Here is a 52,199-nt window from a genome sequence, read left to right as displayed (position 1 = left end):
GCCCGTGGGGGCCGTGGGGTCCCTGGGGGCCGATGCCGGCGGGCTATGTCGCGCAGACGTACCAGGTGTTCGACTACACGCTCGGCATCCGCATCACCGAGCGCGCGACGGGCAAGGAGGTGTACAACGTGTCGGCGCGCACGACCGGCGACAACGGCGCGCTGCTGTATGCGATGCCGTACCTCGCGCGCAGCGCGCTCGCCGATTTCCCGCTGTCGAACGGCGCGGTCCGTTCGGTCCGGTTGCCGGTCGACAAGCGCGGCGGGCCGGCGGCGGCGCCGGCCAACGAGCGCGCGGTGCCGGCCGCACCGGCCTCGGGCGCGGCCGCCGCGAAGTAACGCGGCATCACCTCGGCGCGGCCGCCCGGCCGCGCCGGCCCATGCCCTGCGTCAGACCCCGATGCCGAGCAGCGCCAGCGCGCCGAGCACGACGAACAGCACGGCCGCGATCCCGTGCACGAGCTTCGTCGGCAGACGGTGCGCGAAGCGGTCGCCGAGCAGGATCGCGGGCACGTTCGCGAGCATCATCCCGAACGTCGTACCGGCCACGACCCCGACGTAGTCCTGGAAGCGCGCAGCCAGCGCGACGGTGGCGATCTGCGTCTTGTCACCCATTTCCGCGAGGAAAAAGGCGACGAGGGTCGCGCCGAACACGCCGAGCCGCGAACGGTTGGCATTGGCTTCATCGGCATCGAGCTTGTCCGGCACGAGGATCCACAACCCCATTGCGATGAACGAGAACGCGAGCGCCCAGCGCATGATCGATGGCGTGATGAGCGTGCCGAGCCATTCGCCGAGCGCGCCGGCGAAACCGTGGTTCACGAGCGTCGCGACGAGCACGCCGAGAATGATCGGCACGGGCTTGCGATAGCGCGCGGCCAGGACGAGGGAAAGCAGTTGGGTCTTGTCGCCGATTTCAGCAAGGGCGACGGCGCCTGTGGAGATCAGGAAGGCTTCTGACACGAATGGGGTTCCACGGGCCGATGTTGTGCGTGCGAGCGACGATCCACCGCGCGCCGGGCCCTGATACGGCGCGCTGTGAACCATCGGTCTCGCCAGGCCCAGGTGGCTGCGCCCGCCATGGCCAAACGGCCAAGTCTGTTGACGGACGCCTTCGTCACGATGCGCGCCGGGGGCGCGGGGCATCGAGCGAAGCGGCTACTCCCCAATGAGTGGCGGATTCTAGCACGGCGCATTGCGCCCGGGAAAGCGGCCGGAGCAGCGTGTCGGGCCGGCGCGAGCCGGCGATCGTCGATGCGCCGGCGGGAGCGGCGGCGGATGCCGCCGCAACGAGACCCCGGCGCGTCGTTACGCGGCGGCGCGGCGGGCCGCGCCGCGCTCGTGGACGAGCGCGCCGGCCGCGTAGGTGCGGTATACCGCGCGGTCGTCGCCCAGCAGCGCGAACGCGAACAGCAGTTCCTCGAGCGAGTCCGCACGTTTCGTGCGGCGCGCGAGCAGCGGGGTGGCCTGCGGATCGAGCACGACGAAGTCGGCCTCGGTGCGCGGCGCGAGCGTGCCGACCGTGTCCGCGAGGTCTAGCGCCTGCGCGGCGCCGGCCGTCGCGAGCCAGAACATCCGCGTGGCGGTCAGGTGGTGGCCCGACAGCCGCGCGACCTTGTGCGCCTCGTTCATCGTCTGCAGCATCGAGAACGACGTGCCGCCGCCGACGTCGGTTGCGAGCGTGACCGGCACGTCGTGTTCGCCGGCCTTGTCGAAGTCGAACAGTCCGCTGCCGAGGAAGAAGTTCGACGTCGGGCAGTGCGCGACGACGGTGCGCGTCTCGGCCATCCGGCGGCGGTCCTCGTCGTCGAGGTGGATGCAGTGGCCGTACACCGCACGCGGGCGCAGCAGCCCGTAGCGGTCGTAGATGTCGAGATAGCTGCGATGGCCGGGAAACAGTTCGGCCACCCATTTCACCTCGTCGACGTTTTCCGCCACGTGGCTCTGCACGAACACGTCCGGATGGCGGCGCGCGAGCTCGCCGCACGCCTCGAGCTGGGCCTCGGTCGACGTCGGGGCGAAGCGCGGGGTGAGCGCGTACATCTGGCGGCCCTTGCCGTGCCAGCGCCCGATCAGCTCGGCACTGTCGTCATAACCCGATTGCGCGGTGTCGCGCAGGAATTCCGGGCAGTTGCGGTCCATCAGCACCTTGCCCGCGATCATCCGCAGGTCGCGCGCGTCGCTGGCAGCGAACAGCGCATCGGCCGATTGCTTGTGCACCGTGCAGTAGACGAGCGCGCTGGTCGTGCCGCAGGCGAGCAGTTCGTCGACGAAGAAGTCGGCGACTTCGCGCGCATGCTCGGGGTCGCCGAACTGGCGCTCGGTCGGGAACGTGTACTTGTCGAGCCACGGCAGCAGCCCCGGCGCCGGCGACGCGATCATGTCCGTCTGCGGATAGTGGATGTGCGTGTCGATGAAGCCGGGCACGATCAGCTTGTCGCGCAGGTCGTGGACGATCGCGTCCCGCGCAAGCGTCGCGGCGAGCTGCGCATGGGCGCCGGCCGCGACGACCTTGCCGTCGTCGACGATCAACAGGCCGTCGGTCTCGTAGTTCGCGGCCTGGCTCGATTGCGCCGGGTCGCCGTTGAAGGTCAGCAGTTGGGAACGAAAAGCGGTTTGCGTCATGACGAATGGTCCTGCATCAAGGTAAGGCGAACAGAAGAAAGCGGTCGATGCCGCGCGGGCGACGGCATGGATGCCGCCGCCCGCGCGGTTGCGCTGCGGCGGCTCGCGAGCCGCCCGGGCAGGCGGCCCGCGGCGCGGCCGGATGCGATTGCGCGGACGGGCATGGCGGCCAGCCTCGCATCAACCCACGACGCCGTGCGCCGCCGGCCTGCGGCGGCCGGGCCGCGCGCACGCGGGCGATCGGTCCGGCGCAACTGTTGGCCGGCGGTCGCGAAGCGGAAGGCGATGCCGTGTTTCATCTGTCTGGGCGAACCTCGATGCCGGCCGTCACGCGGCCTGCCAGTACGCGTCGAGGCGCGCGAACAGTGCGTCGCGCTGCGCCGGTTCGATGAACGACGCCTCGAAGCCGTTGCGGAGCACCGCGTGGACTTCGGCATCCGTGAGTTGCAGTCCTTCGGCCGTCGCGAAGTAGTTTTCGTTGACGTAGCCGCCGAAATAGGCCGGATCGTCGGAGTTGATCGTCACCGCGACGCCGCGGTCGAGCAGCGCCTTCAGCGTGTGTTTCGTCATGTCGTCGAATACGCACAGCTTCAGGTTCGACAGCGGGCAGACGGTGAGCGCCGTGCGCGTCCTGGCGAGGCGCTCGACGAGCGCCGCGTCCTCGATGCTGCGCACGCCGTGGTCGATCCGGTCGACCTTCAGCACGTCGAGCGCTTCGTAGATGTAGGCGGGCGGGCCTTCCTCGCCCGCGTGCGCGACGAGCTTCAGCCCGAGCGCGCGCGCCTTCTCGAATACGCGCGCGAACTTCGCCGGCGGATGGCCGAGTTCGGACGAATCGAGGCCCACGCCGATCAGGCGATGGCGATAGCGTTCGAACAGCGGCAAGGCCGCTTCGAAGGTCGCGAGCGCATCCTCTTCGGACAGGTGGCGCAGGAAGCACAGGATCAGCCTGCTCGACAGCCCGCGCCGTTCGGCGTCGGCGAGCGCGCGCTCGATGCCCGCGACGACCGTCTCGATCGGCACGCCGCGCTCGGTGTGCGTTTGCGGGTCGAAGAACAGCTCGGTGTGGACGACGTTGTCGGCCAGCGCCCGTTCGCAGTACGCGGCCGTCATGTCGTGGAAATCCTGCTCGGTCAGCAGCACGCTCGCACCTGCGTAGTAGATGTCGAGGAACGACTGCAGGTCGGTGAATGCATATGCGGCGCGCAGCGCGTCGATCGAGTCGTACGCGAGCTTCACGCCGTTGCGCTGCGCGAGCGCGAAAATCAGCTCGGGCTCGAGCGAGCCTTCGATATGGATGTGCAGCTCCGCTTTCGGCGCGCGGGCAATCTTGTCCTTGAATGTCGGTGTCATGGCGTCGTTCTTGGTCGGTCAGTATGTGGGGGAAGCCTGCGCGGCCGTATTCGCCTCGACGGCCTGCAGCAACTGCGCGGCCACCGAGATCGCGATCACTTCGGGCGCCTTGTCGACGATGCCTTCGACACCGACCGGGCAGCGCATCCGCGCGACCTGGGCCGGGTCGATGCCGATCGCCGCGAGGCGATGATCGAACTGCGCGCGTTTCGCGTGCGAGCCGGTCATCCCGAAGTATGCGTAGTCGCCGCGCCTCAGGATGCGCTCGGCCAGCACGAAATCGAGTGCGTGGTCGTGCGTCATCACGACGAAGTAGGACTGCGGCGGCGCGGTGTCGACCACGTCGGCCGGGGCGGCGGCCGTTTCGATCGCGAGGTTGCCGATGCCTGCGAGCGTGTCGGCCGGCGGGAACGCCGCATCGGGCTCGTCGATCCAGCGCACGTGGCACGGCAGCGTCGCCAGTACCTTCACGAGCGCGGTGCCGATGTGCCCGGCGCCGAACAGCACGACGGGGAACGCGAACGGCGCGATCGTTTCGGTCATCAGCGACACGCCGCCGGTTTCCCACAGCAGGCAGTCGGCACGCGCGGCTTCCGATTCGGGCTCGCTCAACAGCGGCGCGCCCGGCGAGGGGCCGAATGATACGCTACGCACGGTCGCGGCGCCGGCCGCGACGCGCTTCGCGACCGACATGATCCAGCCGAGGTCGCCGACGTCGAGCCGCTCGAACGCGAGCACGACCGCGCCGCCGCAGCACTGGCCGAGGCTCGGGCCGAGCGCGAGCCGCTCGAGCCTGCGCGCGTGGGACACGTGCGCACCGTCCTTCAGCAGGTGCCGCGCGATCTCGATCGCCTTCCATTCCAGATGACCGCCGCCGATCGTATGGCGAGCCGTGTCGCGCGTGACGATCATCTTGGTGCCGGCTTCGCGCGGCGCGGAGCCGTCGGTGTGCGCGACCGTCACGAGCACGGCCGCTTCGCCGTGCGCGAGCAGTTGCTGCAGATCGCCGAGCCAGGCTTCCATCAGCAGGCTCCGTTCGGGACGATGCCGCGCGACACATGTCGCGGGCGGGCGGCGGCGATGACGGACGGGAGCGGGGCAGGCCGTCCGCACGGCTGGTGCGGTGCGGCGGCGGCGCGCCGACGGCGCGCACGCAGGACGCCGCCGGACGCGCGGACGCCATGAGGGTGACGGATGCGGATGGTGTGCGTTGTCATGATGAATCCAGTCGACATTGCGGATCGGGCGCGCGTTACGCAGGGGGGGAGACCGCCTGGTCTCGCGCACGTAGATCGCCATCCAGTCCCGAAGATAGCACTGCGACGCGACGGGAACATTGCCGCGCGGTGATCCGGGCTATCAGGAGGCGATCATGTCGATCATAGGCCCGTCGCACGGGATCGGCGTGCCGATGCGAGCGCATCGGGACGAAATGCCGGCGTGACGGGGCGTGGGGCGCGGCGATCGCGCGCCGCGCGTCGGCCCGGCAAACCGGGCGGCGACCGAGTAGGTGTTTACGCGCGGCCGGCCGCATGAGGCCGGCAAACGCGCCGCCCGGCCCCGGGGGAGGGCCCGCCGGCGGCGCGCGACCCGGCGCTCGGGCCGCGCATGCATCGGGCCGGCAAGGGCGGCCGGTCAGCCCGCGAGCTTGCGGCGATGGCGCCAGAGGCTTGCGGCGACCGCAACCAGGATCACGGCGAAGCCGATCAGCGCCCAGCCGGGCAGCAGGATGCCGAAGATCGGCGGGTAGACGGTTTCGCACAGGCCCGCGACCTTGAACATGCCGGGGAACCACTGCGCGGGCGGCAGGCTGTCGACGATCGGCTGCAGCGTGTCGAAGCCGCAACTGAAGCCCGGATTCATCTGGATCGACAGGTGACGCGCGGACGTGCCGACACCGCCGGCCGCGGCGATCGCGATCAGCAGTTCGAGCACCCAGATGCCGCGCCAGTTGCGGAGCCCCGCGGCCAGGAACGCGAAGATTCCGATTGCGGAGAAGAAGTAACGCTGGATGATGCACAGCGGGCACGGATCCTCGTTCTTCACGTACTGCAGGTACAGCGCACCGGCCAGCAGGGCGATGCACGCCCATCCGAGCAGCATCAGCAGGCGGCGTTCGCGGCGTAGTGCAAGCGTGTAGTCGTTCATGTCGGCGGGGTTCCTCGTGGGTCGGTCCGGAAAACAATCGCGCGATTTTAGCGCGAACGGTCTGGCACGAAACTGACGGCACGCGCGCGGCACCCCGCCGCACGCGTGCATTGCCTGCCGGCGACGGGTACGGTCAGCGGATCGTGTTCAGCACGGCCTCGACCGACTGGCCGATCGAAAGCAGCGCGTCGTCGCGATGCGGCGCCGCCGCGAGCATCAGGCCGACCGGCGCCGCGTCGCGCGGATGGCACGGCAGCGACAGCGCGCATGCATCGAGGAAATTGAATGCGCTCGGATTGCGCAGGATCAGCGCATTGGTGCGCGTGAACGCGTCGTCGTCCGTCTCCAGATCGGCGATGCGCGGCGGCACGACCGGCACCGTCGGCGCGACGAGCGCGTCGAAGCGCGACCAGACCGTGTGCGCGGCTTCGTCGAGCAGCGCGGCGCGTGCGGCGAGCAGGTCGAGATAGTCGGCCGCGCTCGCGGGTTCGCCCTTCAGGATTCGCGTGAGCACGCGCGGGTCGTACTGGTCGCGATGCCCGGCGAGCAACGGGCGATGCCACGCGTAGGCCTCGATCGGCGAGAAGCCGAAGCGGTTGATCTCCGGCAGCCGGTCGAGCGCGGCGAAGCGCACTTCCGTGACGATCGCGCCGGCGGCCTCGAGATGCTTGAGCGCGGTGTCGAGCGCGGCCGCGACGTCGGCATCGACGCCGTCCGTCACGTAGTTCGTCAGCACGCCGAGCCGTACGCCTTCGAGCGGCCGTGCAGCCGGCACGTGCGGTTCGAGGCCGGCGAGCATCCGGTCGACGAGCGCGCAGCACGCGACCGTCAGGCCGATCGGGCCGAACGAGTCGAGCGTCGTCGACAGCGGCACGCCGCCTTGCGTCGGGATCCGGCTCGCGGTCGGCTTGAAGCCCGTCAGCCCGCACAGCGCGGCCGGAATGCGGATCGACCCGCCCGTGTCGGTGCCGAGCGCGACGGCGGCCATCCCGTCGGCCACGGACGCGGCCGCGCCGGACGACGACCCGCCGGAAATCCGCGCGTCGCCCGGCACGTCGCGGCGGTACGGCGAGCGCGGATTGCCGAAGTGCGGATTGAGCCCGAGCCCCGAAAACGCGAACTCGCTCATGTTGGTGCGGCCGACCAGCACCGCGCCTGCGCGCTTGAGCCGCGCAACGGCGACCGCATCGGTGCGCGCGGGCGGCGCGCCGTCGAGCACGCGCGAACCCGCGCGCGTCACCTGGCCCGCGACGTCGAACAGGTCCTTGACCGACACGGGAATGCCCGCGAGCGGCGACAGCACGGTGCCCGCGGCGCGCAACCGGTCGTGCGCGTCGGCGGCCGCGCGCGCGTTGTCGGCATCGACTTCGGTGAATACGACCGCGCCCTGGCCTGCCGGATCGGCGATCCGGTCGAGCGCGGTGTCGACGAGCGCGCGGCTCGTGGTCCGGCCGGCGGCGAGATCGGCGGCGAGTTGGGCGAGCGGGGGGAAGGGCGTCAAAGTGGTCATGGGCGGCTCAGGGGCGAAGATGTTGAAGAAGCGTGGCGCGGAACGAATCGATATGCGCTTCGACGGCCGCGCGCGCACCGGCGGCGTCGCGCGCGGACAGCCGTTCGAACAGCGTGCGATGTTCGTGCTGCACATCGGCGAGATGGTGCGGTTCGGACAGCGTGACGAACCAGAAACGCAGCGCGCGCTCGTGCAGCGCACGCAGGATTTCGGCGAGGACCGCATTGCGGGCAGTCGCGGCGATCGCCTGGTGGAACGCGCGGTCGAGTTCCATCATGCCTTCGACGTCGTGCGCGTCGACGCAGGCCTGGCCGCCGTCGAGCAGCGCGGCGAGGCGCGCGAGGTCGTCGGGCGTTGCATGGCGCGCGGCGAGTTCGGCGCAGTGCGCTTCGTTGATGCGTCGCACGTCGATCACCGCGACGATGTCGTCGAGCGACAGCGGCTGCACCATCAACCCCTTGCGCGGCATCACGGACAGCAGCCCTTCGAGGACGAGCCGATGCACGGCCTGGTGCACCGGCGTGCGGCCGATTCCGGTGCGCGCGACGAGGTCGGCTTCGTTGAGCGCGGCGCCGGGCTTCAGGCGCATCGTGATGATGTCGCGCTGGATCAGCGCGTATGCGCGATCGGCGAGGCTCGCCGCCGGCGCGGCGGGCCGGTCGCGGGTAACGTCGGTCGGGGTGTTCATGCGGGTGGCGGCGCGTCGGCAGGACGGGGCGCGATCATGGCGCGGGCAATCGGTCGGTATGGGCGATGCTGGATATTATTGTGATATATCACTGGTGTCCAGTCCCGGCCACGTGGCCGCGGTGACGCCCGCTCGGGATCGGCACGCCCTTTCGGTGCGGATGGCCGCCGGCTTGCGACAATACCGGCAGGATGTTGCGGGTTTGCCGCGCGATCGTGCGCTGAAGCATAATGAATCCCCGTCTATCCATACGCGTGAGCGACGTACCAGACCATCGTCATGAGCGAACACACGCCTTCCCCGGCCGGTCTGCCCGGCACCGCCTCCGTTTCTTCCGATTCCCCCCGCACCGATCCGGCGAATGCGCCCGATGCACCGGCCGCGCAGGCCGCCGTGGAGAACGTGGCCGCCGGCGGCGGCGTGCCGCCGAAGCCGGGCACGCCGCCGCCCGGGTTCGGTGCGCAGCCCGATTTCGACACGCCGCGCCCGCCGCCCGCCAGCGCGCAGAATGCGCCGCCGGCCTACCTGAAGCAGAACGACACGCCGTGGTCGGTGTTCGGCCGGATCATCGCCGCGCGTGCGCGCCGGCTGTTCGACCGCGCCGGCCAGCGCATCACGCAGCGCACGCTGCGCATCGGCGTGTCGGCGCGGATTTTCCATCCGGAACCGGGGGCGAAGGGGCTGCGGGGCAAGACGCTGCAGTATCTCGAGGAATCGATCGCCCACTGGGTGATGTCGCGCGACGTGCTCGTGTTCATGATTCCGACCGTCGGCCAGCAGGGCATGATCCACCCGAGCAACATCCGCCTGCGCGATTACGCGAAGCATCTCGACGGCCTGCTGCTGCAGGGCGGTGCCGACGTGTCGCCGCAAACCTACGCGGCGTCCGACGCTCGCCCCGAGTGGCCGGGCGATCGTGTGCGCGACATGTACGAACTCGAGCTGCTGCACGAGTTCGTCGAATCCGGCAAACCGGTGCTCGGCGTGTGTCGCGGCTGCCAGCTGATCAACGTCGCGTTCGGCGGCTCGCTGTACCAGGACATCGCCACCGATGTGCCGACCGCGCATGCGCACGTGAGCGAGCAATACGACCAGCATCGTCACGCGATCCGCTTCCCGGATACGTCGACGCTGGCGAGCATGTTCCCCGGGCGCAGCGAAGCGATCGTCAACTCGATTCACCACCAGGCGATTCGCGATCTCGGTCGTGACCTGAGCATCGAAGCCGTGTCGGCCGGCGACGGGATCATCGAAGGCATTCGCCACCGTCGTTCGCCGTTCGTCGTCGGTGTGCAGTGGCACCCGGAGTTCCATCGGGCCGGCGGTTCGGAGCTGCTCGACTGCACGCCGTTGCTCGATGCCTTCCTGCGCGCGGCGCGCGAAACCCGCCTGTAGCAGCGCGCATGCTGCGCGTTCCACGCAGGCCGGCCGCATCCCGTTAAATTCGAGATGCGGCCGTTTTGTTTTGAACGATAATCGCGAGTTCCGATTCGTTCGCCGGAGTCTGACGTTGGTTTTCCGAAATTTTTCCCCTGCGCGATGCGCGACCTGGATCGTTGCGCTGGCTGCCTGCGCGCAAGCGGGCATGGCCTGGTCCGCCGACGCGACCGCGCCCGTTGCCGGTACGCGTCCGGCGGTCACGAGCCTGAGCGGCGACGCGGCGCAGGCGGCATCCGCCGCGGCTGCGACGGATGCCGCCGTGCACGGCAACGTCGCCGAGCTGACGCAGATGCTGCACGACGGCCGGATCGTCGAGATGCGCACGACGTACAACGGCAGCTACGGTGCGAGCCTGCTGTTCGACCCGCGCGAGATGACGTACTACGTCGCGCTGTTCCAGGACAAGAATCTGTGGCGCGTGATCCGGTCGCAGGAAAAGAGCCGCGCGGAGATGGTGTACGCGAATTTCGTCGAGCAGACCGTGCAACTCGCCGATATCGAGATCCGCCGTACCGAGCTGCAGGCGCAAAAGGCATTTCTCGAACGCGTGATCGCGCTGCAGTCGAGCCGTGCGCAGCAGTTGCAGGCCGACCTGAGTGTCGCGCGCAGCCAGCAGGCCGAAGTCGCGCAGCGGCAGAAGTCCGCGCAGGAGCAGACGCAGTCGCTGCAGGTCGAGAAGCGGGCGGCCCAGATGCAGTTGCGCGACCTGCAGGAGCAGGTGCGGCAACTCGAGAAGCAGAACGAGACGGGGCTGCCTGCGAACAAGTGACGATTCGTCAGACGGTAGGACAGAGACGAGCGAAACCCGGCGAAGCGATCTTCGCCGGGTTTTTTGTTGGCGGTGCGTCAGCGCGCGAACGCGTCCGGCGTATCGGTCAGGCGGCGGTGGGACAGTTGCGACGTCCAGTCGAAACCGTCGGCGGATGCCGGCGTTGCCCGGGCAGGTTCGAAGTTGCGCAGCGCGTTTGCCATCGCGATCAGTGTGAGCGGATCGTCGAGCGTGTCGCGTGCATGGCCAGTCGCGGGCGGCGGTGCGACGAGCTGGTCGCGTTTACCGGTGTCGGCTGCGGCGCTCCGGGTCGGCGGGGGCGCAGCCAGCCGCGGTTCGGCCGGATGCCGGGCCGCCGCCGTGCGCTGGCCGTATGAAGGCGGCGACGCTTCAACCGATGCGGGCGGTACGCCGGGCGTTGCCTGCGGACGAGGCGACGCCGGACGACGTGCGACGTGACGGGCTGGCGGCGCCGGTTCGGCCGCCGTCGCGACAGGCGCGGGCATCCTGCGCTGCGGCGAAGCGCTAGTGGACGCATCCGGCCTGACCTCGGCGGTGCGCACGATGCTGCTCGACGATGTCGCGCGATCCGGCGCGACGCCGGCCATTTCACTCGCGTACGCTGGCTCGAAGCCGGCAGGCCGTTCGTATGCGGCGATCAGCCAGCCGATGATGCCGAGCGCGCCGACGCTCCAGCAGATCGCGTACCACGCGCGCCGGTGGCGGGCGCCGCCGGCGGCGCGACGGGTACGGCGGACGGCTGCCGCTGGCAGGACGGCCGGGGCATCGGCCGGAGCCGCCGCCGGTGACACGATGGGCAGCGGCCGCCAGTGGCATGCGCGATGCGGCGTGTCGAAGTCGATGCAGGACGTCGCCAATGTCGCGAGGCAGCGCTTGCCGGGCCGTGCCCCGGGTGCGCCACGAAAGATCCATTCGCGGCCGAACGGTGGCATGTGATCGAACGGCGCGGCGCGCGGGCGGCCGAGCGCGCCTTCGACAGGGACAAGGGACGTTGGAGTCATGCGGGCGATATGCCGTGCGACACGGTTGGCCGTGCCGGCGCGGTGCGAAGATGTCGTCGGAAATCGAGACATTGTCGTCAGCCGGAGAAGGGCGGTCGATCAGATCAATCTGATTTTTGCTTTCGTTTCGGGGTGATTCGTACGATGAGGAGACCTTCGCGACGCTGACGATAACGGCGACACAAGGCAAATGTCGGGTTGGCGTGGCATGATGCGCGAACCAAGCCGGTGCGCACGTCGTCATGCGACGCACCGCCGGCGGGCAGCGATGCCCGCGTGCGCCCTGGCGCCGCGTGCATCGTCGGATCCATGAGGCGCGGATTCGCGTCATCCGAGTTGAGCGAGAAAAAACATGTCCACAGCGTCACACGCCAACGCGCAGGAATCGAAATTCCGCACCGTATTCCGGGTCGTCAGCGGCAACTTCCTGGAAATGTACGATTTCATGGTCTACGGGTATTACGCGTCGGCCATCGCCAAGACCTACTTTCCGAGCGGTAATGCATTCGCGTCCCTGATGCTGTCGCTGTCGGTGTTCGGCGCGGGCTTCCTGATGCGGCCGGTCGGCGCGATCGTGCTCGGCGCGTACATCGACCACCATGGCCGCCGCAAGGGGCTGATCCTGACGCTCGGACTGATGGCGCTCGGTACGCTCACGGTGGCCGCGATACCCGGTTACGCGACGATCGGCGTGCTCGCGCCGGTGCTCGTGCTGCTCGGCCGGCTGTTGCAGGGCTTCTCGGCGGGCGTCGAACTCGGCGGCGTGTCGGTCTACCTGTCGGAGATCGCGACGAAGGGGCACAAGGGCTTCTATACGTCGTGGCAGTCGGGCAGCCAGCAGGTGGCTGTCGTCTTCGCCGCGCTCGTCGGCGTGCTGCTGAACCGCGCGCTGCCGGCCGAGGAGATGACCGCATGGGGCTGGCGCATTCCGTTCCTGATCGGCTGCCTGATCGTCCCGTTCCTGTTCCTGATCCGCCGCTCGCTGAAGGAAACCGACGAGTTCCTGGCGAAGCGCCATCGTCCGACGATGGGCGAGATCATGCGCTCGATGCTCGAGAACTGGGGCGTCGTGGTCGCGGGCATGGGAATGGTCATCATGACGACGGTGTCGTTCTACATGATCACCGCCTATACGCCGACCTTCGGCAAGGAGGTGCTGCACCTGTCGTCGCTCGACGCGCTCATCGTGACCGTCTGCGTCGGTATTTCCAACCTCGTGTGGCTGCCGCTGTCCGGTGCGCTGTCCGACCGTATCGGCCGCCGCCCGGTGCTGATCGCGTTCACCGTGCTGACGCTGGTGACGGCATACCCGGCCGTGCTGTGGCTCGTCGGCGATCCGTCGTTCCTGCGGCTGCTCGCGGTCGAGCTGTGGCTGTCGTTCCTGTACGCGTCGTATAACGGTGCGATGGTCGTCGCGCTGACCGAGGTGATGCCGGCCGACGTGCGCACGGCCGGCTTCTCGCTCGCCTACAGCCTCGCGACGACGATCGGCGGTTTCACGCCCGCCATCTCGACGCTGCTGATCCATCAGACGGGCAACAAGGCGGCGCCGGGGCTGTGGCTCAGCGTGGCGGCGATTTGCGGGCTGATCGCGACGCTCGTGCTGTATCGCACGTCCGAGGCCCGCAACCAGTACAAGGCGGCCTGACGGGCGCCATTGCCCGGCGGCGTCTGCCGCACGCATTACGGTGAACAAAGGGAGCGCGCGCGCTCCCTTTGTTCGTATGCGCTCAGGCTTCGCGCAATGCGCCGGCGACTGTGGCCGCCACGTCGAGCCATGCGCCGGGGGCCGGCTGGCGGGCGAGCCGGGCCTGCGGATACCACGGGCAGTCGCTGCCGGTAAACCATCGCCAGTCCGGCGCGAACGGCAGCATGACCCACAACGGCTTGCCGAGCGCACCGGCGAGGTGCGCGACCGCCGTATCGATCGTGACGACGCCGTCGAGCCGCTCGATCAGCGCGGCCGTATCGGCAAAGTCGTTCAGCCGGCCGTCGAGCCGGTGTACGCGCGGATGCGCGTCGACGCGCGCGCGCTCGTCGTCGTCGAGTGCCGGCTGCAGGACGATCCAGTCGATGTCCGGCAGCGCGAGCAGCGGCGCGAGCGCGTCGAACGGCATCGAGCGGTTTTCCTGCGCCTGCCGGCGCCCCGACCACGCGAGGCCGAACTTGCGCCTGGACTGGCCGCCGAGCGAGCCCCGAAAGCGCCGGCGGGCGCCGTCGGGGGCATCGAGGTAGCGCGAGGCCGCGACGATGTCGTCCGGCTGCATCCCGAGCAGGAATGGCAGGCTCATCAGCGTGCAGGCGACATCCGCCGCCGGTTGCTTCGCGGCTCCCTGCGGGGCGAGCGTTACGCGCCAGCGCGAGGCGGCCGGCGCCAGCAGCGCAACGAGTTCCGGCTGGACTTCGAGCACGACGCGCGCGCAGCGTGCGCGCGCGAGCGGCACGAAGCGGACGAACTGCAGCGTGTCGCCGAACCCCTGTTCCGCGCGGATCAGCAGCGTGCGCGATGCGATCGGCTCGCCTTGCCAGCGCGGCAGCGTGCCGAGCGGCGTCGCGCCCGGCGTGTCGTGACGTGCCTCGTAGGCGGGCAGGCCGCGCGTGAAGTCGCGCAGCGTCAGCAGCGTGACCGCGCGGTGCAGCCGCGCCAGCGTGAGATCGGGTGCGACGCGCAGTGCCTGGTCGAATGCGCGCAGCGCCATCTCGTGCGCGCAGAGCGCGTGATGGGCGTTGCCGAGGTTCAGCCATGCGAGGCCGAACGACGGATCGAGACCGACTGCGCGCTCGTAGTAGGGCAGCGCGTCGCGGTGGCGTGCCTGCGCGCACAGGGCGTTCGCGAGGCCGAACAGCGCGAGCGGAAATGGCGGATGCAGCGCGAGCGCGGTTTCGAACGCGGCGGCCGCCTCGGCATGCCGGCCGAGCGCATCGAACGTGTTGCCGAGATTGAAATGGGCGGCGACGAAGCGCGGCTGCGCGGCGATCGCGGCCTGGAAGTGCGCGATCGCGTCGTCGGCGCGGCCCATCGCGTTCAGCGCCATCGCGAGGTTGTTGTGCGCGCCCGCATGGCCCGGCCGCAATTCGAGCGCGCGACGGAATGCGACGAGCGCGTCGTCGTGGCGGCCGAGCGCGTTCAGCGCGTTGCCGAGATTGTTGTGGATCGATGCGTCGTCGGGCGTGAGCCGCAGCGCGCGGCCGAATGCGTCGATCGCATCGTCGTGACGCTGCAGCGCCGCATACGCGTTGCCGAGGTTGTAGTGCGCGAGCGGAAATTCGGGCGCGAGCGTCAGCGCGTTGCGGAAACGGTCGATCGCCTCGTCGAGCCGGCCGAGCGCTTTCAGCGCGTTGCCCAGATTGAGCTGCAGCGCGGCATCGCCCGGCCGCAACGCGACGGCGCGGCCGACGAGATCGGCCGCTTCGGCGTGCTGGCCCTGCTGGTGCCGCAGCACGCCGAACAGATGCAGCGCGTCGGCGTCGGCGGGGTTGGAGGCGAGCGCGTTGCGATAGCCGTGCTCGGCCTCGGCGAGGCGGCCCGCGCGGTGTGCGGCATACGCCCGGTCGAATGCGGAATCCATGACGCGAAAACTGACGGAAAGCGCGTATTTTCCCATACTGCGCGGCAGAGCCGCGTGTCGGCCCGCTGGCATATGGCCCCGTCACGCGGAGCGGCGTAGACTTGCAGGGTCGCGTGTCATCGAGGTTCTCATGGCTGACACACTGCCCGATATCCCGCCCGTGCTGATTGTCGGCGCGGGGCCGACCGGTCTTGCCGCGGCGATGAGCCTCGCGCGTGCCCGCGTGCCGGTGCGCATCATCGACCGGCTGGCCGCGCCCGCGCCGTATTCGCGTGCGATCGGCATCCAGGCGCGCACGCTCGAACTGCTGGAGCAGCATCGTGCGGTCGAGCCGTTCCTCGCGCTCGGCCATCGAGCGCATGCGGCCGCGCTGCATGCCGACGGCCGCGTGATCGCGCGGCTCGATTTCGATCCGCTGCAAACGCGCTATCCCTATCTGCTGTTTCTCGACCAGAGCATCACCGAGCGCCTGCTCGCCGAACACCTCGCCGGGCTCGGCGTGAGCGTCGAGCGTGGCGCGACGCTCACCGCGTGCGAGGCGGGCGGTGCATCGCTCGACGTCTCGATCCGTTCCGCCGACGGCCGGGACGAATCGTTCGCGCCGTCGTACCTGGTCGCCGCCGACGGCGCGCACAGCACGGTCAGGCACCTGCTTGGCCTCGGTTTCGCCGGGCACGCATTCGAGCAGACCTTCCTGCTTGCCGATTTCTCCGCGATCCCCGACTGGCCGGACGAAGAGATCCACCTGTTCACGACGCCCGAAGGCATGGCCGGCGTGTTCCCGATGGGGGGCGGCCGTTACCGGCTCGTCGCCGATCGCCCGCCCGGCAGCGACGCGTCGCCCGATGCGCCGACGCCGTCGCTCGCGGAGTGCGACGCCATCGTGCGTGCCCGTGCCGGCGCGTCGATCTCGCCGAGCGATCTCACTTGGTCGGCCTATTTCCGCCTGCACAGCAGGATGGTCGACCGGCTGCGTCACGGCCGCGTGTTCTTCGCGGGCGACGCCGCGCACGTCCACAGCCCGGCCGGCGCGCAGGGCATGAACACCGGCATCCAGGAGGCGTTCAATCTCGGCTGGAAGCTCGCGCGCGTGCTCGGTGCGGGCACGCCCGAGCGGCTGCTCGACACGTATCACGCGGAGCGTCATCCGATCGAGCGCGACGTGTTGCGGCAGACCGGTTTCGTCACGCAGATCGTCGAAGCCGAGCGCGGCGCGATGAAGCTGCTGCGCGATCATGTCGTGCCGCTGCTGGCGTCGTTCGGGCCGATGCGCGACGCGGTCCGGCGCACGGTCAGCGAACTCGGCGTGCAGTACCGGAAGAGTCCACTCACGCTGGATCGCGTGCTCGACGGCGGGCCGCGCGCCGGCGAGCGTGCGCCCGACGCACTGCTGCATGTGCTCGACGGGCCGCTCGGCCGGGCGCCCGGAACGGCGCGGTTATACGACCTTCACGATCCGGCGAGCTTCACGCTGCTGCTGCTGGAGGAGCCGCCGGATGCCGATGCCGGCGACGTGCCGCCGATGGCGGCGGACGCGCGGGAACTCGTGCAGGGGCTCGAACGGATCATGCCGGATGCGGTGCGCACCTGGCGCGTCACCGATGCCGCAGGCAACGGCGACGCCGGGCTTGCACAGGAATACGGCCGTTCGCGGCCGTCGTTTTATCTGCTGCGGCCCGACGGATATGTCGCCGTGCGCGGGCGCACGGCGACCGACGCGAACGCGCTGCTGCGCCACTGCGAAGGCTGGTTCGCGGGCCGGTCGCGGTCCGCGTAGCGGCGCGCTCAGGCGTTCGTCGCGGCGGGGGCGAGCGATTTGCCGTGCACGGCGATCGCGTCGCGCAGGATCGGCGCCGCGCGCTGCGCGGCTTCGCACGACGGATCGTCGAGCGCGGCGAGGAGCGCGCGGCGCATCCGCGGCTCCCAGAAGCGCCGGATATGGTCGGCAATGCCGGCCAGCGCTTCGTCGCGGTCGGGCATCGATTCGAAGAATGCGCCGATCTGGTTGGCCATGTCGATCAGGTGTCCGTTGTCCATCGCGTCCTCACTTGCCGGTCGTCGCGGCAGCGGCCGCACGGCGCTCGTGCAGGTCGAGCTGTTCGGCGTTGAAGCGCGCATACGCACGCTGCCAATCGGACGGTTGCGCGACCGGCAGCACCTGCACGGCCGTCACCTTGTACTCGGGGCAGTTCGTCGCCCAGTCGGAGCTGTCCGTCGTGATCACGTTCGCGCCCGATTCGGGGAAGTGGAACGTCGTGTACACGACGCCGGGCTGCATGCGCTCGGTCACGAGCGCGCGCAGTACCGTCTGTCCCGCGCGGGATTCGATGCCGACCCAGTCTCCGCTGCGGATGCCGCGATCCTGTGCATCGTGAGGATGGATCTCGAGGCGATCCTCTTCATGCCAGCGGACGTTCTCGGTGCGGCGCGTCTGCGCGCCGACGTTGTACTGCGACAGGATGCGGCCGGTCGTCAGGATCAGCGGATAGCGCGGCGTGACCTTCTCCGGCGATGCGATGAACTGCGTGATCACGAACCGGCCCTTGCCGCGCACGAAGCCGTCGATATGCATCGTCGGCGTGCCTTCCGGCGCGTGCTCGTTGCACGGCCACTGGATGCTGCCGAGCGCATCGAGCTTCGCGTACGACACGCCCGAGAAGGTCGGCGTGAGCCGGGCGATCTCGTCCATGATTTCCGATGGATGCGCGTAGTCCATCTCGTAGCCGAGCGCACGCGACAGCATCAGCGTGACTTCCCAGTCCGCGTAGCCGGCGAGCGGCGGCATGACCTTGCGCACGCGCGAGATGCGGCGTTCCGCGTTCGTGAACGTGCCGTCCTTTTCGAGGAACGACGAGCCGGGCAGCAGCACGTGCGCGTATTTCGCCGTCTCGTTCAGGAAGATGTCCTGAACGACGATGCACTCCATCGCCGACAACGCGGCCGCGACGTGCTGCGTGTTCGGATCCGACTGGACGATGTCCTCGCCCTGGCAGTAGAGACCCTTGAAGCTGCCGTCGAGCGCCGCATCGAACATGTTCGGAATGCGCAGGCCGGGTTCCGGCTGCAGTTTTGCCGACCATGCATCCTCGAACAGTGCACGCACGCCTGCGTCGCCGATGTGACGGTAGCCGGGCAGTTCGTGCGGGAACGAACCCATGTCGCACGAGCCCTGCACGTTGTTCTGGCCGCGCAGCGGATTGACGCCGACGCCTTCGCGGCCGACGTTGCCGGTCGCCATCGCGAGGTTCGCGATGCCCATCACCGTCGTCGAGCCCTGCGCGTGCTCGGTCACGCCCAGGCCGTAGTAGATCGCCGCGTTGCCGCCCGTTGCATAGAGGCGCGCGGCGGAGCGCACCAGCCCGGCCGGTACGCCCGTCACGTGTTCGGTCGCCTCGGGCGAATTGTCGGCGCGCGACACGAAGTCGCGCCATTGCTCGAACGCGCGTGTCTCGCAGCGTTCGGCGACGAATTCCTGCGCGACGAGCCCCTCGGTGACGATCACGTGCGCGAGCGCGTTGACGATCGCGACGTTGGTGCCGGGGCGCAACTGCAGGTGGTGCGTGGCCTTCACGTGCGGGCCGTCGACGACGTCGATGCGGCGCGGGTCGATCACGATCAGCTTCGCGCCTTCGCGCACGCGTCGCTTCAGCCGCGAGCCGAACACCGGGTGGCCGTCGGTCGGGTTCGCCCCCATCACGACGATCACGTCGGCCTGGCCGACCGATGCGAAGGTCTGCGTGCCGGCCGATTCGCCGAGGGTCGTCTTCAGGCCGTAGCCGGTCGGCGAATGGCATACGCGTGCGCAGGTGTCGACGTTGTTGTTGCCGAACGCGGCGCGCACCAGCTTCTGCACGAGGTAGGTTTCCTCGTTCGTGCAGCGCGACGACGTGATGCCGCCGATCGAATCGCGGCCGTACTTCTGCTGCAGCTTGCGGAACTGCGTTGCCGCGTAGGTCAGCGCTTCGTCCCAGCTGACTTCGCGCCACGGGTCGGTGATCTTCTCGCGGATCATCGGCTTCGTGATGCGGTCCTTGTGCGTCGCATAGCCCCATGCGAAGCGTCCCTTCACGCACGCATGACCTTCGTTCGCGAGGCCGTTCTTGTGCGGCGTCATGCGTACGACCTGCGTGCCCTTCATCTCGGCCTCGAACGAGCAGCCGACGCCGCAATACGCGCAGGTCGTGACGACCGAGTGTTCGGCCTGACCGAGCCGGACGACCGATTTCTCCTGCAGCGTGGCGGTCGGACATGCCGCGACACAGGCGCCGCACGACACGCATTCCGACGCCATGAACGATTCGCTCTCACCCGCGGCGACGCGCGAGGCGAAGCCGCGCGAGGCGATCGTCAGCGCGAACGTGCCTTGCGTTTCCTCGCAGGCGCGCACGCAGCGGTTGCAGACGATGCATTTCGACGGATCGTACGTGAAGTACGGATTCGACTCGTCCTTCTTGTCCTGCAGATGGTTCGCGCCGTCGAAGCCGTAACGCACTTCACGCAGGCCGACGACGCCCGCCATGTCCTGCAGTTCGCAATCGCCGTTCGCCGGGCAGGTGAGGCAGTCGAGCGGATGGTCGGAGATGTACAGCTCCATCACGTTGCGACGCAGCGACTGCAGCCGGTCGGACTGCGTGCGCACCTTCATGCCCGCTTCGGCCGGCGTCGTGCACGATGCCGGATAGCCGCGCCGGCCTTCGATCTCGACGAGGCACAGCCGGCACGAGCCGAACGGCTCGAGCGAATCGGTCGCGCAGAGCTTCGGCACGTTGACGCCGGCTTCGATCGCCGCGCGCATCACCGACGTGCCGGCCGGCACCGTCACCGGCCGGCCGTCGATGTCGAGCGTGACGTCGGTATCGGCATGCCGTTGCGGCGTGCCGTAGTCGGTATCGTCGAGCGGATCGCGGGCACGCGCCTGGGCGGCGCTCTTGCACGCGCATTGGCCCGAGCCGCAGCCGCCTTGGCGGACGTTGTTCGTGTCGAGGGACATGCAGGGCTCCTTCTGGGTCAGGCCGCAGTCTTGACCGGGCCCGACGCGGCATGCTGGCCGGCGGCGAGCCCGAAATCTTCGGGGAAATGGTCGAGCGCGGACAGCACCGGATAAGGCGTCATTCCGCCCATCGCGCACAGCGAACCGGCCAGCATCGTGTCGCACAGGTCGCGCAGCAGCGTGACCTGTCGCTCGGACGTGTCGCCGTGGCGGATGCGAGCGATCGTCTCGACGCCGCGCGTCGAGCCGATCCGGCACGGCGTGCACTTGCCGCACGATTCGATCGCGCAGAACTTCATCGCATATTCGGCCAGCTCGGCGAGGTTCGACGTGTCGTCGTGCAGCACGATGCCGCCGTGGCCGACTACCGCGCCGATCGCCGCATACGCTTCGTAGTCGAGCGGGATGTCCCACTGGTGATCGGGCAGATAGGTGCCGAGCGGGCCGCCGACCTGCGCGGCGCGGGCGGGCCGGCCGCTCGCGGTGCCGCCGCCGAAGTCGAACAGCAGCGTGCGCAGCGTGACGCCGAACGCGAGTTCGACGAGGCCGCCGTGGCGAATGTTGCCCGCGAGCTGGAACGGCAGCGTGCCGCGCGAGCGGCCCATCCCGTAGTCGCGATAGAACGCGGCGCCGCGCGCGAAGATCACGGGCGCCGTCGCGAGCGTGATGACGTTGTTGATGACGGTCGGCTGGCCGAACAGGCCGGCGAGCGCGGGCAGTGGCGGTTTCGCGCGCACGACGCCGCGCTTGCCCTCGAGCGATTCGAGCAGCGCCGTTTCCTCGCCGCATACGTACGCGCCCGCGCCTTTCGCGACATGCAACTCGAACGCATGCGCGGAGCCGAGCACGTGTTCGCCGAGCCAGCCGGCGGCGCGCGCGCGGACGATCGCGGCTTCGAGCGTGGCGATGGCGTGCGGATATTCGCTGCGCACGTAGATGTAGCCGACCGTCGCGCCTGTCGAGATGCCCGCGATGATCATCCCCTCGATCAGGCAGTACGGATCGCATTCCATGAGCAGGCGGTCGGAAAACGTGCCCGAATCGCCTTCGTCGGCATTGCAGACGATGTATTTCTGCGCGGCGGACGCATGCCGGACCGTGCGCCACTTGATGCCGGCCGGGAACGCCGCGCCGCCGCGCCCGCGCAGCCCCGACTCGATCAGCGTTTCGCACGCGGCATCGCCGTCCAGTGCCAGCGCCTGCTTCAGGCCGGCAAGGCCCTCGTGTTGCAGGTAGTCGTCGATCGACAGCGGATCGGTCAGGCCGATGCGCGCGAACGTGAGACGTTGCTGGCGCGCGAGATAGGGCAGCGCGTCGACGAGGCCGACCCCGCTCGGATGTGCGCCGCCGTCGAGCCAGTTCGCATCGAACAGGGCCGGCACGTCGGCGGCCGACAGGTTCGCATAGCCGATTCGGCCGGCGGCCGTGCCGATCTCGACGAGCGGTTCGAGCCATAGCAGCCCGCGCGAACCGTTGCGCACCAGCTCGACGGCGATGCCGCGCCGTTCGGCTTCCGCCGCGATCGCGGCGGCCAGTGCGTCGGCGCCGAGTGCGAGGGCGGACGAATCGCGGGGAACGTAGATGCGGGTCGTCATGCGGCCTCCGGGGTGCGGGCGACGGCGTCGGCCAGCAGCGCGTCGAATGTCTCCGGCGTGACCTTCGCATGCAGCACGTCGTTGATCGTCAGCGACGGCGACTGCGCGCACAGCCCGAGGCAATAGACCGATTCGAGCGCGACGTCGCCGGGCGCGTGCGTGTCGGCGCCGTCGCCGTGCGCCGCGTCGAACCGGCAGCCGGTGCGGGCTTCCGCATGGGCGGCCAGCGCCTCGCAGCCCATGCTGCGGCACGCTTCGGCGCGGCACATCCGGATCGTGACCCGTGCGGGTGGCGCGGTACGGAAGTGATGGTAGTAGGTCAGCACGCCGTGCACTTCCGCGCGCGACAGGTTCAACGCCCTGGCGAGCGGGGCGACGCAGCCCGGCGGCACGTAGCCCGCGTCGTCCTGGATCGCGTGCAGAATCGCCACGAGCGACCGTCCGGCGCGCGCATGGCGCTCGACGAGCGCGTCGGGCGCATGGGAATTCGGGGACATCGGTTGTGCTCCTCCAAAGTCTCATATGCGCTGGCAATTCATATAGTGCGCATCGTGGCTTTGTTTTGATTGATTTTGACCAACGATAAGCGGAAGATCTGGCGGTCGCAATAGGAAATCGGAGTGCATAATTGATTCGCATCGAATGCGACGCGTATCTGACCGTGCGCGACACGGAAGGCCGCACGGCGAGCCTGTCCGACGTCGCGCCGTTGCTGGAACTCGTGGCCGACACGGGCAGCATTGCACAGGCCGCGCAAGCGAAAGGGCTGTCCTACCGGCATGCATGGGGCATGCTGCGTGCGCTCGAGGCGTGTATCGGCGGCGAGCTGATCGAAACCGCGCGGGGCAAGGGGTCGACGCTGTCGGCACTCGGGCAGGCGGTCGTCGATGCGCAGCGCCTCGCGCGTGACCGGCTCGACGGGAACCTGCGCACGCTGGCGGCCGAAGTGGCGAGCGATCTGAACCGGCGGCTTGCGCGGCGCGACGGCGCCGTGCGCATTCACGCGTCGCACGGCTATGCGGTTGCGACGCTCGTTTCCGCGCTCGTCGATGCGCAGGCGGCCGTCGACATCAAGTATCGCGAGAGCGTCGAGGCCGTGCAGGCCCTTGCCCGTGGCGAATGCGACCTGGCCGGCTTCCATCTGCCGCGCGGCGCGTTTCGCGCGCAGTGCGCGCAGATCTACCGGCCGTGGCTCGACGACACGCGCCACGTGCTGATCCACCTGACGCGCCGTCAGCAGGGGCTGTTCGTGCCGCGCGGCAACCCGAAGCAGGTACGCGGGCTCGCGGATCTCGCGCGCAGCGACATCCGTTTCGTCAATCGCCAGCCGGGGTCCGGCACGCGCATGCTGCTCGATCTCGCGCTGCGTGCGATCGGCATCGACCCCGAGCGCATCGACGGCTATGCGTCGGCCGAGCTCACGCATTCGGCGATCGCGGCGTTCGTCGCGAGCGGAATGGCCGATCTCGGCTTCGGCGTCGAGCCGGCCGCCCATCATTTCGGGCTCGATTTCATCCCGGTCGTCGACGAGGACTATTACTTCGCGTGCGAACGCGCGCGGCTCGACGCACGGCCGCTGGCTGCCGTGCTCGCGCTGTTGCGCGACCCGCGCTTCGTCGAGCGCGTCGCCCATCTGGACGGCTATGACCCGGGCGCATGCGGAACGCTCACGAGCGTCGCGACAGGCCTGGCCGGTGGCGACGGCGCGGGCGTGCCCGGCGGCAATTCCCGGTAACCGGGACACGATTGACCCGCAATGCAGCAGCGAGGGTTTTGCGCTACGCTTGCCGCTTGATCAACGTTTCGACAGGTACGCCGTTCAAGCGTCATCCCGCCATGAAATTTTCCGTTCCCCTCGCCGCGGCAGCGTTGACCGCGGGGCTACTGGCCGCTGTTTCGCCGTTTGCGTTCGCGCAGAATTCCCCCGGTGTCCCCGGCGGCATCCTGAGCGATCAGTTTCGCCTGAACGAGCATCCGCAGATGCCGTTCGCCGCGTCGGCGCCGTCGCAGAAATACCAGAGCGGCAAGAAGTCGGCGTTGCGCCGCAAGGGCGACATGGGCGATCCGAACGGCTGCAACCTGAAGTGCCCGATGGACAGCCAGTAACGCCGTGCCGGTTCGACGGGCCGATGCGGACCCGTTCTGGCCTGACCGACTGACCTGCGGCGCGGAAGGCGCCGCACACGATCCCGCGCCGTTCGAGCCCCGCGAAGCGTTGCCGCTTCGCGGGGCTTTTGCTTTCATGCGAGCCGCGTGCGGTCCGGTCCGGGACGATGCTCGTACGGGCTCGTCACCGGCCGGACGGATGGTCTAGGGTTAACCCGTAAATCAGGAAGAATGCCTTCCAGAAACCTGCCTTATTCTTAAGCACCCGCCTACATAAACTTCGGGTTGTCAGCGCTGAACAAGGTGTTCACCGCAAACACAGACAAATCTGGAGGTAGGTCATCATGAAGTCGCTCGTTCAAGCCGTCGTTGTTGCTGCTGCCCTTGTTGCCCCGGTCGTGTCGTTCGCCCAGTCGGGTTCGACGATCACCCGCGCACAGGTTCGTGCCGAACTGGTTCAACTGCAGCAGGCCGGTTACAACTCCGCTCGCGGTGAAGATCCGCACTATCCGGAAGCGATCCAGGCGGCAACTGCCCGTGTCGCGGAGCAGCAGCGTGCCGCGCTGGCGCAGTCGCAAGGTGCCGATGTCAGCGGGTACGGCGCACAGGTGCAGGGTGCGTCGGCGTCGGGTTCACGTGCAATGGGCGTGCGTCCGGCCAGCGCCGAAGAAATGAAGTCGCTGTATCGCGGCAGCTAAACCGCGCTCCGCCCGGCATGCGGGAGCACCGGGTGCGACGAAGCGTCGCGCCGGGCTTGCGCGCCGGGCCGGCCGCCGCCCGGTGCGATCGATGAATGCGCGGGCGCGGCAGAACACCTGAACCTCCTGTCGCCGGTACGCCGGTGGCATTCCGCCCGGCCCGCCCGTGGCTGGGCGCTTTTTCGGAAGGAGAGGGGCGTGGTATCGACGGCAACAAAAAACCCCGCAGACTTGCGTCATGCGGGGTTCGTGCGGCTAGCGCGGAATTTGGTGGAGGCGGCGGGAATCGAACCCGCGTCCAGAAGCGCTCCACGACTAGTTCTACATGTTTAGTTCGGTCTTTTGATTTAACCGCAGCGACGCGGACGAACACGCTGCACTACGGCGATTCGCTAGATTTTCGACCCTGGCGTCGCGACGCCGACAGGGCTTAACTGACGTAAATGACCTCTGGCGGTATTGCTACCGGTCTTGCGACACTAGCCCGTCAGTGAACTAGGCAGAGGACGGCGGCCCTTAGGCTGCCAGTGCGAACGTATCGTCGTTTGCAGTTACGATTTTCCCATTGATTAACGAGGTGACGGGTCCTCGACATGCCCTAGCCGCTTCACAACCCCTGTCGAAACCAGGTCGCCCCCGCGGATAAGATCGATCATTATAGCCCAACATCGCGCAGCAGGTCGCGTAGTTGCTGCGTCGTGTCGACCAGATGCTGGGCTTGCCAGTCGGCCGGCGCGGCGCCGTCGCCGCAGTAGCCGTAAGCGGCCGCAACCGTTGCCATGCCGGCAGCGCTGCCGGCCTGAATGTCGCGCAGGTCGTCGCCGACGTAGACGATACGCGCGGGCGCGAGCGTCAGCTGCCCGGCTGCATGCAGCAGCGGGGCCGGATGCGGCTTCGGATGCGGCGTCGTATCGCCCCCGACGACGCAGGCAGCGCGCGGCGCGAGGCCGAGCAGACCGACGAGCGGCGCCGTGAGTCGCATCGCCTTGTTCGTGACGATGCCCCAGCGTACGCCGCGCGCATCGAGTTCGTCGAGCACGTCGCCGATGCCGGGGAACAGCGTCGTATGCACGCACAGATCCGACGCATAGTTGGCCAGGAACTCGTCGCGCATCGCTTCATAGCCGGGCGTGTGCGGATCGATGCCGAACGCGCCGCCGAGCAGGCCGCGCGCGCCGGCCGAGGCCAGCGGGCGCAGCACGTCGAGCGGTGTCTCGGGCAGATCGCGCACGCGCTGCATCTTGTTGACGGCCGCCGCGAGATCGGGCGCCGTGTCGGCGAGCGTGCCGTCCAGATCGAACAGCACGGCATCGCAGTGCAGCAGGCGCGGTTCGTCGAGTACGGCCCGCGCGGTCGAGAGGGGAGTCGTCATGCCGGTCTGAGGGTCACGCGCCGCGGCGGCACGCGACGAGATAGTTGATGTCGGTGTCGTTCGACAGCGCGAAGCGCTTGCCGATCGGGTGATACGTGATGCCCTTGATCTCCACCACGTGCAGATCTGTCGCGCGCACGAAGCCGGCCAGTTCCGACGGGCGGATGAAGCGCGCGTAGTCGTGCGTGCCCTTCGGCAGCATTTGCGCGATGTACTCCGCGCCGATGACCGCGAACAGATACGACTTCAGGTTGCGGTTCAGGGTCGAGAAGAACACCCAGCCGCCCGGCTTCACGAGCGTCGCGCAGGCGGATACGACCCCGGCGGGCGACGGCACGTGCTCGAGCATTTCCATGCACGTGACGACATCGTAGCTGCCCGGTTCGCGCGCGGCGATCGCTTCGGCGGCGATCGCCTCGTAGTCCACCGAGATGCCGCTTTCGAGGCTGTGCAGATCCGCGACGCCGAGCGCCTCGGTCGACAGGTCGATGCCCTTCACCTGGGCGCCGAGTCCGGCCATCGATTCGGACAGGATGCCGCCGCCGCACCCGATATCGAGCGCGCGCTTGCCGGCCAGATGCGCATGCGCGTCGATCCAGCCGAGCCGGACCGGGTTCAGGTCGTGCAGCGGCTTGAATTCGGCATTCGGATCCCACCACCGATGGGCGAGGTCGCTGAATTTCTGGAGTTCGTGCGGATCGGCGTTGGTCATGTCGGCAAGCGGGCTACGGGAGGAGGGCGGTGCTGCGTTTCGTCAGCCCCGAGTATATAAGAAGCGGACGAGCGGTGAAGCGGCGTGCGCCCGGACGGGCGTCAAAGAAAAAGCCCCGCCGGAGCGGGGCTTTGAAGCAGTCGAAAACCGCGGCTTAGTTTGCCGGAACGGTCGTCTTCTGGACTTCTTGCGTACCAACCACTTCGACTTCCACGCGGCGGTCCGGTGCGAGGCACGCGATGAGTTGCTTGCGGTTCTTCTGGTTGCAGCCCGTCGTAACCGGGTTGCGCTTGCCCTTGCCTTCCGTGTAGATCTTGTTGGCCGGCACACCCTTGCTGACCAGGTAGGACTTGACGGCTTGCGCACGGCGCAGCGACAGACGGTCGTTGTACTTGTCCGAACCGATGCGGTCCGTGTAGCCCGTTGCGACGACCACTTCCGTGTTCATGCCTTCGATCTTCGCAGCCAGTTCGTCCAGCTTTTGCTTGCCCAGCGGCTTGAGCGTTGCCTTGTCGAAGTCGAACAGTGCGTCAGCTTGATACGTGATCTTCTGGCTCGAGATCACCGGAGCGACCTGAGGAGCGACCGGCGGCTGCGGTGCCTGGGCGACCAGTGCGCCATCGCACTTTGCGTTGGCGGTGGCCGGCGTCCAGAAGGCATCACGCCAGCAGAGCTCGTTCGTACCGTTCATCCACACCCATTCGCCCGTGCCGTTCACCCAGTTGTCATTGACGGCTTGACGCGATGCCGGGACCGACTGTGCCGAAGCGGATGCAGCCATAACTGCGGTAGCTGCAATGAACGCGAGCTTTGAAAGTTTATTCATATTTCTCCTCTCGAAATTGAGATTACCGCAGGTTTACTGCGAGCTTGTTGACGGTGACAAGTCATACATTGCTCGAAGTATAACATTGGTGCGGCACAAAAAACGCGGCACCGCTCTGTGTAGACTTCGAGCAGCGTCTAACTTTCAGTGCGTTGGCATTTTGCCATATCGTTCCCCTCCTACGAAAAAAAATCCTCCCCACCCTAAGATCGCTTCAACTTTGTGGTGCATGCGCAACACCGGCCTGCCGTAACTTTCAGAGATTGTCAAGAGTGGGGTGGCGAAATTGCGCGAATGAGCCTGGCCGTTTACTTGTGCGTGCGAAACGGCTGGGGAATTTCCTGCGACGCCGGGTCGCAGGGGAATCGGGGTGCGCGATTCCGCGGGTTCGGCGCCGCCGCAATTTTTGCTGTTTACATATAGAGGGGGCGGCGAATTGGCGGTGGATGGGCGCATGTTAGAATCTCGCGTTGCGTTGCGCATGCAGCGCCCACGCGAAAGGCGTTCGCCGTCTTCGCTCCGAAACGATACGGATACATGGATCAATTCGCCAAAGAGACCCTGCCCACCTCCCTAGAGGAGGAAATGCGCCGTTCGTATCTCGATTACGCGATGAGCGTGATCGTCGGACGTGCCCTCCCGGATGTCCGCGATGGCCTGAAACCCGTGCACCGGCGCGTGTTGTTCGCGATGCACGAACTGAACAACGACTGGAACCGTGCGTACAAGAAGTCGGCGCGTATCGTCGGCGACGTGATCGGTAAGTATCACCCTCACGGCGATACCGCGGTCTACGACACGATCGTGCGGATGGCGCAGGATTTCTCGCTGCGCTACATGCTGGTCGACGGGCAAGGCAACTTCGGCTCCATCGATGGCGACAATGCCGCCGCGATGCGTTACACCGAAATTCGCATGGCGAAGATCGGCCACGAGCTGCTCGCCGACATCGACAAGGAAACGGTCGATTTCGAGCCGAACTACGACGGCAACGAAACGCAGCCGTCGGTCCTGCCGTCGCGCATCCCGAACCTGCTGATCAACGGTTCGTCGGGCATTGCGGTCGGCATGGCGACCAACATCCCGCCGCACAACCTGAACGAAGTCGTCGACGCGTGCCAGCACCTGCTGGGCAACCCGGAAGCGACGATCGACGAGCTGATCGAGATCATCCCGGCGCCGGATTTCCCGACGGCCGGCATTATCTACGGCGTCGCCGGCGTGCGCGACGGCTACCGCACCGGGCGCGGGCGCGTCGTGATGCGTGCGGCCACGCACTTCGAGGAGATCGACCGCGGTCAGCGGATGGCGATCATCGTCGACGAGCTCCCGTACCAGGTGAACAAGCGCTCGCTGCTCGAGCGGATCGCCGAGCTGGTCAACGAGAAGAAGCTCGAGGGCATTTCCGACATCCGCGACGAGTCCGACAAGAGCGGCATGCGCGTCGTGATCGAGCTCAAGCGCGGCGAAGTGCCGGAAGTGGTGCTGAACAACCTGTACAAGGCGACCCAGCTCCAGGATACGTTCGGCATGAACATGGTCGCGCTCGTCGACGGCCAGCCGAAGCTGCTGAACCTGAAGGAAATCCTGCAGTGCTTCCTGTCGCACCGACGCGAAGTGCTGACGCGCCGCACGATCTACGAACTGCGCAAGGCCCGCGAACGCGGCCACGTGCTTGAAGGTCTCGCGGTCGCGCTCGCCAACATCGACGAGTTCATCGCGATCATCAAGGCCGCGCCGACGCCGCCGATCGCGAAGCAGGAGTTGATGGCGAAGTCGTGGGATTCGTCGCTCGTGCGCGAGATGCTGACGCGCGCCGAGGCCGAGAACGCGACGGCCGGCGGCGGCGCCGCGTATCGTCCGGAAGGCCTGAACCCCGCATTCGGGATGCAGGGCGACGGGCTGTACCGCCTGTCCGACACGCAGGCCCAGGAAATCCTGCAGATGCGCCTGCAGCGCCTGACCGGCCTCGAGCAGGACAAGATCATCGGTGAATACCGCGAAGTGATGGCGCAGATCGCCGACCTGCTGGACATCCTCGCGCGCCCCGAGCGGATCACGACGATGATCGGCGAGGAGCTGGCCACGGTGAAGGCCGAATTCGGCGACGCGCGCCGCTCGAAGATCGAGCTGAACGCGACCGAACTGAATACGGAAGACCTGATCACGCCGCAGGACATGGTCGTCACGATGTCGCACGCGGGCTACGTGAAGTCGCAGCCGCTGTCCGAGTACCGCGCGCAGAAGCGCGGCGGGCGCGGCAAGCAGGCGACGCAGATGAAGGAAGACGACTGGATCGAGACGCTGTTCATCGCGAACACGCACGACTACATCCTGTGCTTCTCGAACCGCGGCCGCGTGTACTGGGTCAAGGTCTACGAAGTGCCGCAGGGCTCGCGCAACTCGCGCGGCCGCCCGATCGTCAACATGTTCCCGCTGCAGGAAGGCGAGAAGATCAACGTCGTGCTGCCGGTCAAGGAATTCTCGGCCGACAAGTTCGTGTTCATGGCGACGTCGCTCGGCACCGTGAAGAAGACGCCGCTCGAGGCATTCAGCCGTCCGATGAAGAAGGGCATCATCGCGGTCGGTCTCGACGACGGCGATTTCCTGATCGGGGCGTCGATCACCGACGGCGCACACGACGTGATGCTGTTCTCCGACGCCGGCAAGGCCGTGCGCTTCGACGAGAACGACGTGCGTCCGATGGGCCGCGAGGCGCGCGGCGTGCGCGGCATGCAGCTCGAGGACGGGCAGCAGGTCATCGCGCTGCTGGTTGCCGGCAGCGAGGAGCAGACGGTGCTTACCGCGACCGAGAACGGTTACGGCAAGCGCACGCCGATCACCGAGTACACCCGCCACGGGCGCGGCACGAAGGGTATGATCGCGATCCAGACGTCCGAGCGCAACGGCAAGGTCGTGGCCGCGACGCTCGTGGATGCCGAGGATCAGATCATGCTGATCACGACGGCAGGCGTGTTGATACGCACCCGTGTATCGGAGATCCGCGAGATGGGACGGGCCACGCAAGGTGTTACACTCATCAGTCTCGATGAGGGTACCAAGCTCTCCGGCCTGCAGCAGATCGCGGAGGCGGAAGAGGGCGATGGCGAGGCCGACGAGGCGTCGGACGGCGAAGCCTGAAGAACGGATGAGACTCTGGCCGCCGCGGGCGAAAAGCGCCGCGGCCGGTGAGCAACCATTCAAATTTCCAAAAGGGAGTGATGATGCAAAAGCAATTCAAGCAACTGGTCCTGCTGGCTGCACTGGTGCCGACGTTCGCGATGGCGCAGGCGCTGTCGAATTCCGCACCTGCTGCGCCGGCGGCAGCTGCGCCGATCGACGCTGACAAGAAGGCGGCGATCAAGGATCTGCTCGACGCGATCGACGCGCCGAAGCTCGTGTCGGCAATCGGCAACAGCGCCGAAATGCAGGCCAAGCAACTCGTGCCGGCGATCCTGTCGGACGCGCTGTCGGAAAACAAGACGCTGAACGACAAGCAGAAGCAGGCTGCCGTTCCGACGCTGCAGAAGAACGCCGTGCCGAAGCTGGTCGACGGCGCGGGCAAGGTGTTCGGCACGCAGCAGTTCCAGAACGACGCGATGTCGGCTCAGTACGATGCGTACGCAAAGTACTACAGCACGTCGGAAATCAAGGATCTGACGACGTTCTACAAGAGCCCGACGGGCCGCAAGTTCATCCAGGTTCAGGATCAGGTCGGCCGCGACGTGGTCAACGGCCTGATGCAGAAGTACATGCCGCAAGCGATCCAGGCAACGCGTACGCAGGCTGACAAGGAAGTCGCAGCAGTCAAGCCGGGCAAGTAAAGCCGTCCGGGCACGCTCCCGGCCGTTCGGCCGGGTTTGGCGGGAGCCTGACGACAGTGCGATAATGGCCGTTTGCGCGCGAGCGCAAGCGGCCATTTCTTTTCTGGCGCGTTCCGCCGGCGGCAAGCCGGTCGCGTCCCTTCCGAGGTTTTCACGATGCGCGTCTTTAATTTCTCCGCCGGCCCCGCGGCGATGCCCGAGGAAGTGCTGCGGCAGGCCGCCGACGAGATGCTCGACTGGCACGGCAGCGGCATGAGCGTGATGGAGATGAGCCATCGCGGCAAGGAATTCATGTCGATCCACGAGGCTGCGCTGGCCGACCTGCGCGACCTGCTCGGCGTGCCGGCGAGCCACCGGATCCTGTTCCTGCAGGGCGGCGGTATCGCGGAAAACGCGATCGTGCCGATGAACCTGCTCGGCTCGCGCAAGACGGCCGACTTCGTCGTGACGGGCTCGTGGTCGCAGAAATCGTTCAACGAGGCGAAGCGGTACGGCACGCCGCATCTCGCCGCGACCGGCAAGACGGAAGACGGCTTCACGCGCGCGCCCGCGCGCGCCGAATGGCAGCTGTCGGACGATCCGGCCTACGTGCATCTGTGTACCAACGAGACGATCGACGGCGTCGAGACGTTCGAGATCCCCGATCTCGGCGACGTGCCGCTGGTCGCGGACGTCTCGTCGCACATCCTGTCGCGCCCGATGGACGTCGCGAAATACGGCGTGCTGTTCGGCGGCGCGCAGAAGAACATCGGGATGGCCGGCGTGACGCTCGTGATCGTGCGCGAGGACCTGCTCGATCGTGCGCTGTCGATCTGCCCGTCCGCGTTCGAATGGAAGACCATCGCCGAGAACAATTCGCTGTACAACACGCCGCCCACCTACGCGATCTACATCGCGGGCCTCGTGTTCCAGTGGCTGAAGCGGCAGGGCGGCCTCGAAGCGATCGAGGCACGCAATATCGAAAAGGCGAAGCTGCTCTACGACACGATCGATGCGAGCGGCTTTTATCTGAACAAGGTCGAGCCGGTAGCGCGTTCACGGATGAACGTGCCGTTTTTCCTGGCCGACGAAGCGCGCAACGAAGACTTCCTTGCCGGCGCAAAGGCGCGCGGGCTGCTGCAGCTGAAGGGCCACAAGTCCGTCGGCGGCATGCGGGCGTCGATCTACAACGCGGTGCCGCTCGAGGGCGTGAAAGCGCTCGTCGAGTACATGAAGGACTTCGAGCAGCGCGGCGCCTGACGGCGGCGCGGTTCAAACAGCACGGCAAAACGCATGGACGACGAACTGAATTCCCGCTTGAAACCGCTGCGCGATCGCATCGACGCGATCGACGCGCAACTGATCGCGCTCCTGAACCAGCGCGCCGCAGTGGCGCTGGAGGTGGGCGAGGTCAAGAAGCATTTCAACGCGCCGGTGTTCCGGCCCGAGCGCGAGTTGCAGGTGATCGCGCGGCTGCAGGACTTGAGCGCGGGGCCGCTCGCGAGCGAGCACATCAGCGCGATCTGGCGCGAGATCATGGCGGCGAGCCGCGCGCTCGAGCAGACGATCCACGTCGCGTTCCTCGGTCCGGTGGGCACGTATAGCGAGCAGGCGATGCTCGAATATTTCGGTCAGTCGATCGAAGGATTGCCGTGCCCGTCGATCGACGAAGTGTTCCGCTCGGTCGAGGCCGGCGCGTCGGCGTTCGGCATCGCGCCGGTCGAGAATTCGACCGAAGGTGCGGTGTCGCGCACGCTCGACCTGCTGCTGCAGACGCAACTGCTGATCAGCGGCGAGCTTGCGCTGCCCATCCATCACAACCTGCTCACGCAGGGCGGCTCGCTCGACGGCGTGAAGCGCGTCTGCGCGCATGCGCAGGCGCTTGCGCAATGCCAGCAGTGGCTCGCGGCGAATGCGCCGCAACTCGAGCGGCAGGCGGTGGCGAGCAACGCGGAGGCGGCGCGTCTCGCGGCGGCCGATCCGACCGTCGCGGCGATCGCGGGCGACCGCGCGGCCGCGCACTACGGCTTGCAGATCGCGTTCTCGCTGATCCAGGACGATCCGCACAACCGCACGCGCTTCGTGATCGTCGGCAAGCAGCCGGCCGGGCCGAGCGGCCACGACCAGACGTCCCTGATCGTGTCGGTGAAGAACGAACCGGGCGCCGTGTTCAAGCTGCTCGAGCCGCTGGCGCGGCACGGCGTGTCGATGACCCGCTTCGAGTCGCGTCCGGCGCGCATCGGCACGTGGGAGTACTACTTCTACATCGATATCGAAGGGCACCGGGACGATGCGGCGGTCGCGGCCGCGCTTGCGGAACTCGGCCAGAAGGCCGCGTTCCTGAAGATACTCGGTTCGTATCCGCGCGCACGCTGATGCGCGGCGGCCCGTCGCCTGCCCGTGCGGGCGGTGCGGCCGTGCGGGCAAGGCAGGCCGGTCGGTGCTGCCGGAGGCGGGTTCGGGCGGTATCCGGCGCAGGTTGCGCCGGGTGCGGGCCCGTTGCCCGAAATCTGGAATTCCGTGCGCGGGGTGTCGTTCCGCGCGCGTAACTTGGTTCTAGTCGTGTCAGGCTTTGCATTCAACAAACTGGTCATCCTCGGCGTCGGCCTGATCGGCGGATCGTTGGCCCGTGCGCTGCGCGAGCGCGCGCCGGGCGGTGCGGGCGAGATCGTCGGCGTGGGTCGTTCCCGTGCGTCCGTCGAGCGGGCGCTTGCGCTCGGCGTGATCGACCGCGTGGCGGCGCTCGACGACGACGCGCAATTGAGCGACGCGTTGGCCGGTGCCGATCTCGTGCTGCTGGCCGCCCCCGTCGCGCAGACGGGGCCGCTGCTCGCGCGCATCGCGCCGTGGCTCACCGATGCAACGATCGTCACCGACGCGGGCAGCACCAAGTCCGACGTCGTCGCGGCCGCGCGCGAAGCGCTCGGCGCGCGGATCGCACAGTTCGTGCCGGGTCATCCGATCGCCGGCCGCGAGTCGAGCGGCGTCGAGGCCGCGTTGCCGGATCTGTACGTCGGCCGCAACGTCGTGCTGTGCCCGTTGCCGGAGAACGCGCCCGAATCGGTCGCGCGGATCGAGGCGATGTGGCGCGCGACCGGCGCAGACGTGCGCACGATGAGCACCGAGCAGCACGATCGCGTGTTCGCGTCGATCAGCCATCTGCCGCATGTGCTGTCGTTCGCGCTCGTCGAACAGATCCTCGGCGAGGCCGACGCGGAACTGAAATTCTCGTACGCGGCGGGCGGCTTCCGCGATTTCACGCGCATCGCGGCGTCGAGCCCGGAAATGTGGCGCGACGTGTGCGTCGCGAACCGCGCGGCGCTGCTCGACGAACTCGACGGCTACACGCGCGTGCTCACGCGACTGCGCGCGGCGATCGACGCCGGCGACGGCGCGGCGCTCGAAGCCGTGTTCACGCGCTCGCGCACCGCGCGCAAGGCATGGCAGGAGCGCGGCGGCAAGCCCGCCGCCGAACCGGTCAAGAAATAACAGGACGATTCCCATGGACTATCTCGATCTCGGCCCGTACTCCAGCGCATCGGGCACCGTGCGTCTGCCCGGCTCGAAGAGCATTTCGAACCGCGTGCTGCTGCTCGCGGCGCTGGCCGAAGGCGAAACGACGATCACCAACCTGCTCGACTCCGACGACACGCGCGTGATGCTCGACGCACTCGGCACGCTCGGCGTGAAGCTCGCGCGCGACGGCGACACCTGTGTTGTGACGGGCACGCGCGGCGCATTCACCGCGAAGACGGCCGACCTGTTCCTCGGCAACGCAGGCACGGCCGTGCGGCCGCTGACCGCCGCGCTCGCGGTGAACGGCGGCGACTATCGCGTGCACGGCGTGCCGCGCATGCACGAGCGGCCGATCGGCGATCTCGTCGACGGCCTGCGGCAGATCGGTGCGCAGATCGACTACGAGCTGAACGACGGCTACCCGCCGCTGCGGATCAGGCCCGCGACGATTGCCGTCGACGCACCGATTCGCGTGCGCGGCGACGTGTCGAGCCAGTTCCTCACGGCGCTGCTGATGACGCTGCCGCTGGTGAAGGCGAAGGACGGCAGGATCGTCGTCGAGGTCGACGGCGAGTTGATTTCGAAGCCGTACATCGACATCACGATCCGGTTGATGGAGCGTTTCGGCGTGACCGTCGAGCGCGATGGCTGGCAGCGCTTCGTCGTGCCGGCCGGCGTCCGCTACCGTTCGCCGGGGCGGATCATGGTCGAGGGCGATGCGTCGTCCGCATCGTACTTCCTCGCGGCCGGCGCGCTCGGCGGCGGCCCGCTGCGTGTCGAGGGCGTGGGGCGCGCGAGCATCCAGGGCGACGTCGGTTTCGCGAATGCGCTGATGCAGATGGGTGCGAACGTGACGATGGGCGACGACTGGATCGACGTGCGCGGCATCGGCCACGACCACGGCAAGCTCGAGCCGATCGACATGGACTTCAACCTGATCCCCGACGCGGCGATGACCATCGCGGTCGCGGCGCTGTTCGCGAACGGCACGAGCACGCTGCGCAACATCGCGAGCTGGCGCGTGAAGGAAACCGACCGCATCGCCGCGATGGCGACCGAGCTGCGCAAGGTCGGCGCCACCGTCGAGGAAGGCCCCGACTACCTCGTCGTCACGCCGCCGCACAAGCTCACGCCGAACGCGGCGATCGATACGTACGACGATCACCGGATGGCGATGTGCTTCTCGCTCGTCAGCCTGGGCGGCGTGCCTGTGCGGATCAACGATCCGAAGTGCGTCGGCAAGACGTTCCCCGACTATTTCGACCGCTTCGCCGCGCTCGCCAAAGCCTGACCCGACTGTTCCGATGAAATCGACCCGACCCTTTCACCCGACTCCCGTCATCACGATCGACGGCCCGACCGCTTCCGGCAAGGGCACCGTCGCGGCGCTCGTCGCCGCGCACCTCGGCTTCCACCTGCTCGACAGCGGCGCGCTGTACCGGCTTGCCGCGCTCGCGAGCGTACGCTACGGCATCGAGGCAGAGGACATCGACGCGCTCGTGAAGCTGATCGACGACCTGCACATCACGTTCCGCGAGGGCTGCGCGCAGCTGGACGGCGTCGACGTGTCGAACGACATCCGCGCCGAGGCGGTCGGCAACCGCGCATCGGCGATCGCCGTGCACGGGCCCGTGCGCACCGCGCTCGTCGCGCGCCAGCGCGCGTTCCGCAAGACGCCGGGCCTCGTTGCGGACGGGCGCGACATGGGTACCGTGATCTTCCCCGACGCGGTGCTGAAGGTGTTCCTGACGGCCAGCGCCGAGGCGCGCGCGACCAGACGGCATAAGCAATTGATGCAAAAAGGTTTTTCTGCTAATATAGATGACTTGCTCCGGGATCTTCGTGAACGTGACGCGCGCGACAGCAATCGCGCGGCCGCGCCGCTGAAGCCCGCGGCAGACGCCAGGCTGCTCGATACGTCGGCGCTTTCGGTCGATGAAGCCGTCGATCAGGTGCTGCAGTGGTATCGGGCGCTCGGCCAGCCCGCCTGAGAAGGCGGGCAGCGGTAGGTGCTCCGCGCCGCAAGCGCGAAGCGTGTTTCGAACCCTTAACCCCGTGTGGTTTTCGATCTGGCCCTTTCAGCCTGCCATTTCGGCCGGCGTGGCACAGCGAGCCATGCACAATCAGATTTTTATGTCCGACCTGCAAACCTCCAACCCGAATACCGAATCCTTTGCGGCTCTGTTCGAAGAGTCGCTGACCCGCCAAGACATGCGCGCCGGCGAAGTGATTTCCGCCGAAGTCGTGCGCGTCGACCACAACTTCGTGGTCGTCAATGCAGGCCTGAAGTCCGAGGCTTACATTCCGATCGAGGAATTCCTGAACGATCAGGGCGAGGTTGAGGTGCAGTCGGGCGATTTCGTGTCCGTCGCGATCGACGCGCTCGAAAACGGCTACGGCGACACGATCCTGTCGCGCGACAAGGCGAAGCGCCTTGCATCGTGGCTGTCGCTGGAAAAGGCTCTCGACAACAACGAACTCGTCACCGGCACGATCACCGGCAAGGTGAAGGGCGGCATGACCGTGATGGTCAACGGCATCCGCGCGTTCCTGCCGGGTTCGCTGGTCGACACGCGTCCGGTCAAGGACACGACCCCGTACGAAGGCAAGACGCTCGAGTTCCGCGTGATCAAGCTCGATCGCAAGCGTAACAACGTCGTGCTGTCGCGTCGTGCAGTGATCGAGGCAACGCAAGGCGAAGAGCGCGCGAAGCTGCTCGAAACGCTGAAGGAAGGCGCGATCGTCAACGGCGTGGTCAAGAACATCACCGACTACGGTGCGTTCGTCGACCTCGGCGGCATCGACGGCCTGCTGCACATCACCGACATCGCATGGCGTCGTGTGCGTCACCCGAGCGAAGTCCTGTCGGTTGGCCAGGAAGTCACCGCGAAGATCCTCAAGTTCGACCAAGAGAAGAACCGCGTCTCGCTGGGCATCAAGCAACTGGGCGACGATCCGTGGGAAGGCATCTCGCGTCGTTACCCGTCGGGCACGCGCCTGTTCGGCAAGGTCACGAACATCACCGACTACGGCGCATTCGTCGAAGTGGAATCGGGCATCGAAGGCCTTGTCCACGTGTCGGAAATGGACTGGACCAACAAGAACGTTGCGCCGTCGAAGGTTGTCCAGCTGGGCGACGAAGTCGAAGTCATGGTCCTCGAGATCGACGAAGACCGTCGTCGTATCAGCCTCGGCATGAAGCAGTGCAAGCCGAATCCGTGGGATGACTTCAGCCGCAACTTCAAGAAGGGCGACAAGATCACGGGCGCAATCAAGTCGATCACCGACTTCGGCGTGTTCATCGGTCTGCCGGGCGGCATCGACGGCCTGGTCCACCTGTCGGACCTGTCGTGGAGCGAAACCGGCGAAGAAGCCGTTCGCAAGTACAAGAAGGGCGACGAAGTCGAAGCCATCGTGCTCGGTATCGACGTCGAGAAGGAGCGCATTTCGCTCGGCATCAAGCAACTCGAAGGCGACCCGTTCAGCAACTACGTTGCAATGAACGACAAGGGCTCGATCGTCGACGGCGTCGTGAAGACGGTCGATGCGAAGGGCGCGGTCATCACGCTGACGGGCGACATCGAAGGCTACCTGCGCGCATCGGAAATCTCGCAGGATCGCGTCGAAGATGCACGCAACGTGCTGAAGGAAGGCGACAAGGTCAACGCGATGGTGATCAACATCGATCGCAAGTCGCGCGGCATCAACCTGTCGATCAAGGCGAAGGATTCGGCTGAACAACAGGAAGCGATCCGCGGCCTGCAGTCGGACTCCAGCGCTGCTGCGACCGGTACGACCAACCTCGGCGCGCTGCTGAAGGCGAAGCTCGACGGCCAGAACCAGTAAGCCTCACGAGGTCTGCTGAAGTATGACCAAATCCGAGTTGGTCGCGCAGCTGGCATCGCGATTTCCGCAACTTGTCCTCAAGGATGCGGATTTCGCGGTGAAAACGATGCTCGATGCGATGTCCGACGCTCTGGCGAAAGGGCATCGTATCGAAATTCGGGGTTTCGGCAGCTTTGGGCTCAACCGTCGCCCGGCGCGCGTCGGACGCAACCCGAAGTCGGGGGAGAAAGTGCAAGTGCCCGAGAAGTTCGTGCCGCACTTCAAGCCCGGCAAGGAATTGCGTGAACGCGTCGACGGCCGCGCCGGCGAACCGCTGAAGGCTGACGATCCGGACGACGAGCGTTGAGCGTCACCCGGTTTGCCCGGAATCCATCCGGCGAAGGCTGAAGAGAAAAGCGCCCCTTGCGGGCGCTTTTTTCATTTCCGGCGGCCCTGCCGGAACGGGCCCGCGCAGGATGTGCGCAGTCGCAGAAACGCATCCTTTACAATACGGGTCGATTCGGTGCGGCGAAGGGGAGTCGCGCGCCGCGGAAAACCTCAACAAAGAGAGGGCTTCATGAAGTTTATCGTCTGGCTGATCCGGGTATTGGTGTTCATCCTGCTGCTGGTGCTTGCGCTGGCCAATACGCAAACCGCGACGCTGAATTTCGTTGCCGGCCAGGCATGGCAAGCGCCGTTGATCCTGATCGGTCTGGCGTTCTTCGCGGTCGGGCTGCTGGCCGGCCTGCTGTCCGCGCTGCCGTCGATCTTTCGCCTGCGTCTCGAGAACGGGCGCCTGAAGCGCGATCTGCGCGCGGCGCGCGAAACACCGGCCGTCATCGACCAGCCGCCGATGCCGCCCGTCATTTAACACGGACGCCGCGCGATAATCGCGCGGTTTTCGTCTCTGCTTCGATATTTCGCATGGATCTGGATTTCTGGTGGTTGCTCGCGATTCCGGTTGCGTTCGCGCTTGGTTGGGCGGCGTCACGCTATGACCTGAAGAATCTCCTGTCGGAGAGCGCCAACCTGCCGCGCTCGTATTTTCGCGGCCTGAATTTTCTGTTGAACGAACAACCCGACAAGGCGATCGACGCGTTCATCGAGGTCGCCAAGCTCGACCCCGAAACGGTCGAGCTGCACTTCGCGCTCGGCAACCTGTTTCGCCGCCGGGGCGAAACCGACCGCGCGATCCGCGTGCACCAGAACCTGCTGAGCCGCACGGATCTGCCGGTCAACGAACGCGACCACGCGCTGTACGAGCTCGGCCAGGATTTCCTGAAGGCCGGCCTGCTCGATCGCGCGGAGGAGGCGTTTCACAAGCTCGCCGACGGCGACTACGCGCTTGGCGCGCAACGGGCGCTGCTGACGATCTACGAGACCGAGAAGGACTGGAACAAGTCGATCGATACCGCCAAGCGCATCGAGTCGATGAGCGACAAGCCGCTTGGCGTCGAGATCGCGCAGTTTCACTGCGAACTCGCGCAGGACGCGCTGCAGCGCAAGAACGCGGCCGCGGCGGCCGAGCAACTGCGGCTGGCGCTGACCGTGAACCCGCAGAACGTGCGCGCGACGATCCTGTCGGGCGATGCGGCGGCAGCGGAGGGCGACCACGCCGCCGCAATCGGGCACTGGAAGCGCGTGGAAGCGCAGAATCCGGCGTATCTGCCGCTGGTCGCGGACAAGCTGATGAAGGCATATGTCGCGCTCGGCAAGAACGCCGAAGGCGCCGAGTTGCTGATGGGCTACGTCGACCGCTACCCGTCGAACGACCTGCTCGACGTCGCGTACCAGCACATCGCGGGGTTGCGCGGCCAGGAAGCGGCGCACATGCTCGCACGGACGCAGATGGAGAAGTCGCCGAACCTGTCGGGCATGCTGCATTTGCTCGATGCGCAAATCGCGGCGGCCGACGAACCGCGCCGTAAGGAACTTGAAATGATGCGTGCGCTGATCAAGCAGCGCACGAAGAATCTGCCACGGTATACGTGCCAGAATTGCGGCTTCAGGGCACGGCTTTTCTATTGGCAGTGCCCCGGATGCAGCGGCTGGGAAACCTATGCGCCGCGCCGCGTCGAACCTGCGATGCCGGGCTGATCCCGGCTCGCGGAGCCGACGCGCTGCGGTCGCCGCCGGGCTGGTCCCGGCGGCCAAGTTAGTCAATTACCGGGAAGTACCGGAACATCTATGAAAATCACCATCATCGGCACCGGCTATGTCGGTCTCGTCACGGGCGCCTGCCTCGCGGAGATCGGTCACGACGTCTTCTGTCTCGACGTTGATCCGCGCAAGATCGACATCCTGAACAACGGCGGGATGCCGATTCACGAACCGGGGCTGCTGGACATCATCGCGCGCAATCGCGCGGCGGGGCGTCTGCGCTTCTCGACCGACATCGAGGCGAGCGTCGCGCACGGCGAGATCCAGTTCATCGCGGTCGGCACGCCGCCCGACGAGGACGGCTCGGCCGACCTGCAGTACGTGCTCGAGGCGGCCCGCAACATCGGCCGCTACATGACGGGCTTCAAGGTGATCGTGGACAAGTCGACGGTGCCGGTCGGCACCGCGCAGCGCGTGTGCGGCGTGGTCGACGAGGCGCTGGCCGCGCGCGGGCTCGCGGGCAGCGTCGCGCATCGCTTCTCGGTCGTGTCGAACCCGGAATTCCTGAAGGAAGGCGCCGCGGTCGAGGACTTCATGCGTCCGGACCGGATCATCATCGGCGTCGACGGCGACGAGACGGGCACGATCGCGCGCGAGAAGATGAAGAAGCTTTACGCGCCGTTCAACCGCAATCACGAGCGCACGATCTACATGGACGTGCGTTCGGCCGAATTCGCGAAGTATGCGGCGAACGCGATGCTTGCGACGCGTATCTCGTTCATGAACGAGATGTCGAATCTCGCCGACAAGGTCGGCGCCGACATCGAGGCCGTACGCCGAGGGATCGGATCCGATCCGCGCATCGGCTATCACTTCCTGTACGCCGGCGTCGGCTACGGCGGCTCGTGCTTCCCGAAGGACGTCCAGGCGCTGATTCGCACGGCCGGCGAGAACGGCCAGCCGCTGCGCATCCTGGAGGCGGTCGAGGCGGCCAACCATGCGCAGAAGGACGTGCTGATCGGCAAGATCGAGCAGCGCTTCGGCCCCGACCTGACGGGCCGCGAGTTCGCGGTCTGGGGCCTGGCATTCAAGCCGAATACCGATGACATGCGCGAGGCGCCGAGCCGTCGCCTGATCGCGGCGCTGCTCGCGCGCGGCGCGACCGTGCGTGCTTACGATCCGGTCGCGGTCGACGAGGCGCGGCGCGTGTTCGCGCTGGATTTCGCCGACACGCCGGACACGCTGGCGCGGCTGCATCTCGTCGACACGCAGGACGTCGCCGTGACCGGTGCGGACGCGCTCGTGATCGTGACCGAGTGGAAGGAGTTCCGGAGCCCCGATTTCACGCGCCTGAAGGCCGAGCTGAAGGCGCCGGTGATCTTCGACGGACGCAACCTGTACGAGCCGGACGCGATGGCCGAGCTGGGCATCGACTATCACGCGATCGGCCGGCCCTATGTCGATCCCCAGTCGTCCTCCCGTGGCTGACCCTACGATGAATACTCTTCGCGAAGTCGCTCCGGTGCCGCGCGCGCAGCTCGCGCGTTCGCGCGTGCTCGTCGTCGGCGACGTGATGCTCGACCGTTACTGGTTCGGCAACGTCGACCGCATTTCGCCGGAAGCGCCGGTGCCGGTCGTGCACGTGCAGCGCCAGGAAGAACGGCTCGGCGGCGCGGCCAACGTCGCACGCAATGCGGTGACGCTCGGCGGCCAGGCCGGTTTGCTGTGCGTCGTCGGATGCGACGAACCGGGCGAACGGATCGTCGAGCTGCTCGGCAGCAGCGGCGTGACGCCGCATCTCGAACGCGATCCGGCGCTGCCGACGACGATCAAGCTGCGCGTGCTCGCGCGCCAGCAGCAACTGCTGCGCGTCGACTTCGAGGCGACGCCGACGCACGAGGTGCTGCTCGCGGGGCTCGCGCGCTTCGATGCGCTGTTGCCGCAGCATGACGTCATACTGATGTCGGATTACGCGAAAGGCGGCCTGACGCACGTCACGACGATGATCGAGAAGGCGCGCGCGGCCGGCAAGTCCGTCCTCGTCGATCCGAAGGGCGACGACTGGGCGCGCTACCGCGGCGCGTCGCTGATCACGCCGAATCGCGCGGAATTGCGCGAAGTGGTCGGGCAGTGGAAATCGGAAGACGATCTGCGCGCGCGCGTCACGAAGCTGCGCGCGGAGCTCGGCATCGACGCGCTGCTGCTCACGCGCTCGGAAGAGGGCATGACGCTCTTTTCCGCCACCGGCGAACTGCACGCACCGGCGCTCGCGCGCGAGGTGTTCGACGTGTCGGGCGCGGGCGATACCGTGATCGCGACGGTCGCGACGATGCTCGGCGCCGGCGTGCCGCTCGTCGACGCGGTCGTGCTTGCGAATCGCGCGGCAGGCATCGTGGTCGGCAAGCTCGGCACGGCCACCGTGGACTACGACGAACTGTTTCACTGAGTGCATGCCATGCGGCGCGACGAGCGCACCGCATGGGCATCGCTCGCATTTTCTCAGGCAGGACGATCATGACCCTCATCGTCACCGGCGCGGCCGGTTTTATCGGCGCGAACATCGTCAAGGCGCTCAACGAGCGCGGCGAGACGCGCATCATCGCGGTCGACAACCTGACGCGCGCGGACAAGTTCCGGAATCTCGTCGATTGCGAGATCGACGACTATCTCGACAAGACGGAATTCGTCGAACGCTTCGCGCGCGGCGATTTCGGCAAGGTGCGCGCGGTGTTCCACGAAGGCGCCTGTTCGGACACGATGGAAACCGACGGTCGCTACATGATGGACAACAACTTCCGCTACAGCCGTGCGGTGCTCGACGCGTGCCTCGCACAGGGCACGCAGTTCCTGTACGCGTCGTCGGCCGCGATCTACGGCGGCTCGACGCGTTTCGTCGAGGAGCGTGACGTCGAGGCGCCGCTGAACGTCTACGGCTATTCGAAGTTCCTGTTCGATCAGGTGATCCGCCGCGTGCTGCCGGCCGCGCGGAGCCAGATCGCCGGCTTCCGCTATTTCAACGTGTACGGCCCGCGCGAAACGCACAAGGGGCGCATGGCGTCGGTCGCGTTCCACAACTTCAACCAGTTCCGCGCGGAAGGCAAGGTGAAGCTGTTCGGCGAGTACAACGGTTATGCGCCGGGCGAGCAGACGCGCGACTTCGTGTCGGTCGAGGACGTGACGAAGGTGAACCTGTTCTTCTTCGATCATCCGGAGAAGTCGGGCATCTTCAACCTCGGCACGGGCCGAGCGCAGCCGTTCAACGATATCGCGTCGACGGTCGTGAATACGCTGCGCGCGCTCGACAACCTGCCGCCGCTGACGCTCGCGCAGCAGGTCGAGCAAGGGCTGATCGAATACGTGCCGTTCCCCGATGCGCTGCGCGGCAAGTATCAATGCTTCACGCAGGCCGATCAGACGAAACTGCGCGCGGCTGGCTACGACGCACCGTTCCTGACCGTGCAGGAAGGTGTCGACCGCTACGTCCGTTGGCTATCCGGCCAGGTTTAAGCGGAAGCGTTGCATCGATAGACTGGGTCTCACGGTCGGCAGCCGCCGGCCGCTTTCATCGGAGATCCAGCACATGATCAGGAAATGGTTTGCCGCGGCGGCGCTGCTCGGCATGATCGCGTCGGCCTGGGCGGCCGTCGACGTCAATACCGCGAGCGAGGATGCGCTCGTCGGCATCAAGGGCATCGGTCCGGCGCGGGCCAGGGCGATTCTCGACGAACGCGGCGCACGCGGCCCGTTCAGGAATGCGGAAGATCTCGCCTCGCGCGTGAAGGGCATGGGCGGCCATACCGTCGAGCGGCTGCAGCAGGAAGGGCTGACGATCGGTGCGGCCGGCACGGGCGCGGCCACGCCGGCCACGCCGGCCGCGGGCAAGCCGGCGGCAACCCGGCCCGCGGCGGCGCCTGCACCTGCGCGTACCGCGCAGAAGTAACGCGTCGCGCGCCACAGGCACAACGGCTCCTTCAGTCGCCGTCGTTGCGACGGCTTCCCGCGGCGTGCCGCGGGTTTTTTGCGTGTGGGCGGCATACGTTGCGACCATGCGTCGCGCGGCGGCGTATTCCATCGTCGCAGCGGGGTTGCCGGCGCGAGCGGCGGGGGTGGTTTACAATCGACCGATTGATCTGCCACGTACTCACGGTCTCTCCATGGCTTACAAAACTATCGAAGACACGATCGGCAATACGCCGCTCGTGCAACTGGTCCGCTTGCCGGACGACGAGATTCGCGCACGCAACAACGTGGTGCTCGCGAAGCTCGAAGGCAACAATCCGGCCGGTTCCGTGAAGGATCGCCCGGCGCTGTCGATGATCAGCAAGGCCGAGGCGCGCGGGCGCATCAAGCCGGGCGACACGCTGATCGAGGCGACGAGCGGCAACACGGGCATCGCGCTCGCGATGGCGGCGGCAATCCGCGGCTACAAGATGGTGCTGATCATGCCGGAGGACCTGTCGGTCGAGCGTCGCCAGAGCATGGCTGCATATGGCGCCGAGATCATCCTGACGCCCGTGAAGGGCGGGATGGAACTGGCGCGCGATCTCGCCGACGAGATGCAGCGCGAAGGCAAGGGCGTGATCCTCGACCAGTTCGCGAACCCCGACAATCCGGTTGCGCATTACGAAGGCACGGGCCCGGAGATCTGGCGCGATACCGAAGGGCGCGTCACTCACTTCGTGTCGGCAATGGGCACGACGGGCACGATCATGGGCACGTCGCGCTACCTGAAGGAACAGAATCCGGCGATCGAGATCGTCGGTGCCCAGCCGGAAGACGGTTCGCGCATTCCGGGCATCCGCAAGTGGCCGGAGGCGTACATGCCGACCATCTTCGATCGCAGCCGCGTCGACCGCGTCGAGAGCGTGAGCCAGGCCGCATCGGAAACGATGGCGCGCCGGCTCGCCGCGGTCGAGGGCATCTTCGCGGGCATTTCGTCGGGCGGCGCATGCGAAGTCGCGTTGCGCATCGCGCGCCAGGTCGAGAATGCGACGATCGTGTTCATCGTTTGCGATCGCGGCGACCGCTACCTGTCCACGGGCGTGTTTCCCGCCTGACCCCGGGCAGCCGTGCGCCGTGCGCACGCAACAAAAAAGCGCCGCATACGCGGCGCTTTTTTGTTGGGCGGTCGGTGCTTACTGCGACTGCGAATCGGTGGCGCTCGGCTGAAGGGCGCCGCTCGCTTCCATCTGTGCCTTCACGGCCTCGCCGAGCTGGTACACGGTGAGTGCGTAGAAGAAGCTGCGGTTGTAGCGGGTCAGCACGTAGAAATTCTTCAGGCCGAGCATGTATTCGGTTGCACGGCCCGGCGACGGCAGGTCGACCACCGTGACCGACGTGCCGCCCTCGGCGGTGATGTCGACCGCCGGTTCGTTCAGCGTCATGCCCGCGCGCAGCAGTTGCGACAGCGCCCAGTGCGGCTCCGGCTGGCCGTCGGCGGCGGCCTGTGCGATGCCCAGGCTGCCCGTATCGGGCGTGATCTGCCAGACCACGGGGCGGTCGGTTTCCCAGCCGTGCTGCTTCAGGTAGTTCGCGACGCTGCCGATGGCGTCGGCAGGACTGCTGCGCAGGTCGACATGCCCCGTGCCATCGAAGTCGACCGCATATTCGCGGATGCTGCTCGGCAGGAACTGCGGGATCCCGATCGCGCCCGTATACGAGCCGAGCACGGTGGCCGGGTCGAGCTGGTTGTCGCGAGTCCAGACCAGGAAGTCCTCGAGATTCTTGCGGAACGTTGCCTGGCGGCTGTCGCGATTCGGCGTGTCCGGATAGTCGAACGTCAGCGTCGTCAGCGCGTCGAGCACGCGGAAATTGCCCATGTAGCGGCCGTAGATCGTTTCGACGCCGATGATGCCGACGATCACCTCGGGCGGCACGCCGAACTGCTCGGCCGCGCGCTGCAGCGTTGCCTGGTTCGCCTTCCAGAATTTCACGCCCGCATTGATCCGGATCGGTTCGATGAAGCGCGAGCGATAGACGCGCCAGTTCTTGACCGTCGGCGACGGAGCGGGCCTCACGAGCTTGACGGCCGTTGCCGAGTAGCTGACGCGCGAGAACAGCGCATGCAGGCTCGCCGGATCGAAGCCGTTGCGGCCCGCGATCTCGTCGATGAACGCATCGACTTTCGCATTGTTCGCGTAACGCTGCGGAACGATTTCCTCTTCGAAGGTCTGGCCCGGCGGCGTCGGCTGCTGCGGCTGGCCTTGTGCGACGAGCGTGCCGGCTGGCTTCGCGGGCTTCGTCTGTGCGACGGCCGGCGCGGCGCCGAGGGTCGCGACGACAGCGGCCGCGACGAGCGGGACGCGAACACGGAACAGCGCGGAAAGAAGGGCGGCAGGCTTGCTGGAATTCATGTCGAAGCGGGCGGACAGGGCGATTGGGTTCGGCGCAGTATACCCGACGGATCCGGCGCGTCGGGGCGTGGCGGGCCCCCGTTGTGGTAAGTTAGCGGCGAATTCGCGGCAGACGATGGACATCATTGATGGAGACCTGCGGCGCACCGCGCGTCGCGGATGACAGCTTATGGCAACCGCTTTCTATACGCACCCCGACTGCATGCTGCACGAGATGGGGGAATGGCATCCGGAATGCCCGGCCCGCCTGTCGGCGATCCAGGATCAACTGATCGCGAGCCGCATCGACGACCTGATCGTGCACGAAACCGCCCCGTTCGCGAGCGAGGTGGCGCTGGGCCGGGTGCATACGCAGGCGCACATCGACTACATCCGAAGCATGACGCCGGTCGACGGCTATGTCGAGATCGATCCCGATACGCTGATGAACCGCGATACGTGGCGCGCGGCGCTGCGCGCGGCCGGCGCCGCGATCGCGGCGACCGACGCGGTGATCGAAGGCCGCTACGCGAATGCGTTCTGCAGCGTCCGCCCGCCCGGCCACCATGCGGAGCCCGCGCGCGCGATGGGCTTCTGCTTCTTCAACAATGTCGCGATCGCCGCGCGGCACGCGCTCGACGTACACGGTATCGAGCGTGTCGCGATCATCGATTTCGACGTACATCACGGCAACGGCACCGAGGCCGCGTTCGCGAACGACGAGCGCGTGCTGATGTGCAGCTTTTTTCAGCATCCGCTGTATCCGTTCTCGGGCGTCGATCACCAGGCGCCGAACATGGTCAACCTGCCGATGCCCGCGCGCAGCAACGGGATGGCGATCCGCGAAGCGGTCGACATGTTCTGGCTGCCGCGCCTCGACGCTTTCAAGCCGCAGATGCTGTTCGTGTCGGCCGGTTTCGATGCGCATCGCGAGGACGACATCGGCGGCCTCGGCCTCGTCGAGGCGGATTTCGAGTGGCTGACCGCGCAGATCGTCGACGTGGCGCGCCGGCATGCGCAGGGCCGCATCGTGAGCTGTCTCGAAGGCGGCTACAACCTGTCCGCGCTCGGGCGCAGCGTCGTCGCGCACCTGCGGGTGCTGGCCGGCATCTGACATCCGGTCGGCCGGCGCCATGTGCGTTCAGCGCGCCGGCACGCGCGCGTGAAGCCAGGCGATCAGCGCATCGATCACGCGATCGCGCTCGAGATCGTTCATCGTTTCGTGAAAGCCGCCTTCGTATAGCGTCAGCGTACGATCGGGCGAGCCGACGCGCGCGCCGAACGCACGGCTGCCGTCGGGTTCGGTCAGCTTGTCCTCGGTGCCGTGATAGACGAGCACCGGTACGCGCAGCGCGCTGCGGCCGCTTTCGATACGCGCCATCGCGTCGAGTATTTCCGCGCCGGTGCGCGCGGGCACCGCACCGTGATGCACGAGCGGATCGGCACGATTGGCCGCGACGATGGCCGGATCGCGCGACAGCAACGCCGCATCGATCTTGATCGCGGGGAAGGTCGGCCATACGCGGCTGATGACACGGCTCACTGCGAGCATCCAGCGCGGCACGTCGCGTCCGGGCGCGAGCGCCGGGCTCGACAGCACGAGCCCGGCCAGCGCGTGGCCGCGTGCCGGCGCGCGTTCGATCGCGTACAGCGCCGCGACCGCGCCGCCCATGCTGTGCCCCATCAGGAACAGCGGCGTACTGCCGCGTGCTGCTTCGGCGACCAGCGCATCCGCATCGTTCAGGTAGCCGTCGAAACGCTCGACCCACGCGCGCTTGCCGGGCGACTGGCCGTGCCCGCGCAGATCGACCGCGAGCACGTCGATGCCGGCTGCGTTCAGCCGGCCGGCGAGGGCGGCATAGCGGCCCGCGTGTTCGGCGAGGCCGTGCACGAGCGCGATCGTCGCGCGCGGCGGCGCGGTACCGTCGCCGGCCGCCCAGCGGTACGACGCCAGTTCGAGCCCGTCCGCGGTGCGCAGCCGGCCGAGGGTCGGCGCGGGCGGCAACGAAGGCGTCGGTCCGGCGGCGGCGGGCGCGGCGGCCGGCGTGGTGGTGGCGGTCATCTGGCGGGTCCCCTTTTGTTTTGCATGTGTGTTCCGGATCATAGACGCGGCCTTGTCGAGGCGCGCCAGCAGCGCTCCTCTAATTTCGTGCAGTTATGAAAAGATCGAAATCGATTATTAAGTGGAATGAGGGGTTTGCGGTAAAATCACCGGCTACTCCAGATGCATCGGCGGCCGGCTGACGGGCCAACTCGTCGGCCGGCCGTCGTTTTGTTTACATGATCGAATTACGCAATCTTTCGCAGCGGTTCCCCGGGCCGAGCGGCTGGGTCGAAGCGCTGCACAACGTCAACCTGACGATTCCGCAGGGCGAGGTGTTCGGCATCATCGGCCGAAGCGGCGCCGGCAAGAGCACGCTCGTGCGCACCATCAACCTGCTCACCCGGCCGACCGAAGGCAACGTGGTCGTCGGCGGGCGCGACCTCACGATGCTGCCGGCCGGTGCGCTGCGCGAGGCGCGCCGCGAGATCGGCATGATCTTCCAGCACTTCAACCTGCTGTCGTCGCGCACGGTGTTCGACAACGTCGCGCTGCCGCTCGAGCTGGCCGGCGCAAGCCGTGCCGACATCGAGGCCGCCGTGCTGCCGCTGCTCGATCTCGTCGGGCTGTCCGCACAGAAGGATCGTTATCCGTCGCAGATCAGCGGTGGCCAGAAGCAGCGCGTCGGCATCGCCCGTGCGCTCGCGAGCCAGCCGAAGGTGCTGCTGTCGGACGAAGCGACGTCCGCGCTCGATCCCGAGACCACGCGCTCGATCCTCGACCTGTTGAAGCGCATCAATCGGGAGCTCGGCCTGACGATCGTGCTGATCACGCACCAGATGGAAGTGATCAAGCAGGTGTGCGATCGCGTCGCGGTGCTCGATGCGGGCCGCGTGGTCGAGGAAGGCCGCGTGATCGACGTGTTCCTGCAGCCGCATCACGAAGTGACGCGCGCGCTGATCGGCGACGTGATCGCGCAGGAGCTGCCGCCCGCGCTGAAGGCGCGCGTGGCCGAGCGGCTGAAAGCGGGAAGCGGGCATCTGCTGCGGCTCGCATTCACGGGTTCGGGGGTCGACCAGCCGATCCTGTCGGAAACGATCCGCCGGTACGAGCTCGATTTCAACATCCTGCACGGCCAGATCGACGAGATCCAGGGGCAGGCGTTCGGTTCGCTCGCGGTGCTCGCGGGCGGCGAGCCGGGCAAGGTCGGACAGGCGCTCGCGTTCCTGCGCGAACAAGGTGTGGTGGTAGAGGAGCTTTCGTATGTTGAGTGAGATGTTCGATATGTTCGTGCAGTCGTTCTGGGAGACGCTGATCATGGTCGGCATTTCCGGAGCGGTCGGCGCGCTCGTCGGTCTGCCGCTCGGCGTGCTGCTTTACCTGACCGACCGGCAGGGCGTGCTGCAGAACCTCGCCGTGAACCGCGCGCTCGGCGGCGTCGTGAATGCCGTCCGCTCGACGCCGTTCATCATCCTGCTGGTCGCGGTGATTCCGTTTACGCGGCTCGTCACGGGCTCGTCGATCGGCACGGCCGCGGCGGTCGTGCCGTTGACGCTCGCGGCCGCACCGTTCATCGCGCGTCTGGTCGAGACGGCGCTGCGCGAAGTCGACCGCGGGCTGATCGAGGCCGCGCAATCGATGGGCGCGACCACGTCGCAGATCGTGTTCAAGGTGCTGCTGCCCGAATCGCTGCCGGGCATCGTGGCGGGCCTGACGATCACGTTCGTGTCGCTGGTCGGCTATTCGGCGATGGCCGGTGCGATCGGCGGCGGCGGCCTCGGCGATCTCGGGATCCGCTACGGCTACCAGCGCTATTTGCCGGAAGTGATGTGGACGGTGGTCGCGATCCTGATCGTGTTCGTGCAGATCGTGCAGTCGTTCGGCGACTGGCTCGTCCGCCGGCTGAGCCACAAATAAAACGAAACTGATCCATCAGGGGACATACGATGCAACGACGCTTCATGCTGAAGTTTGCGGTGGCGCTGGGCGCGGCCGGGTTGTTCGCGGGCGCATACGCGCAGGCCGAAACCATCAAGGTGGGTGTGACGGGCGGGCCGCACGCGCAGATCATGGAAGTGGTGAAGAAGGTCGCGGCGAAGAGCGGCCTCGATATCCGCATCGTCGAATTCTCCGATTACGTGCAGCCGAACGCCGCTCTCGCGTCGGGCGATCTCGACGCCAACAGCTACCAGCACGATCCGTATCTGCAGGCGCAGGTGAAGGATCGCGGCTACAAGCTGATCAAGGTCGCCGATACCGTCACGTTTCCGATGGGCATTTATTCGAAGCGCGTGAAGTCGCTGGCCGAGCTGAAGCCGGGTGCGCGCGTCGCGGTGCCGAACGATCCGACCAATGGCGGCCGTGCGCTGCTGTTGCTGCAGAAGCAGGGCGTGCTGAAGCTGCGCGCGGATGCGGGGCTGAAGGCGACGCCGCTCGATATCGTCGATAATCCGCGCAAGCTGAAGATCGTCGAGCTCGATGCCGCGCAGATTCCGCGCTCGCTCGGCGACGTCGACGCGGCCGCGATCAACACCAACTACGCGATGGAAGCGGGGTTGAAACCGAAGCAGGACGCGATCGCGATCGAGGGCCCGAACGGTCCGTACGCGAACATCCTCGCGATTCGCGAGGCGGACCGGAACAAGCCGTGGGTTGCAAAACTGATCGCGGCCTATCATTCGGCCGACGTGAAGCAGTTCATCGAAGGCAAGTTCGGCGGCGCGGTCATTGCCGCCTGGTAACGGACGAAGCGCGGGACGCCCGGCGGGATTAGAGTCGATGATCGAAAACCCGGGCTTTGCGTCCGGGTTTTTTCTCTTTTAAAATAGAACGACCGTTCGCTATCATTGGCGCGTCGCCAAGAAGCGGTATCCTCGACAGCCACGATGGTTGGGGCCGCCTGGCCGCGCAGTCATGAGGCCTCGCTATAGAATGGCCTCTGGTCGTATTCGTAACTTTGGAGCGTGTGCATGAAAATCCTGGTGCCAGTGAAAAGAGTGGTCGATTACAACGTGAAGGTCCGCGTGAAGTCGGACAACACGGGTGTCGACATCGCGAACGTGAAGATGTCGATGAACCCGTTCGACGAAATCGCGGTGGAAGAAGCGGTGCGCCTGAAGGAAGCGGGCGTCGCGACCGAAGTGATCGCGGTATCGGTCGG

General features: G+C 67.2%; 48 protein-coding genes, 1 other RNA gene and 1 riboswitch. Of the genes, 29 read left to right on the top strand and 20 right to left on the bottom strand.

Annotation, left to right across the window (positions count from 1 at the left end; all coding sequences use genetic code 11):
- Positions 1-338, top strand: a 338-nt coding sequence (locus tag GQ56_RS0132850; RefSeq protein ID WP_031402692.1) for a DUF4136 domain-containing protein, incomplete at its 5' end; no start/stop codon positions are given.
- 51 nt (positions 339-389) lie between these two features.
- On the opposite strand, the gene GQ56_RS0132845 is transcribed toward GQ56_RS0132850, so the two are convergent.
- From GQ56_RS0132845 to GQ56_RS0132810, 8 genes are all read right to left on the bottom strand, one after another.
- Complete coding sequence (locus GQ56_RS0132845) at positions 390-962, bottom strand: TMEM165/GDT1 family protein (protein WP_031402691.1); 573 nt, start codon at positions 960-962, stop codon at positions 390-392.
- A gap of 78 nt (positions 963-1,040) precedes the next feature.
- A riboswitch (yybP-ykoY riboswitch) is annotated at positions 1,041-1,178 on the bottom strand.
- Between the two features lie 129 nt (positions 1,179-1,307).
- Positions 1,308-2,624: a guanine deaminase gene (gene guaD / locus GQ56_RS0132840; protein WP_031402690.1), complete on the bottom strand. Its 1,317-nt coding sequence runs from the start codon at positions 2,622-2,624 to the stop codon at positions 1,308-1,310.
- A complete protein-coding gene (locus tag GQ56_RS42310; protein ID WP_075123082.1) occupies positions 2,621-2,923 on the bottom strand; it encodes a hypothetical protein in 303 nt (100 codons plus the stop codon). The genes guaD and GQ56_RS42310 overlap by 4 nt, the downstream gene beginning before the upstream one ends.
- A gap of 28 nt (positions 2,924-2,951) precedes the next feature.
- Complete coding sequence (locus GQ56_RS0132835) at positions 2,952-3,977, bottom strand: adenosine deaminase (protein WP_031402689.1); 1,026 nt, start codon at positions 3,975-3,977, stop codon at positions 2,952-2,954.
- Positions 3,978-3,995: 18 nt separating this feature from the next.
- Complete coding sequence (gene xdhC, locus GQ56_RS0132830) at positions 3,996-5,000, bottom strand: xanthine dehydrogenase accessory protein XdhC (RefSeq protein ID WP_031402688.1); 1,005 nt, start codon at positions 4,998-5,000, stop codon at positions 3,996-3,998.
- A 612-nt stretch (positions 5,001-5,612) separates the two neighbouring features.
- Complete coding sequence (locus tag GQ56_RS0132820; protein WP_031402687.1) at positions 5,613-6,125, bottom strand: disulfide bond formation protein B; 513 nt, start codon at positions 6,123-6,125, stop codon at positions 5,613-5,615.
- Positions 6,126-6,258: 133 nt separating this feature from the next.
- Positions 6,259-7,635 carry an amidase gene (locus GQ56_RS0132815; protein WP_031402686.1) on the bottom strand — a complete coding sequence of 459 codons (1,377 nt, stop codon included), beginning with the start codon at positions 7,633-7,635 and terminating at the stop codon, positions 6,259-6,261.
- A gap of 7 nt (positions 7,636-7,642) precedes the next feature.
- Complete coding sequence (locus GQ56_RS0132810) at positions 7,643-8,323, bottom strand: GntR family transcriptional regulator (RefSeq protein ID WP_031402685.1); 681 nt, start codon at positions 8,321-8,323, stop codon at positions 7,643-7,645.
- Positions 8,324-8,602: 279 nt separating this feature from the next.
- Here GQ56_RS0132810 and GQ56_RS0132805 point away from each other — a divergent pair, with 279 nt between their 5' ends.
- Positions 8,603-9,718, top strand: a complete 1,116-nt coding sequence (locus GQ56_RS0132805; protein ID WP_031402684.1) for a gamma-glutamyl-gamma-aminobutyrate hydrolase family protein — start codon at positions 8,603-8,605, stop codon at positions 9,716-9,718.
- A 115-nt stretch (positions 9,719-9,833) separates the two neighbouring features.
- Positions 9,834-10,532: a DUF2968 domain-containing protein gene (locus tag GQ56_RS0132800; RefSeq protein WP_031402683.1), complete on the top strand. Its 699-nt coding sequence runs from the start codon at positions 9,834-9,836 to the stop codon at positions 10,530-10,532.
- A gap of 77 nt (positions 10,533-10,609) precedes the next feature.
- On the opposite strand, the gene GQ56_RS0132795 is transcribed toward GQ56_RS0132800, so the two are convergent.
- Positions 10,610-11,554, bottom strand: a complete 945-nt coding sequence (locus GQ56_RS0132795; RefSeq protein ID WP_031402682.1) for a flagellar biosynthesis protein FlhF — start codon at positions 11,552-11,554, stop codon at positions 10,610-10,612.
- A gap of 352 nt (positions 11,555-11,906) precedes the next feature.
- Here GQ56_RS0132795 and tcuC point away from each other — a divergent pair, with 352 nt between their 5' ends.
- On the top strand, positions 11,907-13,202 hold the full coding sequence (gene tcuC / locus GQ56_RS0132790) for an MFS transporter (RefSeq protein ID WP_031402681.1): 1,296 nt from the start codon (positions 11,907-11,909) through the stop codon (positions 13,200-13,202).
- 82 nt (positions 13,203-13,284) lie between these two features.
- Here tcuC and GQ56_RS0132785 read toward each other — a convergent pair whose 3' ends face one another.
- A complete protein-coding gene (locus tag GQ56_RS0132785) occupies positions 13,285-15,123 on the bottom strand; it encodes a tetratricopeptide repeat protein (RefSeq protein ID WP_407638616.1) in 1,839 nt (612 codons plus the stop codon).
- Positions 15,124-15,253: 130 nt separating this feature from the next.
- On the opposite strand from GQ56_RS0132785, the gene GQ56_RS0132780 reads away from it, so the two are divergent.
- The gene (locus tag GQ56_RS0132780) at positions 15,254-16,900 is read left to right on the top strand and encodes an FAD-dependent monooxygenase (protein ID WP_031402679.1); all 1,647 of its coding nucleotides are present in this window, start codon (positions 15,254-15,256) and stop codon (positions 16,898-16,900) included.
- An 8-nt stretch (positions 16,901-16,908) separates the two neighbouring features.
- Here GQ56_RS0132780 and GQ56_RS0132775 read toward each other — a convergent pair whose 3' ends face one another.
- From GQ56_RS0132775 to GQ56_RS0132760, 4 genes are read right to left on the bottom strand one after another with little or no spacing between them, the layout of a single operon-like run.
- The gene (locus GQ56_RS0132775) at positions 16,909-17,160 is read right to left on the bottom strand and encodes a formate dehydrogenase subunit delta (RefSeq protein WP_031402678.1); all 252 of its coding nucleotides are present in this window, start codon (positions 17,158-17,160) and stop codon (positions 16,909-16,911) included.
- A gap of 7 nt (positions 17,161-17,167) precedes the next feature.
- Entirely contained in the window at positions 17,168-20,113 is a 2,946-nt protein-coding gene (gene fdhF, locus GQ56_RS0132770; protein ID WP_031402677.1) for a formate dehydrogenase subunit alpha, read from the bottom strand.
- A gap of 17 nt (positions 20,114-20,130) precedes the next feature.
- Positions 20,131-21,708, bottom strand: a complete 1,578-nt coding sequence (locus tag GQ56_RS0132765; protein WP_031402676.1) for a formate dehydrogenase beta subunit — start codon at positions 21,706-21,708, stop codon at positions 20,131-20,133.
- Entirely contained in the window at positions 21,705-22,205 is a 501-nt protein-coding gene (locus GQ56_RS0132760) for an NAD(P)H-dependent oxidoreductase subunit E (RefSeq protein ID WP_031402675.1), read from the bottom strand. The genes GQ56_RS0132765 and GQ56_RS0132760 overlap by 4 nt, the downstream gene beginning before the upstream one ends.
- Before the next feature lie 131 nt (positions 22,206-22,336).
- Here GQ56_RS0132760 and GQ56_RS0132755 point away from each other — a divergent pair, with 131 nt between their 5' ends.
- The 3 genes from GQ56_RS0132755 to GQ56_RS0132745 all read left to right on the top strand — a co-directional run bounded on the left by GQ56_RS0132755 (position 22,337) and on the right by GQ56_RS0132745 (position 24,512).
- Positions 22,337-23,443 carry a substrate-binding domain-containing protein gene (locus tag GQ56_RS0132755; protein ID WP_031402674.1) on the top strand — a complete coding sequence of 369 codons (1,107 nt, stop codon included), beginning with the start codon at positions 22,337-22,339 and terminating at the stop codon, positions 23,441-23,443.
- Between the two features lie 101 nt (positions 23,444-23,544).
- Positions 23,545-23,814 (top strand): hypothetical protein, encoded by a 270-nt coding sequence (locus tag GQ56_RS0132750; RefSeq protein ID WP_031402673.1) that lies wholly within the window; start codon positions 23,545-23,547, stop codon positions 23,812-23,814.
- Between the two features lie 344 nt (positions 23,815-24,158).
- Complete coding sequence (locus GQ56_RS0132745; protein ID WP_031402672.1) at positions 24,159-24,512, top strand: DUF4148 domain-containing protein; 354 nt, start codon at positions 24,159-24,161, stop codon at positions 24,510-24,512.
- Between the two features lie 268 nt (positions 24,513-24,780).
- Here the strand turns inward: GQ56_RS0132745 and ssrA are convergent.
- The 4 genes from ssrA to ompA all read right to left on the bottom strand — a co-directional run bounded on the left by ssrA (position 24,781) and on the right by ompA (position 27,422).
- Positions 24,781-25,150, bottom strand: a transfer-messenger RNA (tmRNA) gene (gene ssrA, locus GQ56_RS40420).
- A gap of 17 nt (positions 25,151-25,167) precedes the next feature.
- On the bottom strand, positions 25,168-25,884 hold the full coding sequence (gph, locus tag GQ56_RS0132740; RefSeq protein WP_031402671.1) for a phosphoglycolate phosphatase: 717 nt from the start codon (positions 25,882-25,884) through the stop codon (positions 25,168-25,170).
- 13 nt (positions 25,885-25,897) lie between these two features.
- Positions 25,898-26,596 (bottom strand): bifunctional 2-polyprenyl-6-hydroxyphenol methylase/3-demethylubiquinol 3-O-methyltransferase UbiG, encoded by a 699-nt coding sequence (gene ubiG, locus GQ56_RS0132735; RefSeq protein WP_031402670.1) that lies wholly within the window; start codon positions 26,594-26,596, stop codon positions 25,898-25,900.
- Positions 26,597-26,750: 154 nt separating this feature from the next.
- Entirely contained in the window at positions 26,751-27,422 is a 672-nt protein-coding gene (ompA, locus tag GQ56_RS0132730) for an outer membrane protein OmpA (protein WP_031402669.1), read from the bottom strand.
- Positions 27,423-27,959: 537 nt separating this feature from the next.
- Between ompA and gyrA the strand changes: the two genes are divergently transcribed.
- The 16 genes from gyrA to cysM all read left to right on the top strand — a co-directional run bounded on the left by gyrA (position 27,960) and on the right by cysM (position 45,723).
- Positions 27,960-30,563 (top strand): DNA gyrase subunit A, encoded by a 2,604-nt coding sequence (gene gyrA, locus GQ56_RS0132725; RefSeq protein WP_031402668.1) that lies wholly within the window; start codon positions 27,960-27,962, stop codon positions 30,561-30,563.
- Between the two features lie 83 nt (positions 30,564-30,646).
- Positions 30,647-31,246 (top strand): DUF2059 domain-containing protein, encoded by a 600-nt coding sequence (locus GQ56_RS0132720; RefSeq protein ID WP_011351329.1) that lies wholly within the window; start codon positions 30,647-30,649, stop codon positions 31,244-31,246.
- A gap of 156 nt (positions 31,247-31,402) precedes the next feature.
- Positions 31,403-32,485, top strand: a complete 1,083-nt coding sequence (gene serC, locus GQ56_RS0132715; protein WP_031402667.1) for a 3-phosphoserine/phosphohydroxythreonine transaminase — start codon at positions 31,403-31,405, stop codon at positions 32,483-32,485.
- A 33-nt stretch (positions 32,486-32,518) separates the two neighbouring features.
- Positions 32,519-33,601: a prephenate dehydratase gene (gene pheA / locus GQ56_RS0132710; protein WP_031402666.1), complete on the top strand. Its 1,083-nt coding sequence runs from the start codon at positions 32,519-32,521 to the stop codon at positions 33,599-33,601.
- 186 nt (positions 33,602-33,787) lie between these two features.
- Positions 33,788-34,714: a prephenate dehydrogenase gene (locus GQ56_RS0132705; protein WP_031402665.1), complete on the top strand. Its 927-nt coding sequence runs from the start codon at positions 33,788-33,790 to the stop codon at positions 34,712-34,714.
- A gap of 13 nt (positions 34,715-34,727) precedes the next feature.
- The gene (aroA, locus tag GQ56_RS0132700; protein ID WP_031402664.1) at positions 34,728-36,032 is read left to right on the top strand and encodes a 3-phosphoshikimate 1-carboxyvinyltransferase; all 1,305 of its coding nucleotides are present in this window, start codon (positions 34,728-34,730) and stop codon (positions 36,030-36,032) included.
- A 13-nt stretch (positions 36,033-36,045) separates the two neighbouring features.
- On the top strand, positions 36,046-36,732 hold the full coding sequence (gene cmk / locus GQ56_RS0132695; RefSeq protein ID WP_031402663.1) for a (d)CMP kinase: 687 nt from the start codon (positions 36,046-36,048) through the stop codon (positions 36,730-36,732).
- A 142-nt stretch (positions 36,733-36,874) separates the two neighbouring features.
- Positions 36,875-38,587: a 30S ribosomal protein S1 gene (gene rpsA, locus GQ56_RS0132690; protein WP_031402662.1), complete on the top strand. Its 1,713-nt coding sequence runs from the start codon at positions 36,875-36,877 to the stop codon at positions 38,585-38,587.
- A 22-nt stretch (positions 38,588-38,609) separates the two neighbouring features.
- The gene (locus GQ56_RS0132685) at positions 38,610-38,933 is read left to right on the top strand and encodes an integration host factor subunit beta (protein WP_006486894.1); all 324 of its coding nucleotides are present in this window, start codon (positions 38,610-38,612) and stop codon (positions 38,931-38,933) included.
- 210 nt (positions 38,934-39,143) lie between these two features.
- On the top strand, positions 39,144-39,437 hold the full coding sequence (locus GQ56_RS0132680; protein WP_031402661.1) for a lipopolysaccharide assembly protein LapA domain-containing protein: 294 nt from the start codon (positions 39,144-39,146) through the stop codon (positions 39,435-39,437).
- A 53-nt stretch (positions 39,438-39,490) separates the two neighbouring features.
- Positions 39,491-40,663, top strand: a complete 1,173-nt coding sequence (gene lapB, locus GQ56_RS0132675; RefSeq protein ID WP_031402660.1) for a lipopolysaccharide assembly protein LapB — start codon at positions 39,491-39,493, stop codon at positions 40,661-40,663.
- 90 nt (positions 40,664-40,753) lie between these two features.
- Positions 40,754-42,154, top strand: a complete 1,401-nt coding sequence (locus tag GQ56_RS0132670; protein WP_031402659.1) for a UDP-glucose dehydrogenase family protein — start codon at positions 40,754-40,756, stop codon at positions 42,152-42,154.
- A 7-nt stretch (positions 42,155-42,161) separates the two neighbouring features.
- Entirely contained in the window at positions 42,162-43,112 is a 951-nt protein-coding gene (gene rfaE1, locus GQ56_RS0132665) for a D-glycero-beta-D-manno-heptose-7-phosphate kinase (protein ID WP_075123081.1), read from the top strand.
- Positions 43,113-43,180: 68 nt separating this feature from the next.
- Complete coding sequence (gene rfaD, locus GQ56_RS0132660; RefSeq protein WP_031402657.1) at positions 43,181-44,173, top strand: ADP-glyceromanno-heptose 6-epimerase; 993 nt, start codon at positions 43,181-43,183, stop codon at positions 44,171-44,173.
- 73 nt (positions 44,174-44,246) lie between these two features.
- Entirely contained in the window at positions 44,247-44,606 is a 360-nt protein-coding gene (locus tag GQ56_RS0132655) for a ComEA family DNA-binding protein (protein ID WP_031402656.1), read from the top strand.
- A 214-nt stretch (positions 44,607-44,820) separates the two neighbouring features.
- A complete protein-coding gene (gene cysM, locus GQ56_RS0132650; RefSeq protein ID WP_031402655.1) occupies positions 44,821-45,723 on the top strand; it encodes a cysteine synthase CysM in 903 nt (300 codons plus the stop codon).
- 78 nt (positions 45,724-45,801) lie between these two features.
- On the opposite strand, the gene mltB is transcribed toward cysM, so the two are convergent.
- Complete coding sequence (gene mltB / locus GQ56_RS0132645; RefSeq protein WP_075123080.1) at positions 45,802-47,145, bottom strand: lytic murein transglycosylase B; 1,344 nt, start codon at positions 47,143-47,145, stop codon at positions 45,802-45,804.
- Between the two features lie 43 nt (positions 47,146-47,188).
- Between mltB and GQ56_RS0132640 the strand changes: the two genes are divergently transcribed.
- Positions 47,189-48,112: a histone deacetylase family protein gene (locus GQ56_RS0132640; RefSeq protein WP_031402653.1), complete on the top strand. Its 924-nt coding sequence runs from the start codon at positions 47,189-47,191 to the stop codon at positions 48,110-48,112.
- 27 nt (positions 48,113-48,139) lie between these two features.
- On the opposite strand, the gene GQ56_RS0132635 is transcribed toward GQ56_RS0132640, so the two are convergent.
- The gene (locus GQ56_RS0132635) at positions 48,140-49,060 is read right to left on the bottom strand and encodes an alpha/beta hydrolase (protein ID WP_031402652.1); all 921 of its coding nucleotides are present in this window, start codon (positions 49,058-49,060) and stop codon (positions 48,140-48,142) included.
- A gap of 218 nt (positions 49,061-49,278) precedes the next feature.
- Here GQ56_RS0132635 and GQ56_RS0132630 point away from each other — a divergent pair, with 218 nt between their 5' ends.
- From GQ56_RS0132630 to GQ56_RS0132615, 4 genes are all read left to right on the top strand, one after another.
- The gene (locus tag GQ56_RS0132630) at positions 49,279-50,313 is read left to right on the top strand and encodes a methionine ABC transporter ATP-binding protein (protein ID WP_031402651.1); all 1,035 of its coding nucleotides are present in this window, start codon (positions 49,279-49,281) and stop codon (positions 50,311-50,313) included.
- The gene (locus GQ56_RS0132625) at positions 50,303-50,956 is read left to right on the top strand and encodes a methionine ABC transporter permease (RefSeq protein ID WP_031402650.1); all 654 of its coding nucleotides are present in this window, start codon (positions 50,303-50,305) and stop codon (positions 50,954-50,956) included. Before GQ56_RS0132630 ends, GQ56_RS0132625 begins: the two co-directional genes overlap by 11 nt.
- A 29-nt stretch (positions 50,957-50,985) precedes the next feature.
- A complete protein-coding gene (locus GQ56_RS0132620; protein WP_031402649.1) occupies positions 50,986-51,780 on the top strand; it encodes a MetQ/NlpA family ABC transporter substrate-binding protein in 795 nt (264 codons plus the stop codon).
- A gap of 228 nt (positions 51,781-52,008) precedes the next feature.
- Positions 52,009-52,199, top strand: a 191-nt coding sequence (locus tag GQ56_RS0132615) for an electron transfer flavoprotein subunit beta/FixA family protein (RefSeq protein ID WP_407638615.1), incomplete at its 3' end; no start/stop codon positions are given.

The sequence above is a fragment of the Burkholderia paludis genome (assembly GCF_000732615.1).
Classification (GTDB): domain Bacteria; phylum Pseudomonadota; class Gammaproteobacteria; order Burkholderiales; family Burkholderiaceae; genus Burkholderia; species Burkholderia paludis.
Note: the sequence above shows the minus strand (reverse complement) of the source record. Positions and strands in the feature narration are given on the sequence as shown.

Excerpts from the sequence above, each read along its gene's own strand:
- ompA (WP_031402669.1), bottom strand. The coding sequence starts at position 27,422 with ATGAATAAACTTTCAAAGCTCGCGTTCATTGCAGCTACCGCAGTTATG.
- rfaD (WP_031402657.1), top strand. The coding sequence starts at position 43,181 with ATGACCCTCATCGTCACCGGCGCGGCCGGTTTTATCGGCGCGAACATC.
- rpsA (WP_031402662.1), top strand. The coding sequence starts at position 36,875 with ATGTCCGACCTGCAAACCTCCAACCCGAATACCGAATCCTTTGCGGCT.
- GQ56_RS0132685 (WP_006486894.1), top strand. The coding sequence starts at position 38,610 with ATGACCAAATCCGAGTTGGTCGCGCAGCTGGCATCGCGATTTCCGCAA.
- GQ56_RS0132775 (WP_031402678.1), bottom strand. The coding sequence starts at position 17,160 with ATGGACAACGGACACCTGATCGACATGGCCAACCAGATCGGCGCATTC.
- aroA (WP_031402664.1), top strand. The coding sequence starts at position 34,728 with ATGGACTATCTCGATCTCGGCCCGTACTCCAGCGCATCGGGCACCGTG.
- ubiG (WP_031402670.1), bottom strand. The coding sequence starts at position 26,596 with ATGACCAACGCCGATCCGCACGAACTCCAGAAATTCAGCGACCTCGCC.
- GQ56_RS0132625 (WP_031402650.1), top strand. The coding sequence starts at position 50,303 with ATGTTGAGTGAGATGTTCGATATGTTCGTGCAGTCGTTCTGGGAGACG.
- GQ56_RS0132835 (WP_031402689.1), bottom strand. The coding sequence starts at position 3,977 with ATGACACCGACATTCAAGGACAAGATTGCCCGCGCGCCGAAAGCGGAG.
- GQ56_RS0132635 (WP_031402652.1), bottom strand. The coding sequence starts at position 49,060 with ATGACCGCCACCACCACGCCGGCCGCCGCGCCCGCCGCCGCCGGACCG.
- fdhF (WP_031402677.1), bottom strand. The coding sequence starts at position 20,113 with ATGTCCCTCGACACGAACAACGTCCGCCAAGGCGGCTGCGGCTCGGGC.
- GQ56_RS0132745 (WP_031402672.1), top strand. The coding sequence starts at position 24,159 with ATGAAGTCGCTCGTTCAAGCCGTCGTTGTTGCTGCTGCCCTTGTTGCC.
- GQ56_RS0132810 (WP_031402685.1), bottom strand. The coding sequence starts at position 8,323 with ATGAACACCCCGACCGACGTTACCCGCGACCGGCCCGCCGCGCCGGCG.
- GQ56_RS0132780 (WP_031402679.1), top strand. The coding sequence starts at position 15,254 with ATGGCTGACACACTGCCCGATATCCCGCCCGTGCTGATTGTCGGCGCG.
- GQ56_RS0132670 (WP_031402659.1), top strand. The coding sequence starts at position 40,754 with ATGAAAATCACCATCATCGGCACCGGCTATGTCGGTCTCGTCACGGGC.
- cmk (WP_031402663.1), top strand. The coding sequence starts at position 36,046 with ATGAAATCGACCCGACCCTTTCACCCGACTCCCGTCATCACGATCGAC.
- gph (WP_031402671.1), bottom strand. The coding sequence starts at position 25,884 with ATGACGACTCCCCTCTCGACCGCGCGGGCCGTACTCGACGAACCGCGC.
- tcuC (WP_031402681.1), top strand. The coding sequence starts at position 11,907 with ATGTCCACAGCGTCACACGCCAACGCGCAGGAATCGAAATTCCGCACC.
- rfaE1 (WP_075123081.1), top strand. The coding sequence starts at position 42,162 with ATGAATACTCTTCGCGAAGTCGCTCCGGTGCCGCGCGCGCAGCTCGCG.
- GQ56_RS0132620 (WP_031402649.1), top strand. The coding sequence starts at position 50,986 with ATGCAACGACGCTTCATGCTGAAGTTTGCGGTGGCGCTGGGCGCGGCC.
- GQ56_RS0132760 (WP_031402675.1), bottom strand. The coding sequence starts at position 22,205 with ATGTCCCCGAATTCCCATGCGCCCGACGCGCTCGTCGAGCGCCATGCG.
- cysM (WP_031402655.1), top strand. The coding sequence starts at position 44,821 with ATGGCTTACAAAACTATCGAAGACACGATCGGCAATACGCCGCTCGTG.
- GQ56_RS0132820 (WP_031402687.1), bottom strand. The coding sequence starts at position 6,125 with ATGAACGACTACACGCTTGCACTACGCCGCGAACGCCGCCTGCTGATG.
- GQ56_RS0132680 (WP_031402661.1), top strand. The coding sequence starts at position 39,144 with ATGAAGTTTATCGTCTGGCTGATCCGGGTATTGGTGTTCATCCTGCTG.
- GQ56_RS0132655 (WP_031402656.1), top strand. The coding sequence starts at position 44,247 with ATGATCAGGAAATGGTTTGCCGCGGCGGCGCTGCTCGGCATGATCGCG.
- mltB (WP_075123080.1), bottom strand. The coding sequence starts at position 47,145 with ATGATGTCCATCGTCTGCCGCGAATTCGCCGCTAACTTACCACAACGG.
- GQ56_RS0132720 (WP_011351329.1), top strand. The coding sequence starts at position 30,647 with ATGCAAAAGCAATTCAAGCAACTGGTCCTGCTGGCTGCACTGGTGCCG.
- GQ56_RS0132750 (WP_031402673.1), top strand. The coding sequence starts at position 23,545 with ATGAAATTTTCCGTTCCCCTCGCCGCGGCAGCGTTGACCGCGGGGCTA.
- GQ56_RS0132815 (WP_031402686.1), bottom strand. The coding sequence starts at position 7,635 with ATGACCACTTTGACGCCCTTCCCCCCGCTCGCCCAACTCGCCGCCGAT.
- pheA (WP_031402666.1), top strand. The coding sequence starts at position 32,519 with ATGGACGACGAACTGAATTCCCGCTTGAAACCGCTGCGCGATCGCATC.
- GQ56_RS42310 (WP_075123082.1), bottom strand. The coding sequence starts at position 2,923 with ATGAAACACGGCATCGCCTTCCGCTTCGCGACCGCCGGCCAACAGTTG.
- guaD (WP_031402690.1), bottom strand. The coding sequence starts at position 2,624 with ATGACGCAAACCGCTTTTCGTTCCCAACTGCTGACCTTCAACGGCGAC.
- serC (WP_031402667.1), top strand. The coding sequence starts at position 31,403 with ATGCGCGTCTTTAATTTCTCCGCCGGCCCCGCGGCGATGCCCGAGGAA.
- GQ56_RS0132795 (WP_031402682.1), bottom strand. The coding sequence starts at position 11,554 with ATGACTCCAACGTCCCTTGTCCCTGTCGAAGGCGCGCTCGGCCGCCCG.
- lapB (WP_031402660.1), top strand. The coding sequence starts at position 39,491 with ATGGATCTGGATTTCTGGTGGTTGCTCGCGATTCCGGTTGCGTTCGCG.
- GQ56_RS0132630 (WP_031402651.1), top strand. The coding sequence starts at position 49,279 with ATGATCGAATTACGCAATCTTTCGCAGCGGTTCCCCGGGCCGAGCGGC.
- GQ56_RS0132805 (WP_031402684.1), top strand. The coding sequence starts at position 8,603 with ATGAGCGAACACACGCCTTCCCCGGCCGGTCTGCCCGGCACCGCCTCC.
- GQ56_RS0132640 (WP_031402653.1), top strand. The coding sequence starts at position 47,189 with ATGGCAACCGCTTTCTATACGCACCCCGACTGCATGCTGCACGAGATG.
- xdhC (WP_031402688.1), bottom strand. The coding sequence starts at position 5,000 with ATGGAAGCCTGGCTCGGCGATCTGCAGCAACTGCTCGCGCACGGCGAA.
- GQ56_RS0132785 (WP_407638616.1), bottom strand. The coding sequence starts at position 15,123 with ATGGATTCCGCATTCGACCGGGCGTATGCCGCACACCGCGCGGGCCGC.
- GQ56_RS0132765 (WP_031402676.1), bottom strand. The coding sequence starts at position 21,708 with ATGACGACCCGCATCTACGTTCCCCGCGATTCGTCCGCCCTCGCACTC.
- gyrA (WP_031402668.1), top strand. The coding sequence starts at position 27,960 with ATGGATCAATTCGCCAAAGAGACCCTGCCCACCTCCCTAGAGGAGGAA.